Source organism: Bacillus sp. RC252 (assembly GCF_044909215.1).
Lineage (GTDB): Bacteria > Bacillota > Bacilli > Bacillales > Bacillaceae_G > Bacillus_A > Bacillus_A mycoides.
On sequence record NZ_JBIYDV010000004.1, the window covers coordinates 114263 to 171933 of the forward strand.

Below are 57671 nucleotides of genomic sequence, written 5' to 3' on the forward strand. Positions count from 1 at the left end.
TGAAAACGCAGGGGTTGGCAACGTATCTCAATTACCATATTCCGTGAAAGTTTTACTTGAATCTGTACTTCGTCAAGTAGACGGACGCGTAATTACAGAAGAACACGTTACAAATTTAGCGAAATGGGGAACGAAAGATGTTCAAGATATCGATGTTCCGTTTAAACCATCTCGCGTAATCTTACAAGACTTCACAGGTGTTCCAGCTGTTGTAGATTTGGCTTCGCTTCGTAAAGCAATGGCAGACATGGGTGGGGATCCTGACAAAATTAATCCTGAAATTACTGTAGACCTTGTAATTGACCACTCTGTACAGGTTGATAGAGCGGGTACGGCAGACTCGCTTGCATTCAACATGGACTTAGAGTTTAAACGTAATGAAGAACGTTATAAATTTTTAAGCTGGGCACAGAAATCATTTGATAACTACCGTGCAGTTCCACCAGCAACAGGTATTGTACACCAAGTAAATCTTGAATATTTAGCACCGGTTGTTCATGCGGTGAAAAATGCTGAAGGTGACTTAGTTGCATACCCAGATTCATTAGTTGGAACAGACTCACATACAACAATGATTAATGGTATCGGTGTTCTTGGATGGGGCGTTGGTGGTATTGAAGCAGAAGCAGGAATGCTTGGACAGCCTTCATATTTCCCAGTACCTGAAGTAATTGGTGTGAAATTAACTGGTACACTTCCAAGTGGTACAACAGCAACTGACGTTGCATTAAAAGTAACACAAGTATTACGTCAAAAAGGTGTAGTTGGTAAATTTGTTGAGTTCTTCGGTAATGGACTAAAGAGCATGCCTTTAGCTGACCGCGCAACAATTTCAAATATGGCACCAGAATACGGTGCAACTTGTGGATTCTTCCCAATCGACGACATTTCATTAGAATACTTACGTTTAACAGGTAGAGATGAAGAGCAAATTCGCGTTGTTGAAGAATATTGTAAAGCAAATGGCTTATTCTATACAGCAGACAGCAAAGATCCAATCTATACTGATCTTGTTGAAATTGATTTAAATACAATTGAATCTAATCTTTCTGGACCGAAACGTCCGCAAGATTTAATCCCACTTTCAAATATGAAAGAGGAGTTCCATAAAGCTGTTGTAGCACCAGTTGGAACACAAGGACTTGGATTCAATGAGCAAGAGTTCGATAAAGAAGTGAAAGTTACATTGAAAGATCAAGAAGTAACGATGAAAACAGGTGGAATTGCAATCGCTGCAATTACAAGCTGTACAAATACGTCAAATCCGTACGTGTTAATTGGAGCAGGGTTAGTTGCGAAGAAAGCAATTGAAAAAGGACTTAAAGTACCTGGTTACGTAAAAACATCGTTAGCACCAGGATCTAAAGTTGTTACAGAGTACTTAGATAAGTCTGGTTTAACAACGTATTTAGATCAATTAGGTTTCCAAACAGTTGGTTACGGCTGTACGACTTGTATCGGTAACTCTGGTCCATTAGCAGAGGAATTAGAAGAAGCAATCGCAGCAAATGATTTATTAGTAACATCTGTTTTATCTGGTAACCGTAACTTTGAAGGTCGTATTCACCCACTTGTAAAGGCAAACTACTTAGCATCACCACCACTTGTTGTGGCATATGCACTTGCAGGTACTGTTGATATTGACCTGAAAAATGATGAAATCGGTAAAGATGTAAATGGTAATGCTGTTTACTTTAATGATATTTGGCCATCAGCTAAAGAAATTGAAGATGTAGTTCAAAGTGTTGTTACATCTGAATTGTTCAAAAAAGAATATGCACAAGTATTTAACAGCAATGAGCGCTGGAATGAAATCCAAACTTCAAATGAAGCTTTATATACTTGGGATAATGATTCAACATACATTCAAAACCCACCGTTCTTCGAAGGATTATCTAAAGAGCCAGGTGAAGTTGAAACATTATCAGGTTTACGCATAGTTGGTAAATTTGGTGATTCTGTAACAACAGACCACATTTCACCAGCAGGTTCAATTGGTAAGCACACGCCAGCTGGACGTTATTTACTAGAAAACGGCGTACAACCAGTCGACTTTAACTCTTACGGTTCTCGTCGTGGTAACCATGAAGTTATGATGCGTGGTACATTTGCAAACATCCGTATTAAAAACCAAATCGCACCAGGAACAGAAGGCGGATATACAACATATTGGCCAACTGGTGAAGTAACATCTATCTATGATGCTGCTATGAAATATAAAGAAGATGGCACAGGCCTTCTAGTTGTTGCTGGTAAAGACTACGGTATGGGAAGTTCTCGTGACTGGGCTGCGAAAGGTACAAACTTATTAGGTATTAAAGCAGTAATCGCAGAAAGCTTCGAGCGTATTCACCGCAGTAACTTAGTATTAATGGGCGTATTACCATTACAATTTAAAGATGGCGACAGTGCTGAAACATTAGGTCTTGTTGGTGATGAGTCATTTGAAATTCAAATTGACAAAACGGTTAGACCACGCGATCTTGTAAAAGTAGTTGCAATCGATGCAGAAGGCAAAGAGAAGCAATTTGAAGTAGTAGCTCGTTTTGATAGTGAAGTTGAAATTGACTACTACCGTCACGGTGGTATCTTGCAAATGGTTCTTCGTTCGAAAATCGAAGAGTCTAAAGTATCAAACTAAATAATTGAAATGAATGATAAGAAAGCTAACATTTGTTAGCTTTCTTACTTTATGTACAGAGGGAAAGGGATGAAACCACTTGGTTTCATCCCTTTCCTTTTATTATGCAAAATTGGAGGAATGACAATGAATGAGTATAGAAGAATAATGTTGCCGCTGTTGCAAGAAAAGCTATTGCTAATTAGTGCGATTTGTAGCGGAATAGTAGCTGCCATTTTAAATTTATCCCGTCCGCTATTTATGGGGCTAATTGTAGATAACCTTATTCAGCGGGACTTAAAAGGTACGTATGTATATATTGCTTTGTTTGCGGGGAGCCGCTTTTTGATGTGGGTGAACAATCTGTTATTTGATTATGTAAGCTCAAAAGTAAGTCAGCGAATATTACGAGAGAAGCGTATAGATGTATTACGTCATTTTTTCTTATTACCGTTTGAAGAAAGTGAGAAGGTAAAACAAGGGGAGTTAGAAACATTAGTCGTTTCTGATATTCCGAATTGGGTAAGGTTATATGGATCTATATTAATAGAATACATCCACGCCATTGCACAATTTATTGGTACGTTCATAGCTCTACAACATATCGATGTACAGTTCATATGGTGGATAACCCCGTTTTTATTTTTAAGTGCAATTGTTCCAATGATTATGGGGGGAAAAGTAAGAAATATTGCAAGTATTGCTCAAAAAAATCAATCAAGTGTTGTAGAGATGATGTCACAGTTTGTAAAAGGTATACAAGATTTACGTAGTTTACAAAAAGAAAAATGGGCAATTCATTTGTTTAAAGGAGTGACGGCACAATCTTATAAAACAGAAGTAAAGAAGACGATGATACAACATTGTATTGGGATAGTTGGAACGGTAATAGAAACAGGAGCATATATAGTTGTTCTTATTGTAGGAGCAAAAAAAATAATAAAAGGGGATATGGAAGTCGGTTCGCTTGTGGCGGTATTAGCTACAATTGAGATGTTATTTTTCCCCGTTCGTTATGCGAGTGATTTATTGATGATGACACAAGTTGCTATTGCTTCGGCAAATCGAGTTTTTTGTTTTTTAAATATAGGAGCTGACGACAGAAATGTAGAAAGAGCGATGGGAATGAAATTAACAAACGTTTCATTTCAAGAGAACGGTGAAGAGAGATGTAGAATTAAAAATATACATTTGCAAATTAATCCTGGCGAACTCGTTATTATTGTGGGGGAAAGTGGGGCAGGAAAAACAACGCTTTTAAAATTAATAACGGGTTTGTATAAACCATCTAACGGTAGCATTGTTTATTATGGTAATGGGGCTCGTATGACTACAGTGTGGCAAGAACCTCGTTTCTTTCGGACGACAGTAAAAGAGAATATGTATTTCGGGGAAGGGGTCTTAGAAAAACAGTTAGAAAAAAATATTGAACTTGTAAATGCGAAGTCAATTATTAGGAGTTTATCTAAAGGGATTCAGACTGTACTATATAAAAGCGGCGAAGAGTTTTCGGGAGGAGAGAGAAAGCGTCTTGCGTTATTGCGAGCGATTGTATCAAATCCGAATCTCATTATTCTAGATGAACCGACTGCGGGATTAGATCTGAGCAATCAAGAAGTGGTTTGGAATATGCTTAGAGGGCTAGAGTGGAATGTAACGAGAATTGTGACGACACATGATGTCGAGAGGGCGATGATAGCGGATCGGATTGTTGTCATGAAGAATGGGGTTATTGTGGAATGTGGGGATCCTAGAGAATTATTAAATTGTAAGTCATTGTTTAAAGAGATGCTAATAAAAAGATAAGAGCTATATAGCGCTCTTATCTTTACTCGGCATTATTAAGTTGATACGTATAGGAATCAGGGTCATTAGTACTAAATTCTTTGACTAGAGTAAGTTGATTCGTATCTGGATTATATTTAAAGATTTTGATTGTACGTTCGCTACTTAGTGATGGATTATATTCTTGAATAGCAAATGTATTTTCAGCAATCTGTGTCATATTACTGGTTGAAACGTTTTCTACGGCATCATGATTTGTAGAAATTTTAACAACTCTTTCACCGTTGAAAAATAAAAGAACGATTACTAAAACAACTAAACATATTCGTATATAGCGAAGTTCTTTACTTATAGGATGTTCTCCCAAAAATAATCATCCTTTCTATAATTATTGTATAGTAGTGGTGGTGATAGTCATTGTGAAGAAACTAAGAATACCGAGGCCGGCTAAAAGGATAAATGAGATTAAAGCGATATAGAGACAAATACGTCCAACTTGCTTTTTTTCAGGATCTTTACTGAAGAGCGAGATGATCCAAGTGATAATCCCGATTGGGGAAAATATAAAACTAAGAATATATAATAGTATTTTTTCAAATAAATTCATAAAAATCCCCCTTTTTGAAAGTTCTACATGTGCAGTTTTCTTCGTATTAGCGCTGCCGTTATGTAGGAAAGTACAGAATAAACAGCACTATAAACAATCCAAGCGTCTAAGTTTTGTAAAGCTAGGTGTATATTAAATTTAGAGACGATAATGAAAAATATAAGTGGAACAGTAAAAGAAATAATAATTGCAGCCCATTTGAATTTGTATAGTAAGGTGCTAAAAAAAATACATAGTAATGGTAAAGTGAAAAAAACAAAAGTGAAAGGGTTGATAAGTAATTGTAAAATACATATCACCTCGTAAGTTTTGTATTTATTTCTAATTATATGATAAAAAGGGAAATATTTCATCTGGACTATAAATATTCTAACTATTTCGACTGTGAATATTTCCAAGCTTGTCCGTATAAGCTAAAATAAGGTATATAGTATGTAGTTAATTATGTTATAAGAAGATAAACACGTAAGGGTGATATAATATGTGGCGGAAGCTTACCATTATTGTAGTGTTACTTTGTTTAGCGGGATATGCAGCTTATGAACAGTTTGGTAAAGAGGATCAAGTAATGCAAGAAAAGCCTGCCAAAAGTGAAGCTGCTATGAAAGAGATTTTCGCAAGGAACGGTATTGAAATTGGAAAGAGCGCACCAGATTTTGAATTAGCAAAGATAGATGGAACGAATGTAAAGTTATCCGATTTAAAAGGAAAGAAAGTTATTTTAAACTTTTGGGCAACGTGGTGTGGACCTTGTCAGCAAGAAATGCCTGATATGGAGGCCTTTTATAAAGAACATAAAGAAAACGTAGAAATTTTAGCTATAAACTATACTCCTTCAGAAAAAGGAGGGGGAGAAGAAAAGGTAAGGAACTTCGCTAAAGAAAAAGGAATTACTTTTCCTATTTTATTGGACAAGAACATTGATGTGACAACAGCGTATAAAGTAATTACCATTCCAACTTCTTATTTTATTGATACAGAAGGTGTTATTCAAGATAAGTTTATTGGACCGATGACTCAAAAAGAGATGGAGAAAAGGATTGCTAAATTAAAATAACGGTGAAAAGGTAGAGGTGGAGAGTTGCCATTTCTGCCTTTTCTTTTTCAAGTAGTGATGGCTACATGGTATGATAAAAGAAATATAAACGTTTAGAGATAAAGGAGTGTATTTGGAGTGGGGAATATATCCTTACCGTTAGATTATGTTGTAATTGATTTTGAAACAACAGGATTTAACCCTTATAATGATAAAATTATTCAAGTAGCAGCAGTGAAATATCACAATCATGAACTAGTAGATCAGTTTGTTTCGTATGTGAATCCAGAGCGTTCAATTCCGGACCGAATAACAAGTTTAACAGGTATTACAAATTATCGTGTTTCAGATGCACCGACGATTGAAGAAGTATTACCTTTATTTTTAGCATTTTTACATACAAATGTTATTGTCGCTCATAATGCATCTTTTGATATGCGTTTTTTAAAAAGTAATGTAAATATGCTTGGACTACCTGAGCCTAAAAATAACGTTATTGATACTGTGTTTTTAGCGGAAAAATATATGAAGCATGCGCCTAATCATAAACTTGAAACGTTAAAACGAATGCTTGGAATTCGCTTAAGTTCTCATAATGCATTTGACGACTGTATTACGTGTGCGGCTGTTTATCAAAAATGTGCAGCTGTTGAAGAAGAAGGAAAAAGAAAAGCGAATAAGGAAGTACTTGATGAAACAGCGGTATTTGAAGCGGTAAAAGAAATGCTTGTACGAAATAAACGTGATATTGATTGGATTCGTTGTATGAATGTTGGGAGTTATTTAGATATAAAAGCTTTTTACCCAATTATAAGGTTAAAGGTCAAAGGGCGAAAGAAATATGTGTTAACAGAAAAAATGGAAGACGATGTAAGAGAAATTTGTACGAGCTTAACATACGAGGCAGCATTGAAAAGTGAGATTGGCAACACGAGAATTATGATTGACAGTGTAGAGGACATTTTGAAGCTAGAGAGTTACATTGTAGAAGAATACGATTCTGTATTACGAGCGCTGGATGAATATAGAGCAAATAAAGTAAATGCGGATGAAGAAATTAAAAAATATTTAAATATGATGGTGTAAAAAATCCCATGTGCAATATATGCGCATGGGATTTTTTATCAAAACATAAAATTTTCTTGCAAATCTGATTAAAGAGTTTTTCATTTGCTCATACTATGTAATAAGAAAGCGTTGAAGAAAGGGTGAGCAACATGAGAAGAAGTCGCCGTAGATCGTTTGAAGAACTTGTAAATGAAAATAAACAACAATTATTAAGCGATCGTGATGCAATGGATCGAATTGAAAAACGAATTGAAAAACGTTATGAAATGAAACTTTTTAAGCAGGCTGAATAATTCTTAACACTAGTACGATACTAGTGTTAAGGAGGCGATAGTAATGGGTAATCCGAAAAAAAATTCAAAAGACTTTGCACCAAATCAAATTGGAACACAATCGAAAAAAGCTGGTGGCAATAAAGGGAAGCAAATGCAAGACCAAACTGGCAAACAACCAATTGTTGATAACGGTTAAAAAAAGGAGAATGTCATCATTCTCCTTTTTGTGCGTTTGGATAATATTGTAAAAATATTTAAAAAGCTGACTTTCGTCAGCCTTTTTTCGTAATTGTAAAGTTTTCAACGAGTAAACGCCAATTTTGTGGGAATGGTAGACCAATCTTCCAATAGCTAATACCGCCAATGCCTTGTTCTTTCATTAAATTGAATTTACTTTGAATAGACCTCGAATCTTCAAACCAAACCTCGTGTTGTACGCCGTTTTCATCAAAGTAATTAAAATGTGGAGCTTGGGCTGTGAAATCATAGCGGATAGGAACATTGTATTTACGAGCAAGTGCAACAGCTGCGACAGAGCTAACTGCTTTTGCGGGTGGATTCCCTTGTTTGAACGGAAGTTTCCAATCAAATCCATATAAATTTTGCCCCATCATAATTTTTTGTGGAGGCATTTGAGATTTTGCATATTGAAGTACTTCTTTCACAGGACCAATAGGGGAAATCGCCATTGGTGGGCCACCTTGCCAACCCCAGTCGTATGTCATAATGACGACGAAATCAACAATTTGTCCTTGTGCTTTATAATCGTGAGCCTCAAAAAATTTCCCTTTTTGATTGGAACTTGTTTTCGGTACAAGCGTTGTACTTAATGTGTACCCGCTAGGTAAGCGTGTTTTCACATTTCGTAAAAAACGATTATAGGCTTCGCGATCTTCAGGTGCCACACTCTCGAAATCGAAATGAATGTCTCGCATGCCATATTTTTCAGCTGTTTGCAAAATGTTAGTAATAAACTTGTTTTGAATTGTTGCATCGCGTAAAATAACCGAGGTCAGATCGGCACTGAAATTTCCATTTTCGATATTTGTAATAACGAGCATAGGGATGGTTTTACCTTGCGTTGCAATATTAGCGATTTTCGCTGTTTCGGTTGGTTCTTTTAATGTACCGTCTCTTTTTGCTTCAAAACTAAAGTAGGCTAAATATGTTAAAAATGGGTTGATAGCACGTGTAGCAGTTACTAAACTTTCTTTTATCGGTATTGTTGAAGGTTGTAAATAAGCAATGGATTCTACTGCTCGTTTTGTTCCTTTCGGTATATATAATTGCTGTCCGACATGGAGAATAGATTTTAATGAAAGGTTATTAACTTTAGCTAAACTGGCGAGAGGAACGTTATACGTTTGAGAAATTCGATAAAGGCTGTCGCCAGGCTGTACATAATAATTATTGCCTTTCGTATTAACGATAAGTGCCTGACCAACAACGAGTGTTTCGGCTGGATTTAGTCCATTGTCTTTTACAATCTCTTCAGGTGTAGATCCATATTTTGAGGCTAAACTATATACGCTATCACCGCTACGAACAGTTACAATTTGAATCATGTGCTTGCCCCTTTCGGTAAAAGATTCACTGTTTTTATTTTATTTTTGATTCCACTGTATTATGATTAAATGTATGCAAGGGAACAGAAGTGAAAGAAGGCGAATAGAAATGTTTGTAGCAGAACATGAAGTTGAAATCCGTTATGCGGAAACAGATCAAATGGGTGTTGTTTACCATTCAAACTATTTAGTGTGGCTTGAACTAGGGCGCACGAAACTTATACAAGATTTAGGATTTTCATATGTTGAAATGGAGAAAGAGGGAATTATTTCTCCTGTGTTAGACTTACAAATTTCATATCGTAAAGCGATGCGTTATGGAGAAAAAGCTATTGTGAAAACGTGGGTTGATACTGTGAGCCCGCTCCGCGTTGTATATGGATATGAAATTTATAATGGTGATGGCGAACTTTGTATTACTGCAAGCACGACGAATATTTGTGCGAAAAAAGAAGGGTTCCGCCCTGTATCATTTAAAAAATTATATCCTGAGTGGTATGCGAAATATGAGGAAATTAAAAAGAAATAAAGTGAAACTTTAATCAGTGGGGGTCTTACTACCCGTAAATAGCAGGATAAAAAAGCGTGGCAGAAGCCACGCTTTTTTATTTTTCATAATTAAATTGAGGGAAATCATCACCGTCGTTAAGTGTAACAGATAAATTATGTCCATCGAAGAACCACTCATCATCGCCTTCAATAAAGAAGTTAATACCTTCTTCTTGAGTTTGAACAGCAGGGTGCGCAGGGTCATCTTTACGAATACCTAAAGAAAGTCCTTTTTGCACAGTACTGCAACCGCCGTATTGTACGAAAAGGCGTATTGTTTCACCCGATTGTAAGTTTAATTCGTTTTTATACCATTGTGCTGCTTCTTTTGTTACGGAAAGATTCATGTATAGTTCCTCCAAATTATGTTGCTTTTTCTTTTAGTATAAAAAATAACGCAAAAAGACGCTATTAATATGCTTCACGTTTTCTTTTTGCGTTATGTGGGTTAAGATCTTATTTTTGCTTTTTTGAAAAGTTTGCTTTTGGTTCAGTTTTATTTATAATTCGTCCGATATTTGCACGGTGTTTATAAATAACCATACCTGCTAATAAACACATCGCAATAATGAAGATTTTATCCCCGCTAACAATGGATGCAATAACAGCAACGACAGCTGTTATCATAGAAGAAAGTGATACGTATCTTGTTGTAAATAAAAGGCTGAAAAAGACAACAGCTAATATTGCAAAAACAACTGGTGAATAGCATAATAGCACCCCAGCAGAAGTTGCAACTGCTTTCCCCCCGCGGAATTTTGCGAAGATCGGATAGACATGTCCAAGAACAGCGGCTAATCCAAACCATAGTGGGTGAATATCTGACCCGAAAATAATCGGTAGACCTGTTGCTAATGTACCTTTTAAAATGTCAGCAATTGTTACGATAAAACCTGCTTTTTTCCCTAATGTACGGAATGTATTTGTTCCGCCTAGATTACCGCTTCCATGCTCACGAATGTCGATTCCATAACCAATTTTTCCAACGACTAATGCAAATGGAATCGAACCGAGTAGATAGGCAACGATAAATAAAAGATATGTAATAACCATGAGTTCAGTCTCCTTTATACAAATGTGTTGATAAAGGGTAAAAAGAGTTTTTCCCATTTATTGTACCATACATTTGTAAAGAGCACATTTCTTTTTTATAAATGAAAAAGTCATTAATTTTTAAAAAAACTTTCACAGGAATGTTACATTTTTCACAGGAACAGAAGAACTATATGTTGTATGATTTTAATCAAAAGACAACAACATGTTGGTGGAGGGTTATGAATGTTGAAACAAAATGTACGTGGAGAAGAATTAATGAAAGTATTTGAGACAATTATCCACGGTAATGAACAAGATTTAATGCAGGAAAATGCAAATGTAGATGGTCGATCTCCAATGGGAGTAATGGGAACGTTCGCATCTGAGAGCGCAAAGTATTATGCAGTAGAAAAATTATTATCAGATCAAGTGAAAAAAGCGATAGATCAAAATATATTATATCCACATGATTTAGATTTTTATGCAACAGGAACGACGACTTGTTCGCAAATTCCGTTAGCGCAAATGCTAGCTAACGGTTTTCATACTGGCCATGGACATATGAGACAACCGCAAGACATTAAAAGTGCGTTGGCGCTTTCTTCAATTATTTTTCAGGCGAATCAAAATATGCAGCACGGTGGTCAATCGTTTGCACTCTTTGATATTGATTTAGCTCCATATGTGAGAAAAACAGTAAAGAGACATAAAAAACGACTACAGTCATATCCACTTACGAAAGAACAAATAGAGGAATTTGCATGGAAAGAGACAGAAAATGATACGTATCAGGCGTGTGAGGCTTTCGTTCATAATTCAAATAGTATGCATAGTAGGGGCGGGGGACAAGTACCATTTATTTCTATTAACTACGGAACAGACACATCGAAAGAGGGAAGACTTTTAATTAAGCAAGTTTTAAAAGCGACGCAAGCTGGACTTGGTAAAGGGGAAACACCGATTTTTCCTATTCAAATTTTCAAAATGAAAAAAGGCGTGAACTTTGAAGAGTGTGATCCGAACTATGATTTATTTGAATTAGCGTTAGAAACGACCGCTGAGCGATTATTCCCTAACTTTTCGTTTTTAGATGCTCCGTTTAATGCTGTGCATTATGACGGTCGACCTGAAAGTGAAGTATGTTATATGGGGTGCCGTACTCGTGTTATGTCTAATATGCATGGGGAAGAAACAGCAATTGGAAGAGGGAATTTATCGTTTACTTCTATTAATTTAGTGAAATTAGCGCTAATTAGTGGTTCAAAAGAAGCGTTTTTTGAAGCGCTAAGTTATTATTTAGATTTAGGCGTTAAGCAATTATTAGAGAGATTTGCTTATCAATGTACAAAGAGAGCAAGGGATTTTCAGTTCTTATATTCACAAGGTGTATGGCGCGGTGGAGAGACGTTACAACCTGAAGATGCTGTGGCACCGATTTTAAAACAAGGGACGTTAAGTCTTGGTTTTATCGGTCTTGCAGAATGTTTAGTAGCGTTAACTGGAAAGCATCATGGAGAAAATGAAGAATCGTGGAAGCTTGGATATGAAATTATTTCCTTTATGAGAGAGAGAATGGATAAGGCGATGGAAGAACATCAACTCAATTTCTCTGTAATTGCAACGCCAGCAGAAGGGTTATCAGGAAAGTTTGTGAAAAAAGATAGAGAAGAATTTGGTGAGATTAGCGGTATAACGAACCATAATTACTATACGAATTCATTCCATATTCCAGTTTATTATAACATTCAAGCGATAAATAAAATTCGTTTAGAAGGACCTTTCCATGCCCTATGTAACGGGGGACATATTACGTATATTGAACTAGACGGAGCAGCTATGCATAACAAAAAGGCATTAAAGCAAATTGTGCAAGCGATGGCAGAGAATGGCGTTGGGTACGGTTCAATAAATCATCCTGTTGATCGTTGTAAGTGCTGTAGTTATCACGGAGTTATTGGGAATGAATGTCCAAGCTGTGGAAATGAAGATGAGGCTAATATAGAAAGAATTCGCCGTATAACGGGCTATCTTGTAGGAGATATGTCGAAGTGGAATAGTGCGAAACGTAGTGAAGAGATGGATCGGGTGAAGCATAAATGAAAGTTATGAATATCATTCATGATAGTGTAGTAGATGGAGAAGGGTTGCGGACAGTCGTGTTTTTTGCGGGCTGTCCGCATCGTTGTTTCGGATGCCATAACCCGAAATCTTGGAATGTTTGCAATGGAACTGAAATGACGGTAGAAGAAATTGTGAAAGAGATTGAAAGTAATTCATTAACAGATGTAACATTTTCAGGTGGAGATCCATTCTTCCAAGCTGCTGAAGTGAAAAAAGTAGCAAAAGCTGTGCAAGATTTGAAAAAAAATCTATGGATGTATACAGGTTATACGTTAGAAGAGATACAGAGTTCTCGAAATAATGATATGATAGAGTTGTTACAGTATGGGGATGTTTTAGTCGATGGAAGATTTGAAATCGAGAAAAAAGATTTAACACTTCCATTTCGCGGAAGCTCCAATCAACGTATTATTCGATTGAAAGAGTAAAAAGGCGGGATAGATTATATGAATAAAACAGTATTACTTGTTGAAGATGAAAGAAGATTACGTGAAATTGTTAGTGATTATTTTCGTAATGAAGGCTTTGAAGTAATCGAAGCGGAAGATGGAAAAAAAGCGCTAGAATTATTTGCTGAACATACAATTGATTTAATCATGTTAGATATTATGTTACCAGAAATAGATGGTTGGTCTGTTTGTAGACGAATTAGAAAAGAGTCAGCGGTACCAATTATTATGCTGACAGCACGTTCTGATGAGGATGATACATTACTAGGCTTTGAACTAGGGGCAGATGAGTATGTAACAAAACCTTTTAGTCCGAAAGTGTTAGTAGCTCGTGCAAAGACGTTATTGAAACGTGCGGATGGAGCAGTAGGAGTATCAGAAGAAAATACTATGTCTTTAGCTGGAATAGAAGTGAATCGACTATCTAGAACAGTTTTAGTAGATGGTGAAGAAATTATATTGACACATAAGGAGTTTGAACTTCTTGTTTATTTAATGGAGAACAAAGGAATTGTGTTGTCACGTCAACATTTATTAGATCAGTTATGGGGATATGATTACTACGGTGATGACCGAACGGTTGATACACATATTAAAAAACTGCGAAATAAGCTAGGAGATAAGGCGAAGCATATCGGCACTGTTATTCGAGTAGGTTACAAATTCGAAGAATAACCTTTAAGCTACTATGCATCCCGGCTTTGGGATATAGCAAATTTACACTCTCCTTTGTAGGTGGAATGTACAAAAAATACGTTTCTTGTCTACAATGGTAGATAGGAGTATTTTTTTAATTGGATTTCACGATGAGTTCACAAGAAGGACACAAAATGTGACTATACTGAAAGTACGAATTCACCAGGGAGGGGAAATAAAACATGGGATATTACGACGGACCGAATTTGAATGAAGAGCATAGTGAAACGAGAGAAGTGAAAAAATCAGGTAGTAAAAAAGGATATTTTTTCACAGGTTTAGTTGGAGCTGTAGTCGGGGCGGTTTCGATTAGTTTTGCAGCACCGTACATGCCAGGGGTGCAAAATAATGATGCAGCTGTTTCGTCATTCAATTCTAATAAACAAGTAGAAGGAACTGTAGTTCCAGTTGTAAATAAAGCGAAAAATGAAACTGATTTACCGGGAATGATCGAAGGCGCGAAGGATGTTGTTGTAGGTGTGATTAATATGCAACAAAGTGTTGATCCATTTGCGATGCAACCGACAGGTCAAGAACAAACAGCTGGTACAGGCTCAGGTGTTATTTATAAAAAAGCAGGAAATAAAGCATATATCGTAACAAATAACCACGTAGTAGATGGTGCAAATAAACTTGCCGTTAAACTAAGCGATGGAAAGCAAGTCGATGCAAAATTAGTTGGTAAGGACCCTTGGTTGGACTTAGCTGTTGTAGAGATTGATGGATCTAATGTGAATAAAGTTGCAAGTTTAGGTGATTCCAGTAAAATCCGTGCGGGTGAAAAAGCAATTGCAATCGGTAATCCATTAGGATTTGATGGAAGTGTAACGGAGGGTATCATCAGTAGTAAAGAGCGTGAAATTCCAGTTGATATTGATGGTGATAAACGTCCTGATTGGCAAGCACAAGTTATTCAAACAGATGCAGCGATTAACCCTGGTAACAGTGGTGGTGCACTATTTAACCAAAACGGTGAGGTAATCGGTATTAACTCAAGTAAAATAGCTCAGCAATCAGTAGAGGGTATTGGTTTTGCAATTCCAATTAACATTGCAAAACCAGTTATTGAATCACTTGAAAAAGATGGAGTGGTGAAACGTCCAGCACTAGGAGTCGGTGTCGTTTCATTAGAAGATGTGCAAGCTTATGCAGTAAATCAATTAAAAGTGCCAAAAGAAGTAACAAATGGAGTTGTATTAGGTAAAATTTATCCAATATCACCAGCGGAAAAAGCTGGTTTAGAGCAATATGATATAGTAGTAGCGTTAGATGATCAAAAAGTAGAAAATTCACTTCAATTCCGTAAATATTTATATGAAAAGAAAAAAGTAGGCGAGAAAGTAGAAGTTACATTCTATCGCAATGGTCAAAAAATGACGAAATCAGCTACGTTAGCAGATAATTCAGCTACTAAGAATCAATAATCGGAATAAAAGAAAGTCTCTTTCATGTTGAAAGAGACTTTCTTTATCGGATATACTAAAGGAATAGGAGGGATTAATTATGGCAATTGAAAACCCAACTCGTACGGAAATTGGTGAAGTATTAAAGAAAAGTAAAACGATTGCAGTTGTTGGATTATCAGATAAGCCAGAACGCACATCGTATATGGTTTCAAAAGCAATGCAAGATGCTGGGTACCGCATTATTCCAGTAAATCCAACAGTAGATGAAGTACTCGGAGAAAAGGCGGTTTCTTCACTGACGGATATTAAAGAACATGTTGATATTGTAAATGTGTTTCGTCGCTCAGAATTTTTAAAGGATGTTGCGGAAGAGTTTGTAGAGATTGATGCAGATGTTTTCTGGGCACAATTAGGAGTACAAGATGAAGATACATATAAACTTTTACAAGAAAAAGGCTACACAGTAATAATGGATCGTTGCATTAAAGTAGAGCATGTAATGACAAAATAGTATAGATTTTAAAGATAGAAAGATTGATTCAGCCCTCGCTTTTTACATAAGTAGGGCGGATGAACGAGGTGTTCATCATGAGATTTTTTAAAGGCTGTTTTTGGGGATTATTACTTGTTATCCCATTTTGGATATTGATCATTTGGATCATGATAAAGGTTTGGAATGTATAATGTTGGAATACATATCCATTTCTCGTTGACAAACGATTATTTTTCTGAAATAGTAGCCTAGAGGAATCCTTGTGAAAAAAACAAGGATTTTTCTATTGAAAATAGTATATAAAAGAGATAAGATAACTTGCCAAAACTATAGTCGAGGCGTTATTCTATAATAGAAACATATGTTCTGATTTGATTAGGAAAGGGGCAAGGAGTTTGGCGAAGCATCAGTTCCAATATAATGAAGATGCAATTCAAGTGTTAGAAGGACTTGAAGCCGTTCGAAAACGCCCGGGTATGTATATCGGGAGTACGGATAGCCGTGGATTGCATCATTTAGTATATGAAATAGTAGATAACTCCGTTGATGAAGCATTAGCGGGATTTGGCGACGAAATTTCTGTCGTAATACATAAAGATAATAGTATTAGCGTAATTGATAAAGGGCGAGGAATGCCTACGGGAATGCATAAGCTTGGAAAGCCGACACCTGAAGTTATTTTAACTGTACTTCATGCTGGTGGTAAGTTTGGCCAAGGAGGCTATAAAACGAGTGGTGGTTTACACGGTGTTGGGGCATCAGTTGTAAACGCCTTATCAGAATGGCTAGTAGTAACGATTAAGCGAGATGGTAGCATTTATGAACAACGCTTTGAAAATGGTGGTACTCCTGCAACGACGTTAGAGAAAATCGGGAAAACGAAAGAGTCTGGTACAACGATGCACTTCAAACCAGATACAACTATTTTCAGCACAACAAATTATAATTATGAAACATTATGTGAGAGATTACGTGAATCTGCATTCTTATTAAAAGGAATGAAAATCTCGATAAAAGATGAACGTAATGATTTAGAAGATGTGTTTCATTATGAAACAGGAATTGAGGCTTTCGTTTCATACTTAAACGAAGAGAAAGATTCGATTCATCCAGTTGTATATTTCTCGGGTGAGCAAAATGGAATTGAAGCAGAGTTAGCGTTTCAGTTTAATGATGGTTACTCAGAAAACATTCTTTCGTTTGTAAATAATGTACGTACAAAAGACGGTGGTACACACGAAGCTGGATTTAAAACAGCAATGACACGTGTGTTCAATGAGTATGCTCGTAAAGTTTCTTTATTAAAAGAAAAAGACAAAAATTTAGAGGGTACAGATATTCGAGAAGGATTAGCTTCGATTGTTTCTGTACGTGTACCAGAAGACGTACTCCAGTTTGAAGGGCAAACGAAAGGGAAACTAGGTACAAGTGAAGCTCGTTCTTCAATTGATGCAATTGTATCTGAGCATTTAGCTTACTTTTTAGAAGAAAACCCGGATGTAGCTACACTTCTTGTGAGAAAGGCAATTAAAGCAGCACAAGCACGTGAGGCTGCTCGTAAAGCGAGAGAAGAAGCGCGTACTGGTAAGAAGAAGAAAAAATCAGAAGGTACTTTAAGCGGGAAGTTAACACCTGCACAATCACGTAATCCTCAGAAAAACGAATTGTATTTAGTAGAGGGTGACTCGGCTGGTGGTTCAGCAAAGCAAGGGCGAGATCGTCGTTTCCAAGCGGTACTACCATTACGTGGTAAAGTAATTAACACGGAAAAAGCAAAGCTTGCTGATATTTTTAAGAACGAAGAGATCAATACGATTATTTACGCAATTGGCGGCGGCGTAGGGAATGAGTTCGCTGTTGAAGATATTAACTACGATAAAGTTGTTATTATGACCGATGCAGATACGGATGGAGCACATATTCAAGTGTTACTACTGACGTTCTTCTACCGTTATATGAAACCACTTATTGAAGCTGGTAAAGTATTTATCGCACTTCCACCTTTATATAAAGTAAGTAAAGGAAAAGGGAAAAGTGAAGTAATTGAATATGCATGGTCTGATGAAGAATTAGGTGATGTAACGAAAAAGGTCGGTAAAGGCTACATGTTGCAGCGCTATAAAGGACTTGGCGAAATGAATGCCGATCAATTATGGGAAACAACGATGAACCCTGAAACACGTACGTTAATCCGTGTGAAAATTGACGATGCATCAAGAGCTGAGCGCCGAGTTACGACGTTGATGGGGGATAAAGTAGAACCTCGCCGTAAATGGATTGAGCGTAATGTACAATTTGGTATGCAAGAAGAAGGAAATATTTTAGAAAATGAAATGATTATGGAGACGGAGGTGGAATAACATGCAGGCAGAGAAGTTTCATGACCTCCCGCTTGAAGACGTGTTAGGTGACCGCTTTGCACGTTATAGTAAATATATTATTCAAGACCGCGCGCTTCCAGATGCGCGTGACGGTTTAAAACCGGTACAAAGACGCATTTTATATTCTATGTATGTAGAAGGAAACGTACATGATAAAGCGTTTCGTAAATCAGCTAAAACAGTAGGTAATGTTATCGGTAATTATCATCCACATGGTGATTCCTCTGTATATGAGGCGATGGTCCGTTTAAGTCAAACTTGGAAAGTACGTAATGTTTTAGTTGAAATGCACGGAAATAACGGTAGTGTTGATGGGGATCCAGCAGCGGCAATGCGTTATACGGAAGCACGTTTATCACCAATCGCATCTGAGTTATTACGTGATCTTGATAAAGAAACAGTAGAATTCGTGTCAAACTTTGATGATACGAGTGAAGAACCTATTGTATTACCGGCAATGTTCCCGAACTTATTAGTGAACGGATCTACAGGGATTTCCGCTGGTTATGCAACAGAAATTCCACCTCATCATCTTGGAGAAGTAATTGATGCTACAATGATGCGTATCGATCAACCGAATAGTTCTGTGGATGACTTGTTAACAGTTATTAAAGGACCAGATTTCCCTACAGGTGGTATTATACAAGGGATAGATGGCATTAAAAAAGCGTATGAAACAGGTAAAGGTAAAATTATTATTCGCGGAAAAGCAGAGGTTGAAACGATTCGTGGCGGGAAGCAACAAATCGTTATTACAGAAATTCCGTACGAAGTAAATAAAGCGAATCTTGTTAAGAAAATGGATGAATTACGTATAGATAAAAAGCTAGATGGAATTGCTGAAGTACGTGATGAGACAGATCGTACAGGTCTTCGTATCGTTGTAGAATTAAAAAAAGAAGCGAATGCTGAAGGTATTTTAAATTATTTATATAAAAATACAGATTTACAAATTCCATACAACTTTAATATGGTAGCGATAAATAATCGTCGTCCGACACTTATGACATTACCTAAGATTTTGGATGCATATATTGGACATCAGAAAGAAGTTGTTACAAGACGCTCACAATATGAATTAAGAAAAGCAGAAAATCGTCAGCATATTGTAGAAGGTTTAAAGAAAGCATTATCAATTTTAGATGAAGTGATTGAAACGATCCGTGGGTCTAAAGATAAGCGTAATGCGAAAGATAATTTAAGTGCGAAATTTGGATTTACAGAGGCGCAGTCAGAAGCAATTGTTTCACTGCAATTATATCGTTTAACGAATACAGATATTACAGCGCTAGAGCAAGAAGCAGCGGAACTTAGTAAGAAAATTATAGAGTTACAGTCAATTTTACAAAGTGAAAAAAGACTTTTTCAAGTTATTAAAACAGATTTGAAGAGAGTAAAGAAAACATATAGTGATAATCGCCGTGCGATAATCGAAGAGGAAATTGAAGAAATTAAAATCGATGTGGAAGTTATGATTCCGCAAGAAGATGTCATCGTTACTGTAACGAAAGAAGGCTATGTGAAACGAACAGGTTGGCGTTCGCATAATGCATCGAACGGGAAATACTTCGGTATGAAAGAGGGTGACATCTTACTTGAGCGTTTCGATACAAACACGACAGAAACCGTTCTTTTATTTACGAACAAAGGAAATTATATTTATCTTCCTGTGTATGAAATGCCAGAAATTCGTTGGAAAGATTTAGGTCAACACGTTGCGAATCTTGTTTCACTCGAGCGAGATGAATCGTTAATTTGGGCAACAGTCGTACCGAATTTTGAAGAAGAAAAACGATTTATCGTATTTGTTACACGAAACGGTATGATTAAGAAAACAGAATTAAACCAATATAAAGTGCAGCGTTATTCACGGGCATTCGTTGCTGTAAACTTGAAAAAAGATGATGAAGTTGTTGATATATTTGCGACAGATGGGACAAGTGATATTGTTCTTGCAACACATGGTGCATATGCACTTGTATTCAATGAAGAAGAAGTAAGTCCAGTTGGTGTCAGAGCAGCTGGTGTGAAAGCAATTAATTTAAAAGAAGATGACTATGTTGCTTCTGGTAAACCGTTAAATGGTGAAAAAGATCAACTTATTCTCGTTACGCAGCGAGGTGCTGTGAAACGTATAAAGGCATCGGAAATTGAGAAATCAACGAGGGCGAAGCGAGGCCTTGTAATTTTTAAAGAGTTAAAACGTAATCCGTACCGCATTGTCGGTATTGAAATTGTTCGAGATGATGAATTAGTTTACATGAAGACAGAGAAACACATTGTAGAAGAAATTGATCCGAAAGCGTTTCGAAATAAAGACCGGTATAGTAATGGTAGTTTAGTACTAGATGTTAATGATACTGGTGAAGTAATTGAAACGTGGACAAAAAAACGAACAGAGTAAATGTGAAAAAACCTTGCTAGTGTATAACTAGCAAGGTTTTTAGTTATGAAAAGGTATGTATGAGCAAAACGTTATGTATATAAAAATAATCTTGTTATAATAATGAGATGAAATCGTTCTCATAAAGTGAAACTTTAATCAGTGGGGATTTTCTTTATCCCCACTGATTATTAGTTGAACCAATCGGGCTTTTACGAGCAGTTGATTCCTCACCTAATTTCTTTGCTTTCGCTGAATTTTGAGGTAGGAATCTTACTGCCCGTTAAAGCGGGATAAATGGAGGGGCAATATGAAAAAAATAGGTGTAGGGATTGTAGGATTTGGATTTTCTAGTACAACATTTCACATCCCGTTATTACAAACGATAGAAGAATACGATATTCGTGCTATTTTATCATCAAAAGAAGAAGTAGTGAAACAAGCATTACCAAATGCTGAAGTTGTTGGTACAATTGATGAATTAGTAAACCGAGCTGATATTGACTTAGTGGTTATTACTTCGCCGAATACAACCCATTTTCCATATGTAAAAGAAGCAATTGTACACGGCAAGCATGTTGTTGTGGAAAAACCATTCGTTGTTTCAATTGAAGAAGGAGAAGAACTTATTTCATTAGCGAACCGACATAATGTCGTTTTAAGTGTGTATCATAATCGCCGTTTGGATAATGATTTCTTAACGATAAAGAAATTATTACAAGAAAAAAGAATAGGGAATGTATACGCATATGAAGCGCATTTCGATCGTTTCCGCCCACATGTACGCGATCGCTGGAGAGAAAAGAACTTACCAGGATCAGGTATATTATATGATTTAGGATCGCATTTAATTGACCAAGCATTATCATTATTTGGGAAACCAGATGCGATAAGCGCAGATGTAATAAAGCAACGACCAGGTGCAGAAGTTGATGATTACTTCCATGTTGTACTTCACTATGGAGTGAAGCGCGTTATTTTACATAGTAGCAGTTACGTAAAGCAAGCTGGACCACATTTTACACTGCATGGAGATAAAGGTTCTATCGTGAAGTATGGTATGGATTCACAGGAAGAACAATTAAAGACTGGAATGAAGCCAGGGGATAATGGTTATGGAGCAGACTCTGAAGAGAATTTTGCTACTTTAGAAACAGAAGAAAGCTTAGAGCGTATTCCAACAGAAGTCGGCTGCTATAACATGTATTATAAAGGTGTAAGAGATAGTATTGTAAATGGTGAGAAACCACCTGTAACAGCAGAAGAAGGGTTGGAAGTTATTAGGATTATTCAATTGGCAATTGAAAGTAGTGAAACTGGTAGAGTCATTTTGGTAAAATAAAAAAGACACGATTATGTGTCTTTTTTATTTTTGCGGAACGGAAAGTCCATAAAAAAACATCGTAACTATATCTTGTATATGTTTTTCTCGATCTCCTTCAAGAAGCTGTGCCCCGAAATCATCACCTAATTTAGTGAACATTTGAATGTACAGTAACATCATTTCTTTTGAAAGATGAGGATTAATTTCATTTTTGCGTTGTGCTTGTTCTAATATTTCTAAATACCAAGGCAGAATTTTTTCGTGTTGATAACTATAAATAAATTTTCGGAGCTCTTCGTCTTTTTGCATCATTTGTAGTAGCATATCAGGCTGAAATAACCCGCCCGTATTCATTTTTCTTACAATCATTTTTTGCATCATATCATGAAACGGTAATTTTTCTTCCGCAAGCTCTTTATAATATTGAAATTCAGATATTATAAATTCTTGTATAAGCTCCCTAAATAATGCATCTTTACTTCCAAAATGATTATAAATTGTAACTTGAGAAACGTTTGCTTTTTTTGCAATATGTTCTATTTTTACTTCATTAAATCCGCGTTCTGAAAATAATGTAAAGGCCGCATCTTTAATGGCACGTTTTTTCTTTTCTTTCACTTTTTCAAAGCCGTTCAATACAATCACCTCATTTAAAATATACAAGAAAAAATAATTGAAAACAATAATTTTGAAATATGGACATATAAATATTTCAAAAAGTTGTTGCGAATATGAAAGATGAGGAGTACAATAATTTTGAAATATCACATGTTAAATATTTCAAAAAATGAGGTGGATTTATGATTTCAGTTCAAAATGTTACAAAACAGTTTTCAAATGGAAAAGGCTTGTTTGATATTACATTTGAAGTGAAAGAAGGGGGAATTTTTGGCTACTTAGGACCAAATGGTGCTGGGAAATCAACAACGATTCGTAATTTAATGGGATTTATAAAACCGACGGCTGGTAAAGCGACAATTTTCGGATTAGATTGTTGGGAAGATGCTGCGAAAATTCAAAGAGAAGTTGGCTATTTACCAGGAGAAATTTCTTTTATTGAAGGAATGAATGGATTAGAATTTTTAAATTTGATGCAAGGAATGCGTGGGTTAAAGGAAACGAAGAGACGTGATGACTTGATAGAGCGTCTGCAATTCGATGTGAAAACACCAATTCGAAAAATGTCTAAAGGAATGAAACAAAAAGTAGGTATAGTTGCGGCATTTATGCATGATCCAGAAGTGCTAATTTTAGATGAACCGACATCAGGACTCGATCCACTTATGCAGCAAATATTTATAGATTTAATATTAGAAGAAAAGCAAAGAGGGAAAACGATTCTTATGTCATCGCATATTTTCACTGAAATTGAGAGAACTTGTGACAGAGTAGCGATTATTAAAGATGGTTGCCTTGTAACAGTTGAAAATATTCATGATTTACAAGAAATGAGACGACAGGTGATAGATGTAACAGTATCAGCGCAAGAAGAAATTGAGTCACTTACACAATCAAATTTACAATTCGAGGCTGTGAAAGGGAAAACAGCATCAATTATTGTGCAAGGAAACTATCAAACTGTTTTACAAATACTTTCAAAATATAATGTAACTGCACTTCAAACAAGAGCAATGGATTTAGAACATTTATTTATGCATTATTACGATAAGAAAGAAGGGATAAAGCATGAATAAACAATTATTTTTAGCTAGTTTGAAAGAAACACAAAAAAGTATTTTGAGTTATGCGACTGGTGCAGCTCTTTATTTATGGCTATTAATTTGGATATTCCCATCGATGGTATCAGCGAAAGGGTTAAATGAATTAATAAGTGCCATGCCTGATAGTGTAAAAAAAATCGTTGGAATGGAAAGCCCAATTCAAAATGTAATGGATTTTTTAGCTGGTGAATATTATAGCCTGTTGTTCATTATCATTTTAACAATTTTTTGCGTCACGGTTGCAACGCATTTAATTGCTCGTCATGTAGATAAAGGGGCGATGGCATATTTATTAGCAACACCTGTATCCAGGGTGCAAATTGTAATTACACAAGCTACTGTTCTCATATTGGGGCTATTAATAATTGTAATTGTTACTTATGTAGCTGGTATATTAGGTGCAGATTGGTTTTTAAAAGATAATAACTTAAATAAAGAATTATTTTTGAAAATAAATGTAGTTGGAGGGCTTATATTTTTAGTAGTTAGTGCCTATTCATTTTTCTTTTCTTGTATATGTAATGATGAAAGAAAGGCACTTAGCTACTCAGCCAGTTTAACAATCTTATTTTTCGTATTAGATATGGTAGGGAAATTAAGTGATAAGTTAGAATGGATGAGAAATATATCTTTATTTACATTGTTTCGTCCGAAAGAAATTGCTGAAGGAACATATAATATATGGCCAGTAAGTATAGGCTTAACTGCTGGAGCGCTTAGTATTTTCATAGTAGCAATTGTAGTGTTTAGGAAGAGGGATTTACCGTTGTAAATTAGAAAGTCCACTGAGAAAGTGGGCTTTTTTCGTTTTTGTAGGAAAGAGATTTCTAAAATATACATTATTTATTAAGGATAATCTACAGTCTATTTATTGGGAAGTATCATTAACACTATTAAATTAGTGTATATGTAACGATAAAAAACGATGTTAAAAAACTATATGGAATTTTTATGAATATTACTGTAAGAAAATAATTTTTTAATAATTTTCAATAATAACACTTTACAAATTTTAAAAAATTAGTAGAATAAGAAGTAGTAAGAATCGTCTGATAAATATATAAAGAAAAACAGAATTATTAGAAAATTCTTAAATAGCTATCGTTTAGAATTAGGGAGGGTACAAAAATGAAAAAGAAAAAAATGAAAAAACTAACAGCAGTTGTAGTACCGGTTTTAGCAATGAGCATGGCATTAACAGCATGTTCTACATCAGGCGGAGATAAAAAGACAAGCACAAACTCAAGTGGAGATAGCAAGTCAGAGGGAAAATTAGCGGCAAAACAAGTGTTGAATCGAACAGTAAACCAAGAGATTCCAACGATGGATTCTTCTAAATCAACAGATACAGTATCTTCACAAATGCTAGGGAATACGATGGAAGGATTATATCGTCTGGATAAAGATAATAAGCCTATTCCAGCTGCAGCAGAATCTAGCACGAAAAGTGAAGATGGTAAAAAATATACATTTAAACTGCGTAAAGATGCAAAATGGTCAAATGGAGATCCAGTAACGGCGAAAGATTTCGTATATGCTTGGCAACGTCTATTAGATCCAAAAACAGCTGCTGAGTATGCATTTATCGCATTCCCAATTAAAAATGCAGAAGTGGTTAATAAAGGTGAAAAACCTGTAGCTGAATTAGGAGTGAAAGCGGTAGATGATCTTACGCTTGAAGTTGAATTAGAGCAAGCGGTACCGTACTTCTTAAACTTAGTAGCATTCCCATCGTACTACCCATTAAATGAAAAATTCGTAAAAGAAAAAGGGGAGAAGTTCGGTATAGAGTCTGATACAACAGTTTATAATGGACCGTTCGTTCTTAAAGATTGGAAGCATGAACAAGGATGGCAATTAAAGAAAAATGATCAATATTGGGATAAAAAGACTGTAAAACTTGAAGAAGTTAACTTCAGTGTTGTTAAAGAACCAGCAACTCTTATCAATTTATATGATAGCGGTCAAGTTGACTTTGCTTTATTAACTGGAGAGTTCGTAGATAAATACAGAAATAAGAAAGATGAATTCGGAACATATTCACAAGTGAGTACGTATTTCATTCGTATGAACCAAAAACGTGATGGACAAGATACACCATTAAAGAGTAAAAAGTTACGTGAAGCAATTGCACTATCAGTTGATAAAAAGAATTTAGCAAACGTAATTTTAAATGATGGATCAAAAGAAGCTGACTTCTTAGTACCAAAAGGTTTAGCAACTGGACCAGACGGTAAAGACTTCCAAGAAACGTTTAAAAATGGTTTGAAACCAGATGCTAAAAAAGCTGCTGCAGCTTGGGAAGAAGCGAAAAAAGAGCTAGGTAAAGACCAAGTTACAATTGAATTCTTAAACTATGATACTGGTAATGCGAAAAAAGTTGGAGAATATATTAAGGACCAAATTGAGAAGAACTTAAAAGGTGTAACAGTTAACATTAAACTTCAACCATTTAAGCAAAAACTAAAATTAGAATCTGAGCAACAATATGATATTTCATACGGTGGTTGGAATCCAGATTATGCAGATCCAATGACGTTCTTAGATATGTTTGAGACTGGACATTCTCATAACCAAATGAGCTTCTCTGACCCTAAATATGACGGCATGGTAAAAAAAGCTGGAACGGAATTAATGAGCGATGCGAAGAAACGTTGGGAAGAGTTAGGAAAAGCTGAAAAAACATTACTTGAAGAAGATGTAGCGATTGTACCTTTATACCAACGTGGAGATTCTTATGTTTTACAACCAAATGTAAAAGGTGTAGTAAAACATAATATCAGTCCAGAATTTAGCTTTAAGTGGGCATACGTGACTGAAAAATAATAGAGTTAAAAAAGCATTTCAAAGTAGCTTAGCTACTTTGAAATGCTTTTTTTTAGCTCAGTTAAATAGAGAAGAATAAGGCGTATAGTACGTACATATAGTAGATGGGGGATAAATCATACTAATTTATGAAGGTGAAAATCAGAATATTTAAAATAAAACTATTTACAAACATGAAAAAAAGAGTAGAATAACATTAGTTATAATTTTCTGAAAAGAAAATCATTAACAAGGGGTCTCTCAAGGGTTGGTAATGTACATATAATTAGGGAGGGTATAAAAATGAAGAGAAAAAAGATGAAAAAGTTAACAGCGGTTGTAGTACCGGTTTTAGCAATGAGTGTTGCATTGACAGCATGCTCTGGTTCAGGTGGGGAGAAGAAAACGACTACTACATCTAATAGTGGGGAAGAAAAAAAATCTGATATTAAATATGCAGCGAAGCAAGTATTAAATCGTACGGAAAACCAAGAAATTCCGACGATGGACACTTCTAAATCTACTGATACGTTAGGGGCACAAATTTTAGGGAACACGATGGAAGGGTTATACCGTCTTGATAAAGATAATAAGCCTATTCCGGCTGCTGCAGAATCAAGTACGAAAAGCGAAGATGGTAAAAAATATACGTTCAAACTGCGTAAAGATGCGAAATGGTCAAATGGAGATCCTGTAACAGCGAAAGATTTCGTATATGGATGGCAGCGCTTACTTGATAAAAATACAGCGGCAGAATATGCGTTTATTGCCTACTATATTAAAAATGCAGAGGCAATTAATAAAGGTGAAAAACCTGCAACAGAATTAGGAGCAAAAGCTGTAGATGATTATACACTAGAAGTAGAATTAGAAAAACCGGTACCGTACTTCTTAAACCTATTAGCATTCCCGTCATATTATCCTTTAAATGAAAAGTTCGTAAAAGAAAAAGGAGAGAAATTCGGTTTAGAAGCAGACACAACATTGTATAACGGGCCATTTGTAATGGCATCGTGGAAACATGAACAAGGTTGGCAGCTGAAGAAAAATGATAAGTATTGGGATAATAAGACTGTGAAATTAGAAGAAATTAATTACAGCGTTGTAAAAGAAGTGGCTACAAAAGTAAATTTATATGATACAGGATCGATTGACTTTACATTACTATCAGGAGAATTTGTAGATAAATATAAATCGAACAAAGATGAATATGGTGAGTATTCAGAAGCAAGTACATTCTTCTTACGTTTAAATCAAAAGCGTAACGGACAAGATACACCATTAAAGAGCAAAAAACTGCGTGAAGCAATTGCGTTATCAGTTGATAAAAAGGGCTTAGCAAACGTTATTTTAAATAATGGATCAAAAGCAACAGATCAATTGGTTCCAAAAGGGCTTGCGACAGGACCTGATGGTAAAGATTACCAAGATACGTTTAAAAATGGTCTGAAACAAGATACGAAAAAAGCAGCAGCTGCATGGGAAAAAGCGAAAAAGGAACTTGGAAAAGATCAAGTTACAATTGAATTACTAAGCTATGATGATGGAACTGCGAAAAAGATTGCTGATTATGTTAAAGATCAAATTGAGAAAAATTTAAAAGGTGTAACGATTAATACGAAAATTCAGCCGTTCAAACAGAAATTAAAATTAGAGTCAGCGCAAGATTATGAAATCTCTTATGCAGGCTGGAGCCCAGATTATGCGGATCCAATGACATTTATTGATATGTTTGACTCGAAGAGCCCGTATAACCAAATGGGTTATTCAAACCCGAAATACGATGAAATGGTACAAAAAGCAGGTAATGAATTACTGTCTGATCCGAAGAAACGTTGGGAAGCGTTAGGAAAAGCAGAAAAATTATTCCTTGAAGAAGATGCAGGATTAGTTCCTTTATATCAAACAGGAAGATCATATGTAATGAAACCGAATGTAAAAGGAATTGTGAAACACAACATTAGTCCAGAATATAGCTTTAAGTGGGCGTATGTAACTGAGGATGGCGGAAAGAAATAACATGAAAGCATTTCAAAAGTGGCTAAGCTGCTTTTGAAATGCTTTTTTGTATGGGTAGGAGAATAAGGATCATGGAATTTTTGAGAAATGTTGAGGTCACTTTTAATATTCTACTGTAGGATGGTAGAAGAAATTCAATAATTGGATAGATGAATGATAGTTAGAGATTTCATTTTTATAAGAAAAATATAGAACTTAGCAATAGAGAAGAATAAGAGGAGATATGTTTACATATAGTAGACGGGGGATAATTCATATAGTAGTAATAGTGAAATAACAAGTTACTATCATAAAAAAATAAATATTTAGAAAATTTACAAAAACACTTTACAAAACTCCGAAAAATAGTAGAATATTAATTAATAAGAATTTTCTGATAAATGAAGTTAGCAGAAAATCTCTCAAAGTTAGTTTCGTACATATAATTGGGGAGGGTACAAGAATGAAGAAAAAGATGAAAAAGTTTACGGCGGTTGTAGCACCAGTTTTAGCGATGAGCATGGCGTTAACGGCATGTTCTGGATCTGGTGGGGAGAAGACGACTACAACGTCTAATAGTGGGAAAGAGAAAAACTCCGATATTAAATACGCAGCAAAGCAAGTGTTAAATCGTACAGAAACGAATGAAATTCCGACGATGGATACTTCAAAAAATACAGATACATTAGGATCTCAAATTTTAGGGAACACGATGGAAGGATTATATCGTCTTGATAAGGATAATAAGCCAATCCCAGCTGTAGCAGAATCTAGTACAAAAAGCGAGGATGGTAAAAAATATACATTCAAATTACGTAAAGATGCAAAATGGTCAAACGGTGATCCTGTAACTGCGAAAGATTTCGTATTTGCATGGCAACGTCTAGTAGATCCACAAACAGCTGCTGAGTATGCATTTATTGCTTACTATCTTAAAAATGCAGAAGCAATTAATCAAGGGAAAGCAGAAGTTTCTACGTTAGGTGTAAAAGCAGTTGATGATTATACGCTTGAAGTTGAATTAGACAGACCGGTACCATATTTCTTGAACTTAATGGCATTTGCATCATACTATCCGTTAAATGAAAAGTTTGTAAAAGAAAAAGGGAAGAAATACGGTTTAGAGTCCGATACAACAGTTTATAACGGTCCATTTGTGCTTACTGATTGGAAACATGAGCAAGGTTGGAAGTTGAAGAAAAATGATCAGTATTGGGATAAAAAGACAGTGAAATTAGATGAAATTAATTATAGTGTGGTAAAAGAAGCAGCTACTAGGGTGAATTTATATGATACAGGCGCAATTGATTTTGCACTTTTATCTGGAGAATTCGTTGATAAGTATAGAAATAAAAAAGATGAGTTTGGAGCATATTCGGAAACAAGTACGTTTTACTTACGTCTAAATCAAAAACGTGGTGGGCAAGATACACCGTTAAAGAGCAAAAAATTACGTGAAGCAATTGCATTATCGGTTGATAAGAAGGGTTTAACTAATGTAATTTTAAATGATGGTTCAAAACCAGTTGATTACTTAGTAGCAAAAGGTTTAGCAAGTGGACCAGACGGTAAAGATTTCGCAGAAACATTCAAGAATGGTTTAAAACAAGATTCCAAAAAGGCAGCAGCAGCTTGGGAAGAAGCGAAAAAAGAACTTGGAAAAGATCAAGTGACAATTGAATTATTAAATTATGATACTGGTAATGCGAAAAAAGTTGGGGAGTACGTAAAAGATCAAATTGAAAAGAATTTAAAAGGTGTAACAGTAAATATTAAACTTCAACCATTTAAGCAAAAACTAAAATTAGAATCAGATCAAGATTATGATTTCTCATATGGTGGCTGGAATCCAGATTATGCGGATCCGATGACGTACCTTGATATGTTTGAAACAAAAAATTCTCAGAACCAAATGAGCTACTCAAATTCAAAATATGATGAAATTATTGATAAAAGTAAGACAGAATGGATGGCTGATGCAAAAAAACGTTGGGCAGAGTTAGGGAAGGCAGAGAAATTGTTACTTGAAGAAGATGTAGCGCTTGTACCTTTATATCAAAGTGCTAAAGCATATGTTATGCAACCAAATGTAAAGGGAATTGTGAAACATAATATTAGTCCGGAATATAGTTTCAAATGGGCGTATGTAGAAGAGAAATAATAAAAGAAAAAAGCATTTTCAAGTTGCGGTATTATAGCACTTGAAAATGCTTTTTTTTCTGTGCACTATTTTTTTATGGATGAATATATGTATTATAGAAAACTCAAAGGAGAATCTCATGAAACGAAACACATACATTGATTTTCTAGCTTATTACGGAATAGGGAGTGCTCATCCTGGTGGATTTACGTTAACAAAACAATTATTATCTCAATTGCCACTTAGACATGGAGCTAGTGTCCTTGAGATAGGTTGCGGCACTGGGAAAACAGCGGCCTATATGACAAAAGAATTGGGTTATAAAGTGACAGCGGTTGAAAAGAATGAAATTATGATTCAAAAAGCGAAAGATAGATGGTTGTTTGATGGTTTAAATATACAATTGATTCAAGGAGATGTAGAAGGATTACCGTGTTTAAATGATTCATTTGAGCTTGTACTTGGAGAATCTATCCTCGCTTTTACAAATAAAGAAAAGGTTATTTCGGAATGTTATCGTGTATTACAAAAGGATGGAAAGCTTGTTGTCATTGAAATGATTACCGAAAAACATATTGAGAAGAAAGAGGAAGAAAAGATTGGACAGTTATATGGTATGAAAGAATTATTAACTGAGAATGAGTGGATTCATTTATTTAAAGCAGCAAATTTTAAAAAAATTACAATTTTGGGTGGCGGAACTATTGCAGAAACAGTTGCAGGACATATGGAAGAGCCAGAGTGGAATGTATCACCGTTTATTCCGGAAGAATTGTATGAAGCGTGGGTGCAACACGAACAAGTACTGCTTATGTATCAACATATTTTAGGGCATCGCATTTTTATATGTGAAAAATAGAGAAAAAGAGTTGGCTAAAGATAGTCAACTCTTTACTATGTTAGATGAAAAATAATGCAGCCAAAGTAATTCCGAAAATAAAGCCAAATCCGAGTTCAAATCCCCAGCCGCCACCAAAGCCACAACCGCCGCAACCGCCGCAACCACGACGGCCACATCCGCAGCCACCGAATCCACCACTGAATCCACCACCACATCCAAATCCACAGTTATCACATCTGCTAAGACCGCCGCAAATATCACATCCGCCGTTTGAATATGCGCCATGGTATCCAAATCCTGTATCAAAAGATGAACGCTGCTGTACTGGCTCAATCCAAACAGAATCATTTGTCACGTCTATTATTTTTCCTAAATGGATATGACCATCACGATCTTCAATTCGAACAACTTTTCCGAAATAACGTTGGCATGTATTATAACATTTTTGTCTATGCATGTTCTTTCCTCCTTCCGTATTACCGTAATACGATATGTAAGCAGGACAAGTGCGGCTTGTACGAATGACCTATCTATCATAATTGTTATACGAAAGGGGAAATATACGAACAGGATACATAACGAGGAGGAAGAGAAATGAAATCTACAGACCAATTTCAGACGTACGAAGTTCCTTGGGAAGAATTAATAGAAGCACTGCGAGGTGAAATGAAGAAACAAGTAGGAGCGGATATTATTGATACGGTCGTATGTAATTTGGAAGATGGTTTTGAAGTGTATACATATGTGCAGGGTGATTTGGATTTCGAGTATACAGAAGCTCTTGAACGAAAATATGGGAGTGACGGGAAAATCCCTAATTTGTTAACAGTTATGCTGGTAGCTAGCATTTATAATACGGGTGAAGAGAATATACGTTTACATGCAGATCAAAAGGAAAATCCGATTGTTGAAGTATATGTGAAGAAGTAAAGAGTGCGCTAATTATAGCGTGCTCTTTATTTCTTGTATTGAAAAGAAAATCAAACTTTAATGGTGGAATTTATAGCGGAAAAAGTATGAAATCTATGTGTTATTTCAGATATATAATAAGGAAAAAATTCGAAATAAAATATGGGAGTAGTTCATTTTTATTTACATAATGTAATTGCAGTGAACTGTTGTCCTAAAATACAAGTCATATATCTTGTTTCCTCTCATAAATTTAAACATAGGAATTTGTCTACAAAGGTGGCGAAGCCTCATCATGAAAATTCGAATTTGTGCCACGTTCATGCTGTTTCTATTTATATGTTTACCTTTTTCAGTTTTTGCAAAAGGAGAGGAGGCAAAGGAAAGGGTCGTTTCACTTGTATATGATGATTCGGGCAGCATGAGAAATAACGATCGCTGGAAGTATGCCAATTACGCCTTGCAAAGTTTAGTTGCGCTATTAGATGAGAAAGATAAATTTTCTTACGTTCCAATGAGTAAGCCGGATGCTCCATTAAACATTTCATTAACAAAGGATCAAAGGCAAACAGAAATTGAGGGGATTGGGGCGTGGAAAACATATTTAAATACTCCATTTAGCGCAGTAGAAACGGCGATGCAATCTATAAAAAAGGAAGCAGATATAGATGGGAAACGTGAATTTTGGCTTATTGTATTAACTGACGGGGCATTTAATGATTTGGAGAAAGATAAGATTGGCGGAAAAGAACAAATTACACAGAAGTTAGCGCAGTTTAAGAAAGAAATGGATTCGAAAAAGATCTCTTTACATCCAGTCTTAATCACGATGGAAGAGGATTTAGGGCAGCAAGAGAAGCTGCAGTTAAATACGTTTAAAGAGATTTGGAAAAAAGAAATGAATGGAGTTGTCATGCCGTCTAGCGGTGAGGATGGTATTGTACAAAGTGTGAATCAAGTGGCAGCATTAGTTGCAAATCGTGATCCATTTTCTTCTGTTGAGTCGATTGTCAAAACGAAAATAGTAGGGAAAAAAGTAGAGATTACAACACCGTTTCCATTAAAGCGTATGACGCTTGTACGACAATCACCTTCTTTGTCTAATTATAAAGTTATGCAACTTTCCAAACCGTTACAATTGCAGTCTTCTTTTTCTATACATGCACCAGGAGAAGCTAAATTATTCGGAAATATAGTGCATGTAAGTACAGCGAACCAGGAAGTGATTAAGCCAGGGACATATACGATAGAAGTGGATCAGGACATTGAGAAAGAGGGATTACAAGTACTTGTTGAACCAGCGCTTAATTATACTGTTTCTACGTACGACAAAGATGATAAAGATAGAAAAAATGTTGAGAAAATGTATGAAGGTGTGACAGCTGTTATTGAAGCGAAACCTACTGAATTACCAATTCAAACTTCTTATTTCGAAGCAGAAGTAGAAATAGATGGAAAGCAGTATCCGATGAAGTGGGATGATAAAAGACATGTGTTTTATTACGAGACACAGGTTGGTAAAGCGTTAGTACGCGGGAAAGTCCATATGAATATAAAGGGATTTTATAGACAGACGAAAGAATTCAAGATTGAACCAGCTGAAAAACCAAAATTAACACTTCAAGCTGTTACGAAAGATTATGAAGAAAAGGTAACAAATTTAGAAAATAGTAAACCATTTATTTTACAGCCACAGTTAAATGGTAAACCGATGACAGAAGAGGCTGTAAAGAAACTATTAAAATCTACTGGTGTCACATCGAATCAATCGATCAACTATGAATTAAAACAGCATGGTAGTCAAGTTTATGTTTATCCTCGACCTTATTACTCCGACACATTCAATTTTACAGATACCGGCACCGTAGAGGCTACCATCACGATCAATGATTCAACATTACAAGAAGTAAAGGAAAAGATCGTACTGCACATTGAAAATGCGCCGTTTTTTGAGAAGTATGCGCTCATTTTTAAATTTGTAATTCCTATCACTTTATTACTTTTAATAGTAGGAATTATTATTTTAGGATGGATTGTTCGTCCGAGATTTCATAGGAAAGCATTACTATATTACGAATGGGATCAAGAAGTAGCGAAAGATTGGCTTTATCAATCTGAACCAGAGTTACTTAAAAATAAATGGTGGAAGCACTATTTTGGCATTCCATTCCGAGCAGAAAGAAAGACTGTGCAATCTGTAACATTAATAGCGAAAAAAGGATCGAAATCTATATTTGTAGCGAAAGAATCGCAAGTGGTTGGGATGATTATTGATGGGATGTTTATAACAGAGGAAGAGGTAGGAATGGAGCATAAGACGTTGTATCCAAATGAACTTTTAGTAATTGATAGAGGATATGGTAAGGAGATTTACCGGTACGAATGTGAATAGTAGATAGGGTGTAAGAGGGGCGGAGGAGGCCCGGCTCTCTTTATTCTTCTTTTCAAACAAGCAAGAATAGGAAGGTGGTTCACATGACATTACAAGTTCCAACAATTTTAATTGGCTTAGGTGGAATCGGTAGTACTGTCACACATCAAATATATGAAAGATTACCTGAGGAGCGTCGTAAAAAGGTAGCGATGCATGTATTTGATACAGATGTGAATACATTGAGTAAATTTGATCATATTCGGAAGTTTAAGACGCAAACGAGCTCGAGTAAAACACCGAGAGAGTATATTGCGGGAGATCCAACGATTCCAGAGTGGTTCCCAATGGACCCGACTATACTTGATAAACCGTTAACGGAAGGAGCGGGCCAGTTACGTGTCATTTCACGTTTAGCGCTACGTGCTGCGATGAAAGAAGATAAACTCACATCGTTTTGGCAAGAAATCGAGAAGATTTTTCCAGTTACAAGTGATCAGACGGAATATGGTGTACGTGTCATTATTGTAACATCACTAGCTGGCGGAACAGGCTCAGGGATGTTTTTACAAATCGCATTATATTTGCGTGAAATGCTCCGGAAAAAATTGCAGCATCACAACATTTTAATTCGCGGTGCGTTTTTAATGCCCGATGTTTTAGTTAAGACGAGAACGGTTAGTGCGAAAGAGTTTGAAACTGTGCAAGCGAATGGTTATGCATCGTTAAAAGAGTTGCACGCTATTACGCTCGGGTCGACTGGTGAATTATCCAAACGAGGCGGCGTAACGATTGAATTAGAATATCGTCCTGATCAAGTGGATGAAGATGGAAGAACAAATCATACGATAAAGCAGCATCATTTACCGTACAATTATTGTTTCTTATATGATTATGAAAATTTACATGGACACCATTTGCACAATTTATCGGATTATATGGAGCAAATGGCAAATACGATTTATTTACAGTTATTCAGTCCAATGTCTGCAAATCATTTTGCGCAAGAAGATAATCAAATTCAGCAATTGGCAGAATCGAGTGGGAAAGGGAGATATTGCGGAGCAGGAACGGCGAAGCTCATTTATCCGTATGAGCACGTTTTGAAATACTGTGCTTTAAAATGGGCGGTGCAAGGTTTAGATGAATCTTGGCTTCATTTAGATCAACTGTTTCAAGAGAAGAAGCAAAGATATGATCAAGATGTAAAGCGCGGTATGCAGCGTGAAAAGCCAGAGCGCGGGAAAAGTTATTTAGAAGATTTAGAGCATCTTGCTACTCGTCCAGAGCAGGCCCATATTTTTTATAGACAAATGTTCAATGAGACGCGCGAAGGGGCAGAGGGCGGTAAGGTCGGTGTTGCGAAGTCTAAGTTGTTTTTAGAGGCTGTCGAAAGCTATGTACACCGTACAGTGCAAAAAGATGAAGAATTAAACCGCCTGCAGCATGAGTGTAAAATATCGGCTACGAAACTGAAAATGATGGAACAAATGAAAGGTGAAGTAGCGAGAGTTGATCATGCGGTGCGTTTATATGCTTATGCGATTCCGAGCCGTGTACATGAGCATGTTACTACACTTTTATATGACATGGTCGAATCAGACCGCTTTATACCGAGTGGATCAGAAGGACAGTCTTATCAATTAAATACATGGTTTTTAAAGAAAACGGATCCGGTTCATCCTGTCGCAGCACGTTTTATGCTGTATGAAATTCGTAAGCAGTTAGTAGAGAAGATGAATCGACTGCATGAAAATAATGAACAAAAGCGTAATTTAATTCAAAACTACGATAAGAAATTTAATGTGAGTAATATTGATGGAACGGTAACGGCTGTTCGCCGCGTTGAAATTGCTCAGCAACAAGGCTGGGTCGGGAAAATGTTTTATAATCAGCAACGTTTGTTCAAAAAAGAATTTGAAGATATCGTAACGCAATATGTCCACAAATTAAGTGAGTATCGTAAAGAAATGTTATTAGAACTCGTGTATCAATCGCTATACCAAGCAGTTGATAAAATGATCCAATATTGGGAAAGATTCTTTGATAATTTACACGAAACACGTGAAAATTTATTGTTTGAAATCCAAAAGCGAAGCAAGGAATTTGAGGGGAAAACGAACCCGACGAATGTATATGTATTAGCAGAAGAGAAATTGCAAGAAAAGATTTGGCAAGATATGCAGCAACATTTAAATTTAGGTGTATTACCGAAAGATATATCGTCCGAAATTTATATGAGCTTGTACGGGGAATATTGTCGTGATGCGAAAGCCGAAGAAATTCAGTCGAAAAAGGTGGAAGACTTCTATCGTGAACATATATTGAGTTATTGTTATGACGAACTTCAAGTGCGCTATCGTGACAAACTAGAGCTTAATATCGTTGAAGCATTGCGAAAAGAAGCAGATTTCAAGAAACGTGATCGTGATGAATACGTTCGTGAAAAAATTGAAGATCTTTTCCATTTAGCAAGTCCGTTCGTTCCAAAAGTTTCTCATCATAGAGAGTTACAATATTGGGGCGTACATCCATCTTTAAAACAAGAATTGCAAGAAGAGTTATTGCAAGAAATGTTTAAAGAAAAAGATACGGTAAACGAGGCGTTTTCACCATTTGAAGTGATTTGTTATCGTGCTCATTACGGATTATCGCTACAAGATTTCCCCAAGCTTTCATCTGGGCATATTGCGAATGGTTTTATGAACGATAAAGGTGACTACTTTCAATCGTATTATCGCCGCGTGAACAAATTAAATAGTAAAAAATCTAGTTTGACGCCGCATTTAGATAAATATTGGCACTTACCAGCCTTTATGCCAGACTTGAATGCAACGCAAACAAAGTTAGATTACGATAAATGTAATCGTGCTCTTCTATACGCGTATATGTATCGCTGGATTAGCCTAGTGGCTGTAGATGGGCAGTTCGTGTATCAATATAACGGTGTCGGCCGTAGCTTTTTAATCCAGTCGATGGGGAAAAATATTTCAAGCGAAAGTTATAAGTTGCACAGAGCATTGCTTCATAATCCGTTTATTTATGAAAATATCTTGTCCAGGTTTGAAGAAGAGCAAGAAAAGGCAATGATACAAGGTGGGCATTTATATACACATGCATTTGTATTAGGTGCTCAAGATATTAGATGGCTTCGTAAAGAGCATGTCCATAATATTTTAGATATGATTTTAATGTATGATCGTGAGGCAAAATATGACCCGACGTTAGAAGAAACATCTGATGATTTGTTAAGGCTATTCCTTGATGAAATTGAGCTGTATTTCCAAAACTATTACGGAACAGGTGCAGATATGGTTGCAAAGAAAGAGAAAGAGATGTTTATGAAACAATTGTGGGATCGTTCGTATGCGAAAGGGTATGTGGATCCAAATAGTGCGCCTTATAAAAAATGGCAAAATATATTACATGTTCCCGATGAAGAAGAAGTGCCAAAAACGAATGTATAATGAGTGAAAAGGGAATCCTTAAGAATGACAATACAACTTTAGAAATGAGGGATTCCGATGCCGTTTTTAGGTAGTGTATATCAAATATTTGGATTATATCCAGAAATTTATTATGGAATGATTTCAGCGGAGCTGCAAGAAGAAGCTCAAAAGGAACATATCGATAATAATAGTACAGAAATTGAAGCGGAAGAATAAAGCGCAGATGAACATCTGCGCTTTTTTTATTGTCTTAAGTGAAAATACTGTTTGTAATTTGCAGGAAAGTTAATTGCTCTAATAAGATGAATAGTTATTTCTGTATAACAAATCGACTAATTTTATCATGTTTGCATACGGGGATTACATTGAGTTAAATGTATAAAAATGAATTTTGGAATAATGAAAATTGTATTAAAATGGGAATCAGCAGTGTTCGTGAGTGGTATCGTATATTTTGGAATGCTATTTTATTTATAATTATTCAATTCGGGTGAATTAATTATATTGTTGACAATATAATTAATCCTGTGATAAATTCAATCAATCTTCTAAAAACAAGCCTGTTAACAAGCTTGTTTTTAGAAGATTGATTTTTCTGATTTTAAATTATGTAATTTGTGGAGTCTATAAAGGGAGTGAAAGTAAAGCATGAATATTATTAATGTGTAATAGCAACAGTAATAAAGATTGTAATGAGTAAGGGATAATTTTGAAAAAGAGGTTTCTACGAATGAGTTTATTTATAAAGAAAGCAATGAATGAAGAAAAGAAAAAAGTGTTAAAGCAAACTTTAGGAGCAATTGATTTAACGCTTTTAGGAATTGGAGCAATTATTGGTACAGGTATTTTCGTATTAACAGGTATTGTAGCTGCGAAACATGCTGGTCCAGCAATTGTATTATCTTTTATGTTAGCTGCAATTGTATGTGCTTGTGTAGCCTTTTGTTATGCTGAATTTGCATCTACAGTCCCGGTCTCAGGAAGTGTGTATTCGTATACGTATATGACATTAGGTGAGATTTTTGCTTTTATAGTTGGCTGGTGTGTCATGTTAGAGTACTTATTAGCTACTTCTGCGGTGGCGGCGGGATGGTCAGCCTATTTTCAGTCATTGCTACTAGGGTTTAATATTCATATTCCGGCAATCATTGCTTCTGCACCAGGGATGGGGAATGGCGGGATTATCGACTTGCCAGCGGTTATTATTATTTTAATTGTTACATTTTTACTAAGTCGTGGTGTGAAAGAAAGTGCACGTATAAATAATATAATGGTTATTATTAAACTGGCTGTTATTTTAGTATTTATTATTGTAGGAGCAAACTATGTAAAGCCAGAGAATTGGCAGCCGTTTCTTCCTTTTGGATACCATGGTGTTATTGGAGGAGCTGCGACTGTATTTTTTGCCTTTTTAGGTTTCGATGCAGTTGCAACAGCAGCAGAGGAAGTGAAACGCCCACAACGTAACGTTCCAATTGGATTACTTGTCTCTTTATGCATTTGTACAATTCTTTATGTTGGTGTTTCATTCGTGTTAACTGGAATGGTTCCATTTACGGATCTGAATGTAGCTGATCCAGTTGCATATGCACTGCGTATTGTAGGAGAGGATAGAATTGCTGGTCTATTATCAGTTGGAGCGATAGCTGGTTTAACAACAGTTCTGTTAGTTGCTATGTTCGCATTTGTTCGAGTATCATACTCGATGAGCCGAGATGGATTGTTACCAAAAAGATTTTCGAGTGTTCATAAACGTTATCAAACACCATTTTTTAATACATGGATTACGGGTATTCTTGCGGCTGTATTAGCAGGTTTATTGGACTTGAATTTGTTGGCAAATTTAGTGAATGTGGGAACGATAACAGCTTTCATATTTGTATCTATAGCTGTAATTGTATTAAGGAAGACACATCCTAATTTGAAAAGACCGTTCCGTGCTCCGTTAGTTCCATTCTTACCTATACTTGCGATAGTAAGTTGTTTATATTTAGCATTAAATCTTTCTAAAACCACTTTAATCAGTTTTGCAGTTTGGGTTATTGTAGGTATTTTTATTTATTTTATATACGCGAAAAAACATAGTAAGATTAGAAATAGAGTATAAGGTATTACAATTATGGCTGTAGGCTAAAGTTTTTTTACCTATAGCCATTTTTATTTGTGCGCACCTTATTTTCGTGTTAACATAAAGCGAATTTTTTAAGGGAGAGAATAAGATGAAATGGATATACTTTATTATTATTAACGTTATAGCATTTAGTATGATGGGGCTTGATAAGCGAAAAGCAAAGAAAAAGCAGTGGAGAACGCCAGAAAGTACGTTGTTTTTATCAGCTGCAGCTGGAGGAGCGGTTGGAGCTTGGATTGGTATGTATATGTTTCATCATAAGACACATAAAAGTAAATTTGTCTTCGGTATTCCAGTGCTCGTTATTATAACAGTAGGAGTGTTTTTATACATATAAAGGATTTGCAAGAGGAATGTCGAAAGAAATGCAGATTGAATATTGGTAAAGTAAGCATGTGAGACTTTATAATGAAGAAAAAAAGAGAAGAGGAGAAAAAGGAAGATGGGGAGTCAAACAGCAGAGCAAAAGCAGGGGATTATATATGCAGCAGGTGCGTATACGATGTGGGGAGTCCTTCCGATTTATTGGAAATGGGTGGAGGAAGTACCGGCAGATGAAATATTAGCGCATCGCATCGTTTGGGCATTTGTTTTTATGTTGTTAGTTTTAGGAGTAACGAAGAGGTTTCGTCAGTTTGGTGGGGAGTTAGTGGCCCTTTTTAAACGACCTAAATTATTAATGTCATTAACAATTGCTTCGGTACTTATTAGTGGAAACTGGTTTGTATACATATGGGCCGTAAATCATAACCATGTAATCGAAGCAAGTCTTGGGTATTATATTAATCCACTTATAAGTATTTTACTTGGTACAGTTGTTTTAAAAGAGAAGCTTAATTTTTGGCAATATGTTGCGGTTGGTTTAGCTGGATTGGGCGTTGTTATTTTAACGATACGTTTCGGATCAATTCCATGGGTTTCTCTTTCACTTGCTTTTTCATTTGGATTATATGGATTAACAAAAAAATTATTAAATTATGATGCAACAATTGGGCTTACGATGGAAACGATGTTAGTGACGCCATTTGCACTTATATATTTGTTTATGACAGGAGTTCATGGCTTTGGTTCGTTCGGTTCTATTTCGGCAATATCAACGTTTCTTTTAATAGGGGCAGGTATTGTTACAGCGTTACCACTCTTTTATTTTGCTAAAGGAGCACAACTTATTCCGCTCTATATGATAGGATTTTTACAATACATCGCGCCGACTATTAGTTTAATTTTAGGTGTGTTCGTTTTTGGTGAACATTTCACATCTACTCATATGATTGCGTTTTTCTGTATATGGATTGCTTTATTTGTCTTTTCAATGGCGAAAACAAAGTTTCTACTACAGAAGCAACCAAAATTTATTAAAAATAAATCAGCAAAAGTATCATAATGCGTAGTATTTTCTACGCATTTTTCTTTATACTTATATTATATAGAAATTCCATTATAGTCAGTGAGGAGCTGAAAAACATGGAAACAATTTTACATAATGATCCACTTATAGCAGCTATAATTTCTTGGTTTTTAGCACAGTTAACGAAAGTCGTTTTTAAATTAATAAAAACAGGCGAGTTTGATTTTGCTAAGTTCTTTGCTTCAGGTGGAATGCCAAGTTCGCATGCTTCGACTGTTACTGCACTTGCTACAGGTGTCGGAGTGGTGGAAGGTGTGGAGAGTCCAATATTTGCGGTTGCCGCTATTTTTGCCATTATTGTTATGTACGATGCTTCAGGAGTAAGGCTTGCGGTAAGTAAGCAAGCGAAAATATTGAATGATTTTTTTCATGGTAGACAAACAGAATATAAAAAGTTAAATGAGCTCGTTGGACATACACCGTATCAAGTTGTTGTTGGTGCACTATTAGGAATTGTTGTCGGGGTTGGGTATTGTTTGTAAGCAGAATGTGTGTAATGCACGTTCTGCTTTTCTTTGTTTTCATACATATTTAGATGAGTTTTCGAATATCGTATACGGACTTAGAAAGGGTGGGTGAGCGGTGTGCTACTATATGACAAAGTGCATGAGGAGATAGAGCGGAGAACGACTGCACTTCAAACGATGCAAAGGCAAGACGGAACGTGGCAATTTTGTTTTGAAGGAGCTTTGCTAACGGATTGTCACATGATTTTTTTACTCAAATTATTAGGGCGAAATGACGAAATAGAACCGTTTGTGAAAAGGTTAGTATCTCTTCAAACAAATGAAGGGACTTGGAAATTATACGAAGATGAAAAGGGAGGGAATTTATCCGCGACGATTCAAGCATATGCTGCTTTACTTGCTTCGGAAAGATATTCGAAAGAAGCTATGAATATGAGGCGAGCTGAAATGTTTATTAAGGAACACGGGGGAGTTTCTCGTGCTCATTTTATGACGAAATTTTTATTAGCGATTCATGGAGAATATGAATTTCCTGCGCTTTTTCACTTTCCAACGCCAATCTTATTTTTACAAGATGACTCGCCCCTCAGTATATTTGGGCTAAGCAGCTCAGCGCGTATACATTTAATTCCGATGATGATTTGTATGAATAAGAGATTCCGTGTAGAGAAAAAGTTATTGCCAAATTTAAATCATATTGCAGGCGGGGGTGGGCAATGGTTTCGAGAGGAGCGGTCTCCGCTGTTTCAATCGTTTTTAGGTGATGTGAAAAAGGTAATATCTTATCCATTATCGTTACATCATAAAGGATACGAAGAAGTAGAGCGCTTTATGAAGGAGCGTATAGATGAAAATGGAACATTATATAGTTACGCCAGTGCTACGTTTTATATGATTTATGCTTTGCTTGCATTAGGACACTCTATTCAGTCTCCAATTATTGAGAAAGCTGTGACAGGATTAAAATCTTATATATGGAAGATGGACAGAGGAAGTCATTTGCAAAATTCTCCTTCTACCGTATGGGATACCGCTTTACTTAGCTATTCATTGCAAGAAGCTAAAGTTACAAATGAAAATAAGATGATTCAAAGGGCGACGGAGTATTTATTGCAAAAACAACAAACTAAAAAGGTAGATTGGAGCGTACATGCATCATCACTTGTAGCTGGCGGTTGGGGATTTTCAGATGTTAATACGACGATCCCTGATATAGACGATACTACAGCTGCCCTTAGAGCGTTAGCGCGAAGTAGAGGGAATGATAGAGTAGATGATGCGTGGGGAAGAGGCGTGGAATGGGTGAAAGGATTGCAAAACAATGATGGAGGCTGGGGAGCTTTTGAACGAGGGGTAACGAGCAAGTTACTATCGAATTTGCCGATTGAAAATGCGAGTGATATGATAACCGATCCGTCCACACCAGATATTACAGGTAGGGTGTTAGAATTATTCGGAACGTATGCACCGAATGAATTGCTTGAAGAGCAAAAAAAGAAAGCTATCAAATGGTTAATGGATGTACAGGAACAGAATGGATCATGGTATGGAAAATGGGGGATATGTTATATATATGGGACATGGGCAACGATGACAGGCTTACGTGCATTAGGAGTGCCTTCTACTCATCCATCGTTGAAAAAAGCAGCTTCATGGCTCGAACATTTGCAGCATGAAGACGGAGGGTGGGGAGAATCCTGTCAAAGTAGTGTAGAGAAAAAATTTATTTCTTTACCTTTTAGTACGCCGTCACAAACAGCGTGGGCACTTGATGCACTCATTTCTTACTACGATCAAGAAACACCGATTATTCGAAAAGGAATTTCATATTTGCTCGCGCAGTCTACTATGAATGAAAAATATCCTACTGGTACAGGGTTACCGGGGGGCTTTTATATTCGCTATCATAGTTATGGACATATATATCCGTTACTTGCTTTAGCGCACTACGTAAAGAAATATAGAAAATAAACCGAGAGATACTCTCGGTTTATTTTGATGGGTAGTAGGTCCCTGTTGAAAAGAATAAGGAACGTTGTAGTTCCTTATTTTTCTGTTGATTGGCGTTTTTGACGTGCATCAGCGGCATTTGCACGTGCGTTTGCTTCTAAGTCATTGTGGTCAGCGAGTTCGCGAGCGAACTCAACATCAATGCCATCGGCAGCTTTGTTTCGATTTACATTCTTTTTTTTCATTCGACACAATCTCCTTGTGTTTTATGCGGTGTTGCAAAGTTAGTTTGACACAAATAGACTTTTTTATACAAAGAGGATTTGGAAAGCATAGAGCCGAAATATACAATATAACTAATAGAAATGGGGGATAGGGATGGATTTGTTGAATGGGAAAACAGCTGTTGTAACGGGTGCTGCGCAGGGGATTGGAAAAGAAATCGCACGAGTTTTTGCAAAACTAGGGGCCAAAGTATTAATTAGTGATGTAAATGAAGAGAAGCTACAAGAAACGACACGTAAATTATCAGATGAAGGGTATGATGTGAGTTTATATCGATGTGATGTGAGTAATCAAAATGAAGCGAAGTCGTTAATTGAATATGCGGTGCAAAAATTTGGTACATTACATATTTTAGTGAATAACGCTGGGATTACAAAAGATGCAATGTTACATAAGATGGAGAAGTCTGCTTGGGAACAAGTATTACAAGTGAACTTAACTGGCGTTTTTTATTGTATGCAGCCAGCACTTCTTTATATGAGACAACAACAGTATGGACGGATTATTAATATTTCTTCTATTAGTAGGGAAGGAAATATTGGACAAGCAAATTATGCGGCTACAAAAGCAGGGGTTGTAGGTTTAACAAAAACAGCAGCGAAAGAGGTTGGGAGTTTTGGTATTACGTGTAATGCGATTTGTCCAGGATTTATGGATACTGATATGACAAAAACAATACCGGATAAAGTAAAAGAGAAAATGGTTGGAGCGATTCCAGTTGGAAGAATCGGAACGCCGGAAGATATTGCAAACGCAGCTGCCTTTTTAGCATCTGAGTATGCGTCTTACATTACAGGAGAGGTATTAAATGTGAGCGGTGGGTTGCAAGTGTAAATGAATACATAATGAAAAGAACCTGACCGAGTAGGTCAGGTTCTTTCTCGTTAATTTAAGTTAATCCAAACGCTCTTCACTTCTGTATAGTTGTTCAGCGCGTAAGATCCCATTTCGCGGCCAAGACCGGATTGTTTAAATCCTCCAAATGGAGATGCTGCATCAAAGACGTTATAACAGTTTACCCATACAGTACCAGCACGTACTTTACTTGCAACATAGTGTGCTGTTTTAACATTTTCTGTCCACACACCAGCCGCTAAGCCGAATTGTGATTTATTTGCACGTTCAATTACTTCATCAATATCGTTAAAAGGTATTGCAGAAATAACTGGACCGAAAATTTCTTCTTTTGCGATCGTCATTTCGTCATTTACGTCAGCGAATACTGTAGGAGAAACGAAGTAGCCTTGATCGAATGGATTACTTCCTCCGCAAAGTACTTCAGCGCCTTCTTCAATCCCTTTTTCAATGTAGCTCATTACACGTTTTTGTTGTTCTTCGGAAACGAGAGGACCGATTGTTGTTTCAGGGTTAAGACCGACACCTTGATTTAGTTTTTTAGAATAGAGGACGAGATCAGCCATGACATTATCATACATTTTCTTTGGAATAAATAAGCGTGATCCAGCAGAGCATACTTGTCCTTGGTTAAACATAACACCAGAAAGTGCACCAGGAATCGCGCGAGATAAGTCGGCGTCTGGTAAAATAATGTTCGGTGATTTACCGCCAAGCTCTAAAGTAACACGTTTCAATGATTCAGATGCTTGTCGCATAATTTGTTTACCGACTGGAGTAGAACCAGTAAATGCAATTTTATCAATGAGTGGATGATTAACAAGTGCTTGTCCAGCTGATTCACCGAATCCAGGAACGATATTAATAACACCTTTCGGGAATCCAGCTTCTTCAATTAATTCAGCTAAGTATAGAGCGGATAGTGGAGTTTGTTCTGCAGGTTTTAAAACGATTGTACATCCTGTAGCAAGCGCAGCTCCCATTTTCCACATTGCCATAAGAAGTGGGAAGTTCCAAGGGATAATTTGACCGACGACACCAACAGCCTCATGGCGTGTATAGTTAAAGTAATCACCGGAAACAGGAATTGTTTGACCAACAATTTTCGTCGCCCAGCCAGCATAATAGCGCATATGCTCAATTGCAAGTGGTATGTCTGCCGCCATTGTTTCACGGATTGGCTTTCCGTTATCTAACGTTTCGAGCTGTGCGAGTTCTTCTTTATGCTCTTCCATTAAATCAGCGAGCTTGTACATAAGACGGCTGCGTTCAGCAGTGCTCATGCGTGACCAAGGACCTTCATCGAAAGCCATTCGAGCAGCTACCACAGCTTTATGAATGTCTTCGCGACCAGCTTCAGCAACGATAGCGAGTGTTTCACCAGTTGCTGGGTTAGGAGTTTTAAAAGTTTTTCCAGAAGCGCTTTCAATGAACGCTCCGTTCACATATAGTTTCTTTGTGCCTTGAAGAAATTTCTCTACCTTTTCATGAAGATTTACAGCTAGTTGACTCATTGTATAACCCCCTTGAAAATATAATTTAAACGCAGTACGAGACGGCGTTTATTCCGAAATCAAGGATGTGGGAACTAGATGAAAAGCCTCTACTTAAAATCATAAATAAAAAATGCTGAAAATTCAAATTTCATTTTCGTTACAATTGTAAAAAATATGTAATGAAACATTGTATTCTATATAATTACAAAAAATCCTGCGCGTTTTTGTTTTCTAGTAGGAAAAACTAGAAAAACAGTGGTACAATTATACATCGTGAGAGGAGGGGGAAAATGAAGAATTATCATGATGATCCGCGCTTTCGAGTTGCCCATAGAGAAGCGTTAATTGGTCTTGGATTAGCTATTATTAATTTTATAATATGGTATGGATTTGCTTATGGGCTTGGAAGTAAGGATCCGAGTGAATATACATATGTATTAGGTTTTCCAGCATGGTTTTTTTATAGCTGTATCGTTGGATTTATCGTAATGGTTATTTTGCTTATTTTAGTTGTTCGTTTTTTATTTCAAGATATTTCACTCGATGAGGAAGAAAAAAGTGAGGAATGATAGATGAATTGGTATGTAATAATCCCAATGATAATTTCTTTTATCGTTGTGTTTTTAATTGGTGTATATGCATCAAGACGTGTACAAGCAACCGCTAATAATAAATTTTTACAAGAATATTTTCTTGGTGGGCGTGAACTTGGTGGCTTATTATTAGCTATGACGATGATTGCTACGTACGGTAGTGCAAGTAGCTTTATCGGCGGGCCTGGTATTGCTTACAATATGGGTCTTGGATGGGTGCTGTTATCAGCGATTCAAGTTGTAACAGGATATATCGTTTTAACGGTTATTGGTAAAAAGTTTGCTATTATCGCTAGAAAGATGGAAGCAATTACGCTTATTGATTATTTAAAGGGCAGATACAATAATAAAGCGGTAGTTGTTCTTTCTGCGTTATGTATTATAATCTTTTTGTTCTCAGCAACAGTAGCCCAGTGGGTTGGCGGCGGACGATTAATTGAGTCGCTAACAGGACTTTCCTACACAACGGCACTATTTTTATTTACATTTTCTGTACTTGTGTATGTGTTAATTGGTGGATTTCGTGCAGTCGCTTTATCAGATACGTTATTAGGAATCATTATGTTAGTCGGAACAACAATCATTTTAATTGCTACTGTCATTGCTGGTGGCGGAGTTGAAAAGATTATGCAGGAACTTATTCAAATTAATCCGAATCTAATAACACCGTTCGGAGCGGATGGAAGTTTAACGAAATCATATGTCACATCATTTTGGATTTTAATTGGGATTGGTGTCGTGGGATTACCGCAAATTAGTGTGCGTGCTATGTCTTATAAAAATTCAAAAGCTATGCACCAAGCATTAATCATTGGAACGGTTGTCGTCGGTACAATTATGATTGGTATGCATTTAACAGGTGTGTTTGCAAGAGTAGTCCTTCCAGGCATAACGGTACCAGATAAAGTAATGCCGCTACTCGCGATGGAAGTGTTGCCACCTTGGTTAGCTGGAGTTTTCTTAGCTGCACCAATGGCAGCGATAATGTCTACTGTGAACTCATTATTATTACTTGTAAGTTCGTCAATTATTAAAGATATATATGTGAACTATATAAATAAAGATGCCGCGGATAGTACGATAAAGAAAGGTAGCCTATTGATTACTGGTATCGTAGGATTACTCGTATATGCTGCCGCTATTAAGCCACCAGACTTTTTAATTTGGTTAAATTTATTTTCTTTCGGTGGTTTAGAAGCAGCGTTCATTTGGCCGATTGTGTTAGGTTTATATTGGAAAAAAGGAAATGCAACTGGAGCTCTCGCATCTATTTTAGTTGGAGTAGGTTCCTATATGTTTATTCACCTTTGCTACCCTAATCCATTCGGTATACATACAGTTGTTTTCCCGATTTGCTTTGCATTTATCTCTTATATAATTGGTAGTATGGTTACGATGAAAAAAGTAGCATAAAAATATAGAAAAACGTAGGAACTTCTAATATGAAGTTCCTACGTTTTTTGGTTATACAAAATTTATCTTTTTCATTCTGTATTCCGTCATGTATTCATAAAGTAATAACAATTGATGGGATGGAGTTGAGGTCTATGAAAAAAATATTATTTTTAGGAGACCCAGGAATTGATGACTCTTTAGCAATTATGTATGGATTGTTGCATCCTGATATTGATATCGTTGGAGTCGTAACTGGATATGGGAATGTAACGCAGGAAAAGGCGACGAGTAATGCGGCGTATTTATTGCAAATAGCTGGCAGGGAAGATATACCTGTTATTAATGGTGCTAAAATACCTTTGTCTGGTGATTTTGTGACGTATTATCCAGAAATTCACGGAGCAGATGGCTTAGGACCTATTAAACCCCCAAAAGCTTTTTCACCAAATATAAAACCCTTTTGTGCATTTTTTGATATTCTTGAAAAGTATAAAGGAGAATTAATTATTGTTGATGCTGGTAGGTCAACGACACTAGCGACAGCATTTATTTTAGAAAAACCGATGATGAAGTATGTGAAAGAATATTATATAATGGGCGGTGCGTTCTTAATGCCTGGAAATGTTACACCAGTCGCAGAGGCGAATTTTCATGGTGATCCTATTGCGTCACAATTAGTTATGCAAAATGCAAAAAATGTGACAGTAGTGCCGCTTAACGTTACATCTGAAGCTATTATTACGCCGGAGATGGTAAAGTATATTACGAAACACTCTAAAACAAGTTTTAATAAGTTAATCGAACCGATATTTACGTATTATTATAAAGCTTATAAAAAGTTAAATCCCAAAATAACAGGTAGTCCAGTACATGACGTTGTTACAATGATGGTAGCGGCAAATCCATCTCTTTTAGATTACGTGTATCGCCGTGTTGATGTCGATACAGTTGGAGTTGCAAAAGGAGAAAGTATCGCTGATTTTCGCCCGCAACCTGATGCAAAAGCATTGAAAAATTGGGTGAAAATTGGTTGGTCATTACATTATAAAAAGTTTCTTGAAGATTTCGTGAAAATTATGACGTAGACATAATAGGAACATACAAGTTAAAATAATGGAGATGATTATTTAAATAATCATCTCCATTATTTTGTTTTTAAGAGATAAATAGAGAAGAGTTACACAATGGGAGAGGAATTTTACTTGAAAAAAACTATAGTATGCGCAGTGATTTTGGGTATTTTTGTTTTGCTGATATCGGGTAACTTTTTAGTGAAAAAAGTGTGGAGTTCAAATAATGATGATGCGCAGTACATAGCATCCTTTATTGAAGAACATAAAGATGAAAAGAATAGTGCACTTTTAATAAAAAGAAATGATAAAGTCGTGTATTCTGTAAATCCGGATGTTGTATTGCCAGTTGCTAGTACGATGAAATTAATTGTGGCGCTTGAATATACGAAACAAGTTACAGAGGGGAAAATCGATCCGTCTAGTTTCGTTTCAATTAATGATGTGAATCGTTATTATGTGCCGGGTACAGATGGTGGTGCACAAGATAGATGGCAAAATTATTTGCAAAAAAAAGAAAAGATAACTGAAGGAGCGGTTTCTTTAGAAGAAGTTGCAAAAGGAATGGTTAAGTTCAGTTCAAATGCAAATACTGAATATTTAATGGAAGTGTTAGGGCTAGATAACATTAATCGAAATTTACAAAGCTTATCGCTCCCTGCACACCAACCACTATTTCCGATTGTTTCATCATTATATATTCCAGGATATTTGCATAAAGAATTACATGTTCCAAAATATAAAATAGAGAAAAAGTTAAAAGAAATGTCCCAAGAGCAATATCGAGAGTATGCCATGATTATTCATGAACGCTTAAAAAAGAAGGGACCATTATTACAGAAGGAAATTCCTCTTTATTTAGAGGAACGATACGAAAAAATTTGGTCGGATAGATTGCCTGCTGCTTCGGCAAATGATTATATGGTATTGCTTCAAAAGGCAAATCATAAGGGTGGTCTTACAGAAGCTGAAGAAAAAGTGTGGGCGAATATCGTTGAAACAGATATGAGCGCAAAGAAATATCGTAAAACATTCAGGCATGCTGGACAAAAGAATGGTTATACACCATGGACGGTAACTAAAGCAGTTTATGCAATGGATAAACGCGGAAACTGTACAGAAATTGTTTTCTTAGCAAATAATTTAAATGAAGATGACAGTACTGAAATACGTAAACACTTAGCAAATTTACATTTCCAAGTGTTGCAAAGTGATAAGTATGATGCGACTTTTATTAAATAAACTCGGTGCTATAAGCACCGAGTTTATTTTTACGTACAAGCACTTTTTTGCCATCCCTGGGTATGATGGGTAGTAATACTTAGGTGAGAGGGGAAAAGGTGATGAAACAGAGTAAAGAAGAGTTTATAAAGAGTGAAGGCGCTGATTTCCCTGGGAAAACATATGTGGATTGTGTATTACAGCATGTATTTGATTTTCAACGCAATTATTTATTGAAAGATATGTTTCAAGTGCATAGGGCACATATTATTATGTTAACTGAAGAAAAGTTGATGAAAAGAGAAGAAGCTAAAGTTATACTAACAGCACTTAAAAAGGTAGAGGCAATTCCCAAGGATAGATTATTATATACGGAGCAGCATGAAGATCTTTTTTTCTTAGTTGAACATTTGCTTTCTCAAGAAGCAAAGTGTGAATTTGTAAGTAATATGCATATCGGTAGAAGTAGAAATGATATGGGTGTAACGATGTATCGCATGAGTTTACGGCAATTTGTATTGCGGTTAATGGAACATCATTTATTGCTGCAAGAAAGTATGCTGGAGCTCGCCGGTGAACATATGGAAACAATTATGCCCGCGTATACACATACCCAACCAGCGCAGCCGACAACATTTGGTCATTATGTTTTGGCAATTTACGATACGATGCAACGAGATTTAGAAAGAATGAAAAAAGCGTATCATCTTTTAAATCATTCTCCAATGGGGGCAGCTGCCCTTTCTACAACAAGCTTCCCAATTAAGCGAGAACGAGTGGCACAGTTACTTGGGTTTACAAATGTAATTGAGAACTCATATGATGCTGTTGCTGGAGCGGATTATTTATTAGAAGTTAGCTCGTTACTAATGGTAATTATGACGAATACGAGTAGGTGGATTCATGATTTTTTACTATTAGCGACGAAAGAATATGATGGGATTACTGTAGCGAAGCCATATGTGCAAATAAGTAGTATTATGCCGCAAAAACGAAATCCTGTTTCAATAGAACATGCCCGTGCTATTACGAGTAGTGCTTTAGGGGAAGCATTTACTGTATTTCAAATGATTCATAATACACCATTTGGCGATATTGTCGATACGGAGGATGACTTGCAGCCGTATTTATATAAAGGAATCGAAAAGGCGATTCGTGTTTTTTGTATTATGAACGCAGTTATTCGAACGATGAAAGTAGAAGAGGAAACGTTAAAAAATCGTTCATATAAACACGCGATTACGATTACAGATTTCGCAGATCTTTTAACAAAAAACTATGAAATACCATTTCGGCATGCACATCATGCAGCAAGTACGATTGCGAATATGTCATTGGAGCAGAAAAAGGATTTACATGAATTACATTTCAAAGACATAAATGTATACTTACAAGAAAATTTGAAAGTAAATTTATTAGAAGAAGAATGGAAAGAAATTATATCACCAGAAGCTTTTATTCAAAAAAGAAATGTATATGGTGGACCGAGTAAAAAAGAGATGGAGCGTATGATTAAAAATCGAAAAGAGTCATTTCAAAAAGAAGAAGAGGTATTTGAAAAGGAAAAACAAAGAATTTTACAAGCTGAAAATGATTTGAATACGTTAGCTTCGAATATTATTGAATCGTAAAAGAGGGATTTAATGAATTAATCGCCAATACTTAATGAAACTATAAATAGAGAGAAGAGATTGTCGATGATTCAATTACATGTATATGAAGAGATTCTTAATTTTACAGAAGAGGTTACACCATTTTTAGAGAAGAATGAGCAGGGAAATAATCTCATATTAGGTGTATTACAAGTTGTTCAAGAACCGATATTTATAGGAGTAGCAAAACAAGCGGAAGAAATTGCAGCTGTATTTCTTCAAACAGAAGAAAAGAAACAAATAATTGTTGCTACGTCTGAGATTTCGGCAGTAGCTATTAAGGAACTTGCAAAAGAGTTAACGAAAGTATATCCAAATATTCCTGGATTGATTGGTAATAAAAAAATCGTACAGAAATTAGCGGAAGAGATTGCAGTGTTAGAGAATAAGAAAACTAATGTTGCAATGGAGCAAGGTATATATGAATTAAAACAAGTAAAGAAAAAGTGGAACGGAGATGGAATCTTTCGAGAAGTAAGTAGTGATGAGCTAACATTAATAGAGCAGTGGATATATCAATTTTGCGAAGATGTGAAGCTTCCTACTACGAAAGAAGAAGCGAAACAAACTGCTCATACATTAATTACTAATCATCGTCTATTTGGTTTAGAAGTAGACGGGAAGATTGTTTCTGTAGCTGCAAAAACGAGACCGACTACAAACAATATAACAGTTAATTTCGTATATACACCGAAAGAAGCTCGGAAAAAAGGGTACGCATCTAGTTGTGTCGCTGCACTTAGTCAACGTATGTTAGATGAAGGCTACAAAACAACTACATTATATACGGACCTGGCAAATCCAACATCAAATAAAATTTATCAAGAGATTGGTTATGAGAAGATGATGGAGTCTGTACTCATATTTTTAGAGAAATAGAATGAAAAGGCACGCTATTATAGCGTGCCTCTTTGTTATTCATCAATTCGAATTACTTCACCCTGCGGGAAATTCTCAGTTTCTAGTAAGTTACGAATAGCTTTCGCAACATATTTAGGTGACAGTAGCTTTCCTTCTTCTTTTAATGCGGTGAATCGATCTAAGTTAATAAAGTCTTCCTTATTTGTTTCACGAATTTGTGCTTGCATATTTGTATCAACAACACCAGGTGCGAAAGCGACAGTTTTTACAGGATATTCTTTCTCCGCTTCTTCAGTAGCTACGCACTGTGTAAACATATTTACACCGGCTTTCGTTGTACAATAAGCTCCCCATCCGAAATAAGGATTTTTTCCTGCTCCAGATGAAATATTTATAATGCGTTTTTCTACTTTCCAGTCTTTCGTATGTTTCATGAAAGTGGAAGTAAGGATCATCGGTGCGATTAAATTAATATGAACGTTCGTAATGAATTGTTCACTTTCTGACTTTTCAATAGGTTTCATTGGTGCAAGTGTTCCTGCATTATTAATTAAATGAATCGATGAGACATTGTCTTTTTGAATAGATGAAAAGACTTCGTTAAAATGAGTTTCTAAATTATGTACATCTTGAAGATCTATGGAATGGAAAATACAATTGCTGTTATATTGTTCTGCGAGTTTAGTAAGCTCTTTATTTTCTCTTCTAGAAATAGAGATGATACTCGTGTTTTCTTCTAACAATTGCGTGGCAATTGCCTCGCCTAAACCTTGTGAAGTTCCTGTTACGATAACGTAGCGCATAGTGTAATAAACTCCTCTCCATATATGTGGAATTTTGTTGGACAACGTACGTTGCATAGTTTGTCTACATTTTATAGTATAGAGCACTTTTTACTATAAATGAAATGAGATGATTGTGTGCCTTTTATGAATCGCTTTACGACAACTGTAACTGGTGCCGTCACGTTCACTGGGAACACGTTGGGACTAAGTCCTACATCACCTGCACCAAACAATAACTTCGGTACGATTGATGTGTTTACAACGATAAATACATCGCTTCAAGTACCTGGATTCCCGGTAGGAACAACGAATGACTGGCCATTAAATTCTTCAAGTGCAATTTTGAACCTTCCAGCAGGGAGTAGTGTTTTATACGCAGAACTAGTATGGGCCGGCACATACCGGACCGATACAGAGGATGTTACAGCATTTTTAAATGATAATATTTCATTTACAACACCAGCAGGAACATTTTCTGTTGCACCAGATCCTGCCACTGCGCAGCAAGGTTCAGTTGGGAACCAGTTTTATTATGTTCGCTCTGCTAATGTAACGAATCTTGTTAATACAGGGGGAGCGGGAACATATACAACGGGTGCTGTACCGGCTACAAGAACTTCTGCTGATCCAACAGTCAGTCGTTCAGCTGGTTGGACGCTTGAGGTAGTTTATCAAAATGCAAGTTTACCTCTTAGGAATTTGTCAGTGTATGCAGGTCAAGAAATTATCGATGCTTCATCGCCACCAGTTGATGCTACTATTTCAGGTTTTGCAACGCCATCTACAGGTGCTGTTACAGGGAGAGTACTTGTAACAGCTCAAGAAGGAGATTCTAACATTGTTGGAGATCAACTTCGCTTTGGACCGAATGCGAATGCTACAGTTGCTTTATTCGGACCGAGAAATCCCGCAAATAATTTCTTTCAGTCACAAATTTGTAATGATAGTGGGAATTTAGATACAACTGGCACCTTTGGAAATTTGAATCAGCCGTTAGGGATAGCTTTAGCCGTCCGAAGACAAGGGTGGGATATTACGAATGTAGATGCTTCGTCATCCTTAGTAAATAATCAAACGTCAGCGACTGTTCGCTTCGTTACAAATGGAGATGGATATGCTGCAGCTGGTTTTGGTGTTCAAATTGATGCGACAGGGCCAATTATAAATCCCGTTAAATCTGTTGATAAAACCGTTGCAGCAGTAGGTGATATTCTCACTTATACGATTACTGTTCCGAATACAGGGACAGGAAGTGCAGAAAACGTTGTATTACAAGACAGTATTCCGAATGGAACGACGTTTATAGCAGGCAGTGTTACAGTAGGTGGAGTAACTCAGCCGAGCGCCAATCCAGCTAGTGGAATTAATTTAGGAACGATACCGAATAATGCTCAAAGAGTTGTTACATTTCAAGTGAGAGTTACGTCATTCCCAAGTCCAAATCCAATTTCAAATCGTGCAATGGTGTCATACCAATTCCGTCCTTTTGTTGGAAGTCCTCCTATCACAAGTACAGCTTCTTCAAATACAGTACAGACGACGGTAAATCGCGCAAATGTAAGTTTGCAAAAATCTGTAGATTTACAGACGGCAACACTTAATGATGTATTAACGTACACAGTTAATGTGACGAATAATGGGAATGTCGCTGCAAATAATGTGATTTTTGTTGATAGTATACCTGCTGGAACAACGTTTGTAACAAATAGTGTTACGGTAAATGGAGTAGCTCGACCAGGAGCGAATCCAGCAAGTAGTATTAATCTTGGAAGTATTAATGCTTCGCAAACGACTGTAGTACGCTTTCAAGTTCGAGTGACATCTAATCCTCTTGTAAATCCAATTCCGAACCGTGCAAGTGCAACGTTTAACTTTATTCCGGTTCCTGGTCAACAACCGGTTTCAGGCCAAGCGACAAGTAATACAGTATTTACTACAATAAATATAGCCGATATAAGAACGAGAAAAACAGTAGATAGAGCTTTTGCGACAATTAATGACGTTCTTACGTATACCGTTACAATTGAAAATACAGGAAATGTACTGGCGACGAACGTTATTTTTCAAGATCCAATCCCAATTGGAACGACTTTTATACCAAATAGTGTAACTGTTGATGGAGTTTCGCAACCTGGGGCAAATCCAGCGACTGGGTTTACGGTAGCGAATATATCTCCAGGTGGAAGTAGAACGGTGACTTTTCAAGTACGAGTTACATCTACCCCATCAGGAGGAACGATTGCGAATCGCGGTAATGTATCTGCTAATTTCGTCGTTATTCCGAATCAACCGCCAGTAACGATTAATAGGCAAACGAATACCGTTGTAACACAAGTTAATACAGGTGGTTTAAATGTAATAAAAGAAGTGAATACAACGCAAGCAGCAGTAGGGGATACTTTAACGTATACGATTGCCGTTCAAAATACAGGAAACGTTCCGCTAACAAATGTATTTTTCCAAGACCCTATTCCTTCTGCTGTTTCATTTGTTGCAAATTCTGTAACAATTAATGGAGTACCGCAAAGTGGATTGAATCCGAATCCAGGATTTTCTCTTCCAAATATTCCTGCGGCTCAAACGGTTGTAGTCACATTTGACGTATTAATTGTACAGGATCCAGAAAATGAAGATATTTTAAATCAAGCAAATGTAACAGCAAGTTTTCAAGTGAATCCGAGTGAACCACCAGTAACAATTAATGTTCCTAGTAACATTGTTAACACAACTGTACAATCGGGGAATTTTGAAGTTGTGAAAGCAGTCAATACGGATGTTGCAACGGTAGGGGATGTTTTAGTATATACAATCGAAATCATAAATGCAGGTAGTGTACCAGCGACAAATGTATTTTTCCAAGATTCAATTCCGCAAGGGACATTATTTATTGAAAACAGTGTATTAGTTAATGGTGTTTTACAAGAAGGAGCAGATCCAGAACTTGGATTCCCACTAAATAATTTGCCTACTGGCACAAGTGTAATTGTTTCGTTTGAAGTATTAATTGATGAAATTCCCCAAGGAAATAATGTCGTAAATAATGCGAATGTAACTGGAGATTTCCTTGTAAATCCAACAGAGCCACCAATTACTGTAACAGTACCAAGTAATACTGTTATGACAGTTGTGAATTCTTCAGGGCTAAATGTAATGAAGAGCGTAAGTGCTAGTGAAGCCGGTGTAGGAGATACGTTAACGTATACAGTTCGTATACAAAATAGTGGAACAGTAGCAGCGACAAATGTATCATTCCTTGATCCGATTCCACCTGGAACAACGTTTGTTGCGAATAGTGTAACAATAAACGGGATATCTCAACCTGGTTTAGATCCGACAACTGGATTTCCGCTTGCTAATATTCCGGTAGGTACGATGGTAACAGTTACTTTCCAAGTGTTAATTACAAGTGTACCATCAAATAGAGTTCTTCCGAATAATGCGAATGTCACTGCTGATTTCCAAGTAAGTCCTCTCC

48 protein-coding genes (2 of these 48 running past the window's edge) are annotated in these 57671 nt (G+C 36.3%); 38 read left to right on the forward strand and 10 right to left on the reverse strand.

All coding sequences use genetic code 11. The features are described 5' to 3' along the window. Both acnA and ABH960_RS07495 read left to right on the forward strand, forming a co-directional pair. A protein-coding gene (acnA, locus tag ABH960_RS07490) for an aconitate hydratase AcnA (protein WP_002014285.1) crosses the window boundary here: on the forward strand, positions 1 to 2641 show its 3' portion. The gene continues 83 nt to the left of window position 1, outside the view; only the last 2641 of its 2724 coding nucleotides appear in the window; its start codon lies off the left edge, out of view; its stop codon occupies positions 2639 to 2641. A 69-nt stretch (positions 2642 to 2710) separates the two neighbouring features. Next, positions 2711 to 4426: an ABC transporter ATP-binding protein gene (locus ABH960_RS07495; protein ID WP_404444327.1), complete on the forward strand. Its 1716-nt coding sequence runs from the start codon at positions 2711 to 2713 to the stop codon at positions 4424 to 4426. A 22-nt stretch (positions 4427 to 4448) separates the two neighbouring features. Here the strand turns inward: ABH960_RS07495 and ABH960_RS07500 are convergent, their stop codons facing one another. Both ABH960_RS07500 and ABH960_RS07505 read right to left on the reverse strand, forming a co-directional pair. Beyond that, positions 4449 to 4772, reverse strand: a complete 324-nt coding sequence (locus ABH960_RS07500) for a YmzC family protein (RefSeq protein ID WP_002137709.1) — start codon at positions 4770 to 4772, stop codon at positions 4449 to 4451. 21 nt (positions 4773 to 4793) lie between these two features. Further along, a complete protein-coding gene (locus tag ABH960_RS07505; protein WP_002137707.1) occupies positions 4794 to 5012 on the reverse strand; it encodes a hypothetical protein in 219 nt (72 codons plus the stop codon). A gap of 481 nt (positions 5013 to 5493) precedes the next feature. Here ABH960_RS07505 and ABH960_RS07510 point away from each other — a divergent pair, with 481 nt between their 5' ends. The 4 genes from ABH960_RS07510 to sspN all read left to right on the forward strand — a co-directional run bounded on the left by ABH960_RS07510 (position 5494) and on the right by sspN (position 7587). Then, positions 5494 to 6069: a TlpA family protein disulfide reductase gene (locus tag ABH960_RS07510; protein ID WP_002190375.1), complete on the forward strand. Its 576-nt coding sequence runs from the start codon at positions 5494 to 5496 to the stop codon at positions 6067 to 6069. A 117-nt stretch (positions 6070 to 6186) separates the two neighbouring features. After that, the gene (locus tag ABH960_RS07515; protein ID WP_404444012.1) at positions 6187 to 7134 is read left to right on the forward strand and encodes a 3'-5' exonuclease; all 948 of its coding nucleotides are present in this window, start codon (positions 6187 to 6189) and stop codon (positions 7132 to 7134) included. Positions 7135 to 7265: 131 nt separating this feature from the next. Continuing rightward, positions 7266 to 7409, forward strand: a complete 144-nt coding sequence (locus ABH960_RS07520) for an FbpB family small basic protein (RefSeq protein WP_002014298.1) — start codon at positions 7266 to 7268, stop codon at positions 7407 to 7409. 43 nt (positions 7410 to 7452) lie between these two features. Beyond that, positions 7453 to 7587: an acid-soluble spore protein SspN gene (gene sspN, locus ABH960_RS07525; protein WP_000527988.1), complete on the forward strand. Its 135-nt coding sequence runs from the start codon at positions 7453 to 7455 to the stop codon at positions 7585 to 7587. 76 nt (positions 7588 to 7663) lie between these two features. Here sspN and ABH960_RS07530 read toward each other — a convergent pair whose 3' ends face one another. Further along, complete coding sequence (locus tag ABH960_RS07530; protein ID WP_002014302.1) at positions 7664 to 8956, reverse strand: glycoside hydrolase family 18 protein; 1293 nt, start codon at positions 8954 to 8956, stop codon at positions 7664 to 7666. Positions 8957 to 9065: 109 nt separating this feature from the next. Between ABH960_RS07530 and ABH960_RS07535 the strand changes: the two genes are divergently transcribed. Beyond that, positions 9066 to 9485: an acyl-CoA thioesterase gene (locus tag ABH960_RS07535; protein WP_000495812.1), complete on the forward strand. Its 420-nt coding sequence runs from the start codon at positions 9066 to 9068 to the stop codon at positions 9483 to 9485. 76 nt (positions 9486 to 9561) lie between these two features. Here the strand turns inward: ABH960_RS07535 and ABH960_RS07540 are convergent, their stop codons facing one another. Both ABH960_RS07540 and plsY read right to left on the reverse strand, forming a co-directional pair. Continuing rightward, entirely contained in the window at positions 9562 to 9852 is a 291-nt protein-coding gene (locus tag ABH960_RS07540; protein WP_088031050.1) for a HesB/YadR/YfhF family protein, read from the reverse strand. Positions 9853 to 9961: 109 nt separating this feature from the next. Beyond that, positions 9962 to 10558, reverse strand: a complete 597-nt coding sequence (plsY, locus tag ABH960_RS07545; protein ID WP_002014306.1) for a glycerol-3-phosphate 1-O-acyltransferase PlsY — start codon at positions 10556 to 10558, stop codon at positions 9962 to 9964. A 225-nt stretch (positions 10559 to 10783) separates the two neighbouring features. Here plsY and ABH960_RS07550 point away from each other — a divergent pair, with 225 nt between their 5' ends. The 8 genes from ABH960_RS07550 to ABH960_RS07585 all read left to right on the forward strand — a co-directional run bounded on the left by ABH960_RS07550 (position 10784) and on the right by ABH960_RS07585 (position 21811). Next, on the forward strand, positions 10784 to 12640 hold the full coding sequence (locus tag ABH960_RS07550) for an anaerobic ribonucleoside triphosphate reductase (protein WP_404444020.1): 1857 nt from the start codon (positions 10784 to 10786) through the stop codon (positions 12638 to 12640). Continuing rightward, positions 12637 to 13089: an anaerobic ribonucleoside-triphosphate reductase activating protein gene (gene nrdG, locus ABH960_RS07555; RefSeq protein ID WP_016092073.1), complete on the forward strand. Its 453-nt coding sequence runs from the start codon at positions 12637 to 12639 to the stop codon at positions 13087 to 13089. The genes ABH960_RS07550 and nrdG overlap by 4 nt, the downstream gene beginning before the upstream one ends. An 18-nt stretch (positions 13090 to 13107) precedes the next feature. Then, positions 13108 to 13785 carry a response regulator transcription factor gene (locus tag ABH960_RS07560; RefSeq protein ID WP_002087776.1) on the forward strand — a complete coding sequence of 226 codons (678 nt, stop codon included), beginning with the start codon at positions 13108 to 13110 and terminating at the stop codon, positions 13783 to 13785. A gap of 203 nt (positions 13786 to 13988) precedes the next feature. Then, complete coding sequence (locus tag ABH960_RS07565) at positions 13989 to 15230, forward strand: S1C family serine protease (protein ID WP_404444025.1); 1242 nt, start codon at positions 13989 to 13991, stop codon at positions 15228 to 15230. Between the two features lie 79 nt (positions 15231 to 15309). Next, positions 15310 to 15723, forward strand: coding sequence for a CoA-binding protein (locus ABH960_RS07570; protein ID WP_016092071.1), 414 nt, complete (start codon positions 15310 to 15312; stop codon positions 15721 to 15723). A 377-nt stretch (positions 15724 to 16100) separates the two neighbouring features. Next, positions 16101 to 18065, forward strand: coding sequence for a DNA topoisomerase IV subunit B (parE, locus tag ABH960_RS07575; RefSeq protein ID WP_002014314.1), 1965 nt, complete (start codon positions 16101 to 16103; stop codon positions 18063 to 18065). A gap of 1 nt (position 18066) precedes the next feature. Then, on the forward strand, positions 18067 to 20490 hold the full coding sequence (parC, locus tag ABH960_RS07580) for a DNA topoisomerase IV subunit A (RefSeq protein ID WP_002087770.1): 2424 nt from the start codon (positions 18067 to 18069) through the stop codon (positions 20488 to 20490). A gap of 289 nt (positions 20491 to 20779) precedes the next feature. Beyond that, entirely contained in the window at positions 20780 to 21811 is a 1032-nt protein-coding gene (locus ABH960_RS07585) for an oxidoreductase (RefSeq protein ID WP_404444029.1), read from the forward strand. A 24-nt stretch (positions 21812 to 21835) separates the two neighbouring features. Here the strand turns inward: ABH960_RS07585 and ABH960_RS07590 are convergent, their stop codons facing one another. Continuing rightward, the gene (locus ABH960_RS07590; RefSeq protein ID WP_242310427.1) at positions 21836 to 22429 is read right to left on the reverse strand and encodes a TetR/AcrR family transcriptional regulator; all 594 of its coding nucleotides are present in this window, start codon (positions 22427 to 22429) and stop codon (positions 21836 to 21838) included. 164 nt (positions 22430 to 22593) lie between these two features. On the opposite strand from ABH960_RS07590, the gene ABH960_RS07595 reads away from it, so the two are divergent. From ABH960_RS07595 to ABH960_RS07620, 6 genes are all read left to right on the forward strand, one after another. Further along, positions 22594 to 23487 (forward strand): ABC transporter ATP-binding protein, encoded by an 894-nt coding sequence (locus tag ABH960_RS07595; RefSeq protein ID WP_404444032.1) that lies wholly within the window; start codon positions 22594 to 22596, stop codon positions 23485 to 23487. Further along, positions 23480 to 24286, forward strand: coding sequence for an ABC transporter permease subunit (locus ABH960_RS07600; protein ID WP_404444035.1), 807 nt, complete (start codon positions 23480 to 23482; stop codon positions 24284 to 24286). Before ABH960_RS07595 ends, ABH960_RS07600 begins: the two co-directional genes overlap by 8 nt. Before the next feature lie 356 nt (positions 24287 to 24642). Beyond that, positions 24643 to 26340 carry a peptide ABC transporter substrate-binding protein gene (locus tag ABH960_RS07605; RefSeq protein WP_063219666.1) on the forward strand — a complete coding sequence of 566 codons (1698 nt, stop codon included), beginning with the start codon at positions 24643 to 24645 and terminating at the stop codon, positions 26338 to 26340. A 282-nt stretch (positions 26341 to 26622) separates the two neighbouring features. Next, complete coding sequence (locus ABH960_RS07610; protein WP_404444039.1) at positions 26623 to 28338, forward strand: peptide ABC transporter substrate-binding protein; 1716 nt, start codon at positions 26623 to 26625, stop codon at positions 28336 to 28338. A 442-nt stretch (positions 28339 to 28780) separates the two neighbouring features. Beyond that, positions 28781 to 30478, forward strand: coding sequence for a peptide ABC transporter substrate-binding protein (locus tag ABH960_RS07615; protein ID WP_404444042.1), 1698 nt, complete (start codon positions 28781 to 28783; stop codon positions 30476 to 30478). A gap of 118 nt (positions 30479 to 30596) precedes the next feature. After that, a complete protein-coding gene (locus tag ABH960_RS07620) occupies positions 30597 to 31316 on the forward strand; it encodes a class I SAM-dependent methyltransferase (RefSeq protein ID WP_404444045.1) in 720 nt (239 codons plus the stop codon). Between the two features lie 40 nt (positions 31317 to 31356). Here ABH960_RS07620 and ABH960_RS07625 read toward each other — a convergent pair whose 3' ends face one another. Beyond that, positions 31357 to 31755 carry a hypothetical protein gene (locus ABH960_RS07625; RefSeq protein ID WP_404444048.1) on the reverse strand — a complete coding sequence of 133 codons (399 nt, stop codon included), beginning with the start codon at positions 31753 to 31755 and terminating at the stop codon, positions 31357 to 31359. A gap of 137 nt (positions 31756 to 31892) precedes the next feature. On the opposite strand from ABH960_RS07625, the gene ABH960_RS07630 reads away from it, so the two are divergent. The 9 genes from ABH960_RS07630 (at position 31893) to ABH960_RS07670 (ending at position 44004) form a co-directional block, all read left to right on the forward strand. Beyond that, on the forward strand, positions 31893 to 32228 hold the full coding sequence (locus tag ABH960_RS07630; RefSeq protein ID WP_201064870.1) for a hypothetical protein: 336 nt from the start codon (positions 31893 to 31895) through the stop codon (positions 32226 to 32228). 274 nt (positions 32229 to 32502) lie between these two features. Continuing rightward, the gene (locus ABH960_RS07635) at positions 32503 to 34599 is read left to right on the forward strand and encodes a vWA domain-containing protein (protein ID WP_002128472.1); all 2097 of its coding nucleotides are present in this window, start codon (positions 32503 to 32505) and stop codon (positions 34597 to 34599) included. An 83-nt stretch (positions 34600 to 34682) separates the two neighbouring features. Then, positions 34683 to 38045 (forward strand): tubulin-like doman-containing protein, encoded by a 3363-nt coding sequence (locus tag ABH960_RS07640; protein ID WP_404444052.1) that lies wholly within the window; start codon positions 34683 to 34685, stop codon positions 38043 to 38045. Between the two features lie 57 nt (positions 38046 to 38102). After that, on the forward strand, positions 38103 to 38243 hold the full coding sequence (locus ABH960_RS07645) for a hypothetical protein (RefSeq protein ID WP_002128471.1): 141 nt from the start codon (positions 38103 to 38105) through the stop codon (positions 38241 to 38243). 514 nt (positions 38244 to 38757) lie between these two features. Next, positions 38758 to 40134 (forward strand): branched-chain amino acid transporter BcaP, encoded by a 1377-nt coding sequence (gene bcaP / locus ABH960_RS07650; RefSeq protein WP_002190355.1) that lies wholly within the window; start codon positions 38758 to 38760, stop codon positions 40132 to 40134. A 112-nt stretch (positions 40135 to 40246) separates the two neighbouring features. Then, complete coding sequence (locus ABH960_RS07655) at positions 40247 to 40495, forward strand: DUF1294 domain-containing protein (protein ID WP_000871335.1); 249 nt, start codon at positions 40247 to 40249, stop codon at positions 40493 to 40495. Between the two features lie 105 nt (positions 40496 to 40600). Further along, positions 40601 to 41542: an EamA family transporter RarD gene (rarD, locus tag ABH960_RS07660; RefSeq protein WP_002014350.1), complete on the forward strand. Its 942-nt coding sequence runs from the start codon at positions 40601 to 40603 to the stop codon at positions 41540 to 41542. Between the two features lie 80 nt (positions 41543 to 41622). Next, the gene (locus ABH960_RS07665; RefSeq protein ID WP_000447809.1) at positions 41623 to 42048 is read left to right on the forward strand and encodes a divergent PAP2 family protein; all 426 of its coding nucleotides are present in this window, start codon (positions 41623 to 41625) and stop codon (positions 42046 to 42048) included. Positions 42049 to 42150: 102 nt separating this feature from the next. Further along, positions 42151 to 44004, forward strand: coding sequence for a terpene cyclase/mutase family protein (locus tag ABH960_RS07670; RefSeq protein WP_404444058.1), 1854 nt, complete (start codon positions 42151 to 42153; stop codon positions 44002 to 44004). A 74-nt stretch (positions 44005 to 44078) separates the two neighbouring features. Here the strand turns inward: ABH960_RS07670 and ABH960_RS07675 are convergent, their stop codons facing one another. Next, positions 44079 to 44228 (reverse strand): YfhD family protein, encoded by a 150-nt coding sequence (locus ABH960_RS07675; protein WP_002066466.1) that lies wholly within the window; start codon positions 44226 to 44228, stop codon positions 44079 to 44081. Positions 44229 to 44361: 133 nt separating this feature from the next. On the opposite strand from ABH960_RS07675, the gene fabG reads away from it, so the two are divergent. Then, positions 44362 to 45102, forward strand: a complete 741-nt coding sequence (gene fabG / locus ABH960_RS07680) for a 3-oxoacyl-ACP reductase FabG (protein ID WP_404444061.1) — start codon at positions 44362 to 44364, stop codon at positions 45100 to 45102. Positions 45103 to 45152: 50 nt separating this feature from the next. Here fabG and dhaS read toward each other — a convergent pair whose 3' ends face one another. Continuing rightward, positions 45153 to 46637, reverse strand: a complete 1485-nt coding sequence (gene dhaS / locus ABH960_RS07685; protein ID WP_404444064.1) for an aldehyde dehydrogenase DhaS — start codon at positions 46635 to 46637, stop codon at positions 45153 to 45155. A 272-nt stretch (positions 46638 to 46909) separates the two neighbouring features. Between dhaS and ABH960_RS07690 the strand changes: the two genes are divergently transcribed. From ABH960_RS07690 to ABH960_RS07715, 6 genes are all read left to right on the forward strand, one after another. After that, a complete protein-coding gene (locus ABH960_RS07690) occupies positions 46910 to 47188 on the forward strand; it encodes a YhdT family protein (RefSeq protein ID WP_002014357.1) in 279 nt (92 codons plus the stop codon). Between the two features lie 3 nt (positions 47189 to 47191). Further along, positions 47192 to 48625, forward strand: coding sequence for a sodium/pantothenate symporter (gene panF, locus ABH960_RS07695; RefSeq protein ID WP_002087740.1), 1434 nt, complete (start codon positions 47192 to 47194; stop codon positions 48623 to 48625). A 134-nt stretch (positions 48626 to 48759) separates the two neighbouring features. Beyond that, a complete protein-coding gene (locus ABH960_RS07700; protein WP_404444067.1) occupies positions 48760 to 49692 on the forward strand; it encodes a nucleoside hydrolase in 933 nt (310 codons plus the stop codon). A 117-nt stretch (positions 49693 to 49809) separates the two neighbouring features. Further along, a complete protein-coding gene (locus tag ABH960_RS07705; RefSeq protein WP_404444070.1) occupies positions 49810 to 50919 on the forward strand; it encodes a serine hydrolase in 1110 nt (369 codons plus the stop codon). A 101-nt stretch (positions 50920 to 51020) separates the two neighbouring features. After that, the gene (gene argH, locus ABH960_RS07710; protein ID WP_404444073.1) at positions 51021 to 52529 is read left to right on the forward strand and encodes an argininosuccinate lyase; all 1509 of its coding nucleotides are present in this window, start codon (positions 51021 to 51023) and stop codon (positions 52527 to 52529) included. A gap of 66 nt (positions 52530 to 52595) precedes the next feature. Beyond that, entirely contained in the window at positions 52596 to 53429 is an 834-nt protein-coding gene (locus ABH960_RS07715; protein WP_404444076.1) for a GNAT family N-acetyltransferase, read from the forward strand. Positions 53430 to 53464: 35 nt separating this feature from the next. Here ABH960_RS07715 and ABH960_RS07720 read toward each other — a convergent pair whose 3' ends face one another. Next, the gene (locus ABH960_RS07720) at positions 53465 to 54214 is read right to left on the reverse strand and encodes a (S)-benzoin forming benzil reductase (protein WP_404444079.1); all 750 of its coding nucleotides are present in this window, start codon (positions 54212 to 54214) and stop codon (positions 53465 to 53467) included. Between the two features lie 117 nt (positions 54215 to 54331). Here ABH960_RS07720 and ABH960_RS07725 point away from each other — a divergent pair, with 117 nt between their 5' ends. Next, on the forward strand, positions 54332 to 57671 hold the 5' portion of the coding sequence (locus ABH960_RS07725) for a DUF7507 domain-containing protein (protein WP_404444082.1). The gene runs 4133 nt beyond the window's last position; the window shows 3340 of its 7473 coding nt (coding positions 1-3340); its start codon is at positions 54332 to 54334; its stop codon lies beyond the right edge, outside the window.

What these genes read in the sequence shown, in the direction of transcription:
- ABH960_RS07530 (WP_002014302.1), bottom strand. Translation starts at nt 8,956, where the DNA reads ATGATTCAAATTGTAACTGTTCGTAGCGGTGATAGCGTATATAGTTTA.
- ABH960_RS07675 (WP_002066466.1), bottom strand. Translation starts at nt 44,228, where the DNA reads ATGAAAAAAAAGAATGTAAATCGAAACAAAGCTGCCGATGGCATTGAT.
- ABH960_RS07620 (WP_404444045.1), top strand. Translation starts at nt 30,597, where the DNA reads ATGAAACGAAACACATACATTGATTTTCTAGCTTATTACGGAATAGGG.
- ABH960_RS07720 (WP_404444079.1), bottom strand. Translation starts at nt 54,214, where the DNA reads ATGCGCTACGTTATCGTAACAGGAACTTCACAAGGTTTAGGCGAGGCA.
- ABH960_RS07700 (WP_404444067.1), top strand. Translation starts at nt 48,760, where the DNA reads ATGAAAAAAATATTATTTTTAGGAGACCCAGGAATTGATGACTCTTTA.
- ABH960_RS07595 (WP_404444032.1), top strand. Translation starts at nt 22,594, where the DNA reads ATGATTTCAGTTCAAAATGTTACAAAACAGTTTTCAAATGGAAAAGGC.
- ABH960_RS07565 (WP_404444025.1), top strand. Translation starts at nt 13,989, where the DNA reads ATGGGATATTACGACGGACCGAATTTGAATGAAGAGCATAGTGAAACG.
- ABH960_RS07585 (WP_404444029.1), top strand. Translation starts at nt 20,780, where the DNA reads ATGAAAAAAATAGGTGTAGGGATTGTAGGATTTGGATTTTCTAGTACA.
- bcaP (WP_002190355.1), top strand. Translation starts at nt 38,758, where the DNA reads ATGAGTTTATTTATAAAGAAAGCAATGAATGAAGAAAAGAAAAAAGTG.
- ABH960_RS07535 (WP_000495812.1), top strand. Translation starts at nt 9,066, where the DNA reads ATGTTTGTAGCAGAACATGAAGTTGAAATCCGTTATGCGGAAACAGAT.
- ABH960_RS07690 (WP_002014357.1), top strand. Translation starts at nt 46,910, where the DNA reads ATGAAGAATTATCATGATGATCCGCGCTTTCGAGTTGCCCATAGAGAA.
- nrdG (WP_016092073.1), top strand. Translation starts at nt 12,637, where the DNA reads ATGAAAGTTATGAATATCATTCATGATAGTGTAGTAGATGGAGAAGGG.
- ABH960_RS07615 (WP_404444042.1), top strand. Translation starts at nt 28,781, where the DNA reads ATGAAGAAAAAGATGAAAAAGTTTACGGCGGTTGTAGCACCAGTTTTA.
- ABH960_RS07495 (WP_404444327.1), top strand. Translation starts at nt 2,711, where the DNA reads ATGAAACCACTTGGTTTCATCCCTTTCCTTTTATTATGCAAAATTGGA.
- parC (WP_002087770.1), top strand. Translation starts at nt 18,067, where the DNA reads ATGCAGGCAGAGAAGTTTCATGACCTCCCGCTTGAAGACGTGTTAGGT.
- panF (WP_002087740.1), top strand. Translation starts at nt 47,192, where the DNA reads ATGAATTGGTATGTAATAATCCCAATGATAATTTCTTTTATCGTTGTG.
- ABH960_RS07665 (WP_000447809.1), top strand. Translation starts at nt 41,623, where the DNA reads ATGGAAACAATTTTACATAATGATCCACTTATAGCAGCTATAATTTCT.
- ABH960_RS07560 (WP_002087776.1), top strand. Translation starts at nt 13,108, where the DNA reads ATGAATAAAACAGTATTACTTGTTGAAGATGAAAGAAGATTACGTGAA.
- ABH960_RS07655 (WP_000871335.1), top strand. Translation starts at nt 40,247, where the DNA reads ATGAAATGGATATACTTTATTATTATTAACGTTATAGCATTTAGTATG.
- fabG (WP_404444061.1), top strand. Translation starts at nt 44,362, where the DNA reads ATGGATTTGTTGAATGGGAAAACAGCTGTTGTAACGGGTGCTGCGCAG.
- plsY (WP_002014306.1), bottom strand. Translation starts at nt 10,558, where the DNA reads ATGGTTATTACATATCTTTTATTTATCGTTGCCTATCTACTCGGTTCG.
- ABH960_RS07610 (WP_404444039.1), top strand. Translation starts at nt 26,623, where the DNA reads ATGAAGAGAAAAAAGATGAAAAAGTTAACAGCGGTTGTAGTACCGGTT.
- ABH960_RS07520 (WP_002014298.1), top strand. Translation starts at nt 7,266, where the DNA reads ATGAGAAGAAGTCGCCGTAGATCGTTTGAAGAACTTGTAAATGAAAAT.
- rarD (WP_002014350.1), top strand. Translation starts at nt 40,601, where the DNA reads ATGGGGAGTCAAACAGCAGAGCAAAAGCAGGGGATTATATATGCAGCA.
- ABH960_RS07550 (WP_404444020.1), top strand. Translation starts at nt 10,784, where the DNA reads ATGTTGAAACAAAATGTACGTGGAGAAGAATTAATGAAAGTATTTGAG.
- ABH960_RS07635 (WP_002128472.1), top strand. Translation starts at nt 32,503, where the DNA reads ATGAAAATTCGAATTTGTGCCACGTTCATGCTGTTTCTATTTATATGT.
- ABH960_RS07605 (WP_063219666.1), top strand. Translation starts at nt 24,643, where the DNA reads ATGAAAAAGAAAAAAATGAAAAAACTAACAGCAGTTGTAGTACCGGTT.
- ABH960_RS07540 (WP_088031050.1), bottom strand. Translation starts at nt 9,852, where the DNA reads ATGAATCTTTCCGTAACAAAAGAAGCAGCACAATGGTATAAAAACGAA.
- dhaS (WP_404444064.1), bottom strand. Translation starts at nt 46,637, where the DNA reads ATGAGTCAACTAGCTGTAAATCTTCATGAAAAGGTAGAGAAATTTCTT.
- ABH960_RS07570 (WP_016092071.1), top strand. Translation starts at nt 15,310, where the DNA reads ATGGCAATTGAAAACCCAACTCGTACGGAAATTGGTGAAGTATTAAAG.
- ABH960_RS07630 (WP_201064870.1), top strand. Translation starts at nt 31,893, where the DNA reads ATGAAATCTACAGACCAATTTCAGACGTACGAAGTTCCTTGGGAAGAA.
- argH (WP_404444073.1), top strand. Translation starts at nt 51,021, where the DNA reads ATGAAACAGAGTAAAGAAGAGTTTATAAAGAGTGAAGGCGCTGATTTC.
- ABH960_RS07640 (WP_404444052.1), top strand. Translation starts at nt 34,683, where the DNA reads ATGACATTACAAGTTCCAACAATTTTAATTGGCTTAGGTGGAATCGGT.
- ABH960_RS07600 (WP_404444035.1), top strand. Translation starts at nt 23,480, where the DNA reads ATGAATAAACAATTATTTTTAGCTAGTTTGAAAGAAACACAAAAAAGT.
- ABH960_RS07715 (WP_404444076.1), top strand. Translation starts at nt 52,596, where the DNA reads ATGATTCAATTACATGTATATGAAGAGATTCTTAATTTTACAGAAGAG.
- sspN (WP_000527988.1), top strand. Translation starts at nt 7,453, where the DNA reads ATGGGTAATCCGAAAAAAAATTCAAAAGACTTTGCACCAAATCAAATT.
- ABH960_RS07645 (WP_002128471.1), top strand. Translation starts at nt 38,103, where the DNA reads ATGCCGTTTTTAGGTAGTGTATATCAAATATTTGGATTATATCCAGAA.
- ABH960_RS07625 (WP_404444048.1), bottom strand. Translation starts at nt 31,755, where the DNA reads ATGCATAGACAAAAATGTTATAATACATGCCAACGTTATTTCGGAAAA.
- ABH960_RS07510 (WP_002190375.1), top strand. Translation starts at nt 5,494, where the DNA reads ATGTGGCGGAAGCTTACCATTATTGTAGTGTTACTTTGTTTAGCGGGA.
- ABH960_RS07505 (WP_002137707.1), bottom strand. Translation starts at nt 5,012, where the DNA reads ATGAATTTATTTGAAAAAATACTATTATATATTCTTAGTTTTATATTT.